Consider the following 53490-nt stretch of genomic DNA (forward strand, 5'->3'; position numbering starts at 1 on the left):
CCAGGGCCGGATGCGTGGTCGAGGCGGTCGACGCCGACCCGCTCACCGCCGCGGTCGCCCAGGCCAACGCCGACGCGCTGGGGTTCGGCGACCGGGTCACGGTCCGTGCGGCCGACGCCGCCACGGTCGACCCGTCCGGCTTCGACGTCCTGTTCGCCGACCCCGCCCGCCGTACGGCCCGGGGCAGGACCTTCGATCCGATGGCCTACTCACCACCGTGGCCCCAGGTGCTGGAGATGGCGCGCCAGGCGAGGGCCGCGTGCCTGAAGGTCGCCCCGGGGATCGACTACGCGTTCATCCCGCCGGGGGCGGAGGCCGAGTGGGTCTCCCACCGGGGCGAGGTCAAGGAGGCCGCGATCTGGTGCGGCGCCCTGGCAGGCGAGGTCGAGCGCAGGGCCACGATGCTGCCGTCCGGCGCGACGCTGACCCCCGACCCCAAGCTCGGTACGGCCGGGCACGGCCCGGTCGGGCGCTACGTCCACGAGCCCGACGGGGCGGCGATCAGGGCCCACCTCGTGGCGGAGGTCGCCGACTCGGTCGGCGGGCACCTGCTCGACCCGCGCATCGCCTACATCACGGGGAACGGGACGGAGCGGACGCCGTGGGCGGCGCGGTACGAGGTCCACGAGACTCTGCCGTTCTCACTCAAACGGCTGAGGGCGGCGCTGCGTGAGCGTGGAGTGGGAAACGTGACGATCAAAAAGAGGGGCTCCGCGGTCGACGTCGATCGCCTCAGAAAGGACCTTCGCCTGACCGGGGGCGAATCCGCGGTCGTTATTCTCACCAGGATCGAGGAAAGGCCTTTCGCCCTGATATGCACCCCTTCCTGAACTGGCAAAACGGTACATCAAGCAATTAACCGGCGATCTGTCTTTTTTAAATTTGACACGGAGGACACATGTCCCAGGGGCTAGGGTTACTCACGCATGGATTTCCGGGGAAAACTCGGCCTACATTCCTCGGTAAATTAAAAACAAAGTCCTTAAAGAAACATTAAAACCCGCCGCGTGGCCGACCGTCGGTGGGGAAAGGGGTTTTCCGTGGATCGTTCCGGCCACACCCTGTTCCACGCGGACGAGCAGAGCCCGATCTTCGACCGGATGCGCGAACTGCTGGCGCACGCCGCCCAGGACCCCGTGCGCGAGCAGCTCCCGCAGGGGCCCGCGTACGAGCAGCGCCCGCAGAGCTCCGTCTACGAGCAGCTCCCCCCCGCGCCCATTTACGACCAGTGCCCCCAGCCGCCCGTGTACGAGAAGCTCTCCCCCGCGCCCGTGTACGACCAGCGCCCCCAGGGCACCGGGCTCGACGAGATCCGTCAGCGCCTCGACGGCGTGGAGTGGCTGCTGCGGGAGGCCAGGGATCGGGAGAGCGGGCTGAACGGCACGCTCGAGTCCGTGACCGGCCGCCTCGACAAGGCCCTGACCCGCCCGCCCGCCTGGGTCCAGGGGCTCGCCCAGCACGTCGAGGCGGTCCGCGACCACGTGGACTCGGTCGGCGCACGGGTCGGCTTCCTGACCCGGGAGGTCAAGTCGGTCGGCGCGCAGATCGTCCCCCTGGACGGGCTGCCGCGCCTGTGGGCCGATCTCAGCGCCGTGAGCGAGAAGACCGACGAGGCGCTCACCCGGCTCCGGGTGCTCACCGGCAAGACCCAGGACAACGGCGAGACCACCGAGCGGCTCGGCCGTCTCCAGACGGGCATGGACGCGGCCGCGGGCCGGTTCACCCGGCTGGACAAGGGGCTGGGTGAGCTGGTCCGGCGTACGGGGTCCCTTGAGAAGGGCCTGCCCGAGCTGTCGGCGGGCTTCCAGGGGGTCGTCGCCGAGGCGACCCGCCGTCTGTCGGACGCCGTCGAGCAGGTGAGCGGCAAGATCGACATGATCATGGTCAGGCTCGACGGCCTGACCGAGGACGTCGGAGACTGTCTGAGCGACCTGGACAGGCGGCTGGCCGCGCTTGAGCGGCGGATGACGGAGACGAACGAGCGGCTCGGTGAGATCGCCGCCCGTCACGAGGCGCGGTTCGACGCCCTCGACGAGCGTCTGGACGACGTCGAGGGGCGGACCCTCAACAGGATCGAGGCCGTCGACGCCCGGCTGCGGACGCTCGACGGCCACACCGGGCGGCCGGAGGACGTGCAGGCGCACGTCACCGGGGCCGGGAAGCGGCTGAAGGGCCTGCTGCAGACCCGGGAGCAGCGGCGCCTTGACCCGTTCGAGGAGCGCGTCGCCCAGGCCCGCGCGGCTCTCGCCCCCCTGGGCGACACGCTGCGCGCCCAGCCGGGCCGCGAGCGGCTCACCGAGGCGCTGACCCGGGCCGTCGAGCCCGCCGGCGCAGGCCCGGCCGACAGGCTCGGCGCGCTTGAGGAGACCGTGCTGGTCCTCGCCGAGGCCCTGCTGTGCCGGCCCCACGGCAACGGGGACTGACGCTTTCAGCACATGGTGTCGCCCGGTAGGCAGGGGGAGGTGTCGCACGCCTCCTCACCGCACAGGTTGTTCCTGACCACCTTCAGCAGCAGGGTCAGCTCCCCCGCCTGCTCCGGGCTCAGGCCGCCGGTCATCCGGCGGTGGACCTCCGCCAGGACGCGTTCGACCTCGGGACGCAGGGCGTCGCCCTTCGGAGTGCTGCTGACGATGCTGACGCGGCGGTTGGCGGGACTGGGCGCGCGGCTGACGAAGCCGCTGCGTTCGAGGCGCTGGAGGGTCTTGGTCATCGTGGACATGTCGATGCCGATGAGCCTGGCGAGCACGTTCTGCGGCTGCGGGCCGTACTCCCAGAGCAGGGTCAGGGTGCGTTCCTGGCCCGGGTAGAGGTCGAGTTCGGCCAGGAGACCGGCCATGAGCGTGCGGTGCCCTCGGGCGGCCTGGATCATCAGGCAGTTCAGGCTGTCAGGGCTTTCCTCCCAGGCTTCGACCCCCGCCGGTTCCTCGTCAAGCCGTGGAAGCGTCATCTCGTCCTCCTGTTCGACTCCAGCCTACTCCCTTGCAAGTTGGTCGCCCAAGTTGTAGAACTAACTCTTGGCCGACCAAGTTGGTTGCCCAAGTTAGCCGACCATATTAGAATCCCGAAGGGATCAGCCATGCCGTTCTCCCCGTTCAGGCTCGGTGCCCTGGAACTGCCAAACCGCCTGGTCATGGCCCCTATGACCCGTTCACGTGCCTACGTGGACGGCATCCCCTCCACGCTGACCGCCCTGTACTACGCGCAGCGCGCCTCGGCCGGTCTGATCGTCTCCGAGGGGGTGCAGCCGAGCGCGGCGGGCAAGGGATACATGGACACGCCGGGTCTGCACACCGACCACCAGGTCGCCGGATGGCGTGAGGTGACCGACGCCGTCCACGCGGCGGGTGGCCGGATCTTCGCGCAGCTCATGCACGCGGGCCGGGTCGGCCACCCGGACAACACCGGTGCGATCCCCGTCGCCCCGTCGGCCGTACGGTCGAGCGGCCAGATCTTCACCCCGAACGGCCCGCAGGACACGCCGATCCCCGTCGAACTGACCACCGAGGAGGTCGAGGCGACCGTCGGCGACTTCGCCGACGCCGCCCGTCGCGCGATCGACGCCGGGTTCGACGGGGTCGAGCTGCACGGGGCGAACGGCTACCTCATCCACCAGTTCCTGTCGCAGAACGCCAACCTGCGTCAGGACCGCTTCGGCGGCTCCGTCGAGAAGCGCATCCGCTTCGCCGTCGAGACCGCGCGGGCCGTCACGGACGCGATCGGCGCGCACCGGGTCGGCATCAGGATCTCCCCCGCCACCGGCATCCACGACCTGGCCGAGGAGGACGCGAACGAGGTCTACCCGGCGCTGCTGGCCGAGCTGGCCCACCTCGACCTGGTCTACCTGCACCACCTGGCGGGCGGTTCGGCGGAGTTCGACGGGCGGGTCCGCGCGCTGTGGCCGAACGCGCTCATCGTCAACGACCCCGCGAGGAACGACCCCTCCGACTCCGTCGCCCACTGGCTCGCCCAGGGCGCCGACCTGGTCTCCCTGGGCAAGTCGTTCCTGGCCAACCCCGACCTGCCGGTGCGCCTGCGCCTCGGCGCTCCGCTGAACGAGCCCGACCTCTCCAAGGCCTTCGGCGGCGACCACACCGGCTACACCGACTACCCGGCGCTCGCCCTGCACCCGGCCTGACGGCCCTCCGTCACACGTGGACCGTGGTGATCGGCAGCGAGGAGTCGGCGGGGATGTCCAGCGGGGAGGGGGAGATCCCGGCCGCGACCAGGTCGGAGCCGAGCGTGGCCACCATCGCCCCGTTGTCGGTGCACAGGCCGGGCCGGGGGACGCGCAGCCGTACACCCGCGGCGTCGCAGCGCTCCTGGGCCAGGGCCCGCAGCCGGGAGTTGGCGGCCACGCCACCGCCGATCAGCAGGTCGCGCACGCCGTGCTCCCGGCAGGCCAGCAGGGCCTTGTGGGTCAGCACGTCGACCACGGCCTCCTGGAAGGAGGCGGCCACGTCCGGCACGTGGATCGTCTCACCGGCGCGCTCCCTGGCCTCGACCCAGCGGGCGACGGCGGTCTTCAGCCCGGAGAAGGAGAAGTCGAGTGTCCCGTCGTCGTGCTTGCCCCTGGGGAAGGCGATGGCCGTACCCGAGCCGCCGCCCGCCACCCGGTCGATGTGGGGACCTCCGGGGAAGGGCAGGCCGAGCACCCGGGCCACCTTGTCGAAGGCCTCTCCGGCGGCGTCGTCGACGGTCGAGCCCAGCGGGATGACCTCCTTGGCGACGTCGGGCACCAGCAGCAGCGAGGAGTGACCGCCGGAGACCAGCATCGCGATGCAGGGCTTGGGCAGGGCGCCGTGTTCGAGCTGGTCGACCGCCACGTGGGCGGCCAGGTGGTTCACGCCGTACAGGGGCACGCCAAGTCCGAGCGAGTAGGCCTTGGCGGCGGCGACGCCGACGAGCAGGGCGCCCGCCAGGCCCGGGCCCGCGGTCACCGCGATCGCGTCGATGTCGGTCAGACGCAGACCCGCCTGGTCGAGGGCGCGCTCGATGGTCGGGGTCATCGCCTCAAGGTGGGCCCGTGAGGCGACCTCGGGCACGACGCCGCCGAACCGGGCGTGCTGCTCGACGCTTGAGGCGATCGTGTTGGCCAGCAGGGTGTGCCCCCTGACGATGCCGATCCCGGTCTCGTCGCAGGAGGTCTCGATGCCCAGCACCAGGGGTTCGTCACGCATTGAGGTCCTTCTTCATCATGATCGCGTCGGTGCCGTCCTCGTAGTAGCGGCGGCGCAGGCCGATCCGCTCGAATCCGAACCTCTCGTAGACGGCCTGGGCGCCGGAGTTGTCCGCGCGCACCTCAAGGAAGACCGACGTGGCGCCACGCCGTACGGCCTCGGTGAGCAGCTCGGTCAGCATGGCCCCGCCGATCCCGGCCCGGCGGTGGCCCTCGGAGACGGCGATGGTCTGCACGTCCGCCTGGTCCCCCGCCGCGTAGAGCCCGGCGTAGCCGACGATCTCCTCGCCGACGACGGCGACCACGTAGTGCCTGGTCCTGGGCTGGTCGTCCAGCTCGCCGCGGAGCATGCCCTCGCTCCAGGCGTCCAGTGGGAAGGTCTCCCGCTCGACCTTCATCACCTCGGGCAGGTCGTCGTGGGTCATCGGGCGCAGGACCACGCTCACGCGGAGACCCTCTTCGGCGGCGCGGGCACCTGGGCGTCGGGACGGCGCAGGTAGATCGGCCTGGGCAGGCTCAGCACGGGGTGCGTGCCGCTCTCCACGACCTCCGCGACGTCGGGCCGGCCGAGCTGTTCGGCGGCCAGCGCCGCCATCGCCCCGGCGAAGGGGTACTCGGGCGCGTCGAGCAGCCGGGAGGCGCCGACGACCTCGGCGTACATCCGCGCGCCCGCGCCGACGAGCGGCAGGTCCGCGGGCAGGTCCTGGGGTTTGTCCACGGCGGGGCCGGACAGACGGGTCCGCCGGTCCTCGTAGTGACCCCAGAAGACCTCCTTGCGGCGGGCGTCCGTGGCCACGAGGAAGGGCTCTTCGAGCCCGCTGCCGTAGGCCACGGCGTCGAGCGTGCACAGGCCGTAGGCGGGCACGCCCAGCGAGGTCGCCAGGGCCTGGGCGGTGACCAGGCCGACCCGCAGCCCGGTGTAGGGACCGGGGCCGGAGCCCGCGACGACGGCCGTGACGTCGGCGAGGACGACACCGGCCTCCCGCAGGACCGTCTCGATCGTGGGAACGAGCAGCTCGCCGTGCCGACGGGCGTCAACCGTCGTCGACTCGGCCAGGACCCTCTCGCCGTCGTGCAGCGCTGCGGTGACGGCGGGGGTCGCGGTATCAAAGGCCAGGACCAGCACGAACAGTTAGCCTAGTCCGTCTCGGATCAGGTCAGGTCCTCGCTTCGACGAGCGCGCGTCGATCCGCGCGCCGACCTGGCCGGCCGCTCCGTCCCGGATCAGGTCTTCGCCTTGACGAGGGTGGCGTAGACGATGACGTTGTCGCGGTACTCGTGCTTGTCCCAGTCGAAGGTGCCGCCGCAGGTGATGAGCCTCAGGCCGTCCTCCAGATAGACCTTGTCCGCGGGGAAACGGTCCTTGCTGGTCTGCTCGATGGAGTCCACACGGTACTGGGCGACCTTGCCGTCGCTGCGCACGACCTTGATCGCCTGCCCGGCCCGCATCTGCTTGAGCTTGTAGAAGACGGCCGGGTCGGTCTTGGTGTCGACATGCCCGAGGATCACCGCCGAACCGGGGTCGCCGGGGACGGCGCTCTCCTTGAGCCATCCGGCCTCGTCCGGCCTGTCGAACGGCGGCAGGTCGATCTGGCCGTCCGTGACGCCGAGTTTCATCAGGGGCGCCTCGATGCCCAGCGAGGGGATGTCGAGGCGCTTGGGCACGACCGCGGCGCGGGCGGGGGTCTCGTCCCGGTCGCCCCTGTTGATCGCGACCATGACGAAACCGGTGACGAGCCCGGCGACGACGATCCGGGTCCAGCGGGAGGAGGCCATCGGTTACCGCTACGAGCGGCGACGCCGTACGACGAGGTAGCCCGCTCCGCCGGCCAGGGCGACGGCGAGCAGGGCCCCGGTCGTGCCGAGCGGCATGCCCGAGCCGTCGTTCGGACCGCCCGCGGCGGTGCCTCCGCCGCCGGTCGCCGGGCCGTGGGTCGAGATGATCGTGCGGGTCGGCTTCGGGCGCGAGGTCGGCTTCGAGCTCGACTCTCCGTCGGAGACGATCCTCAGGCTCGCCTTGCCGGTGTCGTTGGTGCCCTCGCACCGGGTGTTGACGTCGTAGACACCCGTCTTGGCGCCGTCGGCGACGGTGGCCTGGCCGCGGACCCAGGGGCGCGCGGCGGGCGTGCCGGTCGCGGAGGCGGAGGGGCTCGGAGTCGCCAGGATCGGCTCAAGGGTGATCGCGGCGCTGAAGACCTCGGCGGAGGCGGTTCCCCGGTGTTCCGGGCCGCCCTCGGGGATGGGGCAGTTGGCCAGCACCCACACCTTCTGCCCGGCCTTGGCGCGGGCGGGCTGGAGCTGGACCTCGATGTCCTGCCTGCTGATCGTGGTCCGATCCGCCACGGGTGAGGTGTTCCCGTTCGTGCCCTCCGTGGTGGGCTGGGCCGAGCATCCGGCCACTCCGAAGAGGGCGGCAGCCCCCAGAACCGCGACACGCTTCACCCTTGGCACCCGTCGCACTCCACTTCGCAGTCCGGCCGACGACCCTGGCTCGGCTTAACTTCCCGCCTGATCCCCATTAAACATGGACATAACCGCATGGTCGATCTTCGGTCCCGATCATCTATCCCAAGTGGGATGTGATGCCAGAGTGCCAGGATTCCCGGGCCTACGGGGGTGAATCAGACAACGCCCTCCCAGCGGGCGCCGACGCCGCGCAGCCGTACGGTCCGTTCCTCGGTCTCGCCCGCGGCCTCGGCGCGCTCGACGCTGATCTCAAGGCGGTCCTCGGTCAGTCCCTCGACCAGGCCCTCACCCCACTCGACGACCGTCACCGAGTCTTCGAGGGAGGCGTCCAGGTCGAGGTCGTCGACCTCCAGGTTCCCGCCGAGACGGTAGGCGTCGGCGTGCACCAGCGCGGGGCCGCCGGACAGCGAGGGGTGGACCCTGGCGATGACGAAGGTCGGGGAGGTGATCGGCCCGCGCACCTTCAACCCCTCCGCGATCCCCTGGACCAGGGTCGTCTTGCCCGCGCCCAGCGGCCCGGACAGCACCGCGAGGTCTCCCGCGCGCAACAGCCCGGCCAGTTCGACGCCCAGCTCGCGCATCTCCTCCGCGGTCGCCACGACTCTCACCGGTTCGTCTCCTCTGTGTCCGCGGGCTCCGTGCCCCCTGGTTCGGCCGCCGCCCGCTTGAGCAGGTCGCGCAGCGCGTCGTTGACGACGGTAGGCCGTTCGAGCTGGATCAGGTGCGAGGTTCCGGAAACCTCGGTGAGCTGGGCCCGTGGCAGCGCGGCGGCGATGGCCCTGCTGTGCTCGATCGGCGTCAGCCAGTCCTTGTCCCCCACGATGATGGAGGTCGGCACGTCGTCCAGGACGCCGAGCGCGCCCAGTTTGTCGTGCGACATCAGCGCGGGGTAGAAGTCGGCGATCACCTCGAACGGCGTCGAGCGGATCATCGACTCGGCGAAGTCGACCACCGTCGGGCTGACGTTCTTCGGGTCGCCGAAGCCCAGGTGACGCAGCAGCAGGAAGGCCACGTCGTTGCCCGCCTGCCGCCCCTTGTCGACCAGCGCGCCGCCCCTGCCGAGCAGGGCGACCGTGCCGGGGGTGACCCTGTGCACCGCCCTCGACAGCAGCGCCGGAAGCCCCAGGGAGATCTCGGCCAGCTTGCCCGCCGAGGTGGAGATCAGCGCGACGCCCCTGACCTTGTCGCCGAACAGGTCGGGGTGGCGTTCGGCGAGCGCCATGACGGTCATCCCGCCCATGGAGTGGCCGACCAGGACACACGGGCCGGGCACCAGCTCCTCGATCACCTCGGCCAGGTCGTCGCCGAGCCGGTCGATCGTGCACCCCTCGGCGCCCGCGTGCGGCGAGCGCCCGTGCGCGCGCTGGTCCCACAGGACCAGACGGTGGGAGTCGCGCAGGTCACGCCGCTGGTAGTGCCAGGAGTCCAGGTTGAGCGTGTAGCCGTGGCAGAGCACCACGGTGAGCGGGGAGTCCTCGACGCCGTCCACCTCGGCGTAGAGGCCGACGCCGTCGGAGGTGGTGACCCTGACCGGCTCACCGCGCAGCTCGCCGAGGGGCTCGCTCATCTCCAGGTCGGGGCGGAGCCTGATGCGCCCGACCGCGTACCGCTTGGCGAGGGCCGCGGCGGCCACCCCGGCGGACGCGGCGCCGACGACGGCTCCCGCGATGCCGACCCTGCGCCGTGCGGTGTTGCTCATACGACCCCCAGCCGTGCCTTTCAGTGGTAAACGCGCGGAACCCGCGATCCGATCCTGGTCACGATCTCATGTGTGATCGTGCCAAGGGAATCCGCCCACTCCTGCAGGGTCGGCTCGCCCAGCGACCCGTCACCGAAGACGATGACCTCGTCGCCCTCGGTCAGCGGGTCGTCCCCGACGTCGATGACGAACTGGTCCATGCAGACCCGCCCGGCGACCCGGTGCCGCCTGCCGCCCGCGAACACCTCCGCGAGGTTGCCGGCGTGCCGCATGATGCCGTCGGCGTAGCCGAGGGGGACCAGGCCGAGCGTGGTCTCGCGCCCGGTGAGGTAGGTGTGGCCGTAGGAGACCCCGGCGCCCGCGGGCACCCGCTTGGCCATCGCGATCCGCGCGACCAGGGTCATCGCGGGCCGCAGCCCGAAGTCGCCCATCTCGGGGATGGGGCTCAGCCCGAAGACCGCCAGGCCGGGGCGGACCATGTCGTAACGCGCCCTGGGCAGGGTCAGCACCGCCGCGGAGTTGGCCAGGTGCCGGATCACGTGCGAGCCGCCGATGCCCGCCCGCTTCGCGACCGCCACGGCGTCGTCGAAGGCGTCAAGCTGGATGTCGATGGACGGATGGCCGGGCATGTCGGCGCAGGCGAGGTGCGACCAGAGTCCGACGACCTCGACGGTGCCCTCGACCTGTCGTTTCATGGCACGCTCCACGAGCGTCGGCCACTCGGCGCCGGACGCGCCGCCCCTGCGGATGCCGGTGTCCACCTTCAGGTGCACCCTGGCCGTCCTGCCCGTACGGCCCGCGGCCTCGGCGATGGCGTCCACCAGCCACACGGCGCCCGCCGACAGGTCGATCCCCTGGACGATCGCCTCCTCAAGGGGCTCGCCCGGCGGGATGATCCACGCCATGACCGGCGCCGTGATCCCCTCGGCCCGCAGTGCCAGCGCCTCACGGATGTAGGCGGTGCCGAGGCGGGTCGCGCCCCCCGCGAGACTGGCCCTGGCGGAGGCGGCGAGGCCGTGGCCGTAACCGTCGGACTTGACCACGGCCATGGTCTCCGCACCCTGAGAGCGCTCCCTCAGCAAGGCCACGTTTTCCCTGATGGCGGAGAGGTTCACCCTCGCCTCGGCAGGGGTCATCGGCATGCTCATTCCCCCAGTCTCCCAGGTCAGCGGTCTAACCTATGCCAAAGGCACCTCTTTTGGGACGTTTCCGGCGACGCATCATCGCCCCGGCAGGGGGCCGGGACGAGGTGTTCACCTGCCCTCCCGACCCTGTCCGAAACTCCCGCCTATCTCGACCGGAAACCGGGTTCGAGGAGAGACCGCAGCACGCCCTGGACGGCCTCAAGAACGTCCCAGGCCGACAGGGGGCCGTCCGCGCCCGCCAGGCCGTGCAGATGGGCGGCGCACGAGGCCGCGTCGTAGGGGTCGAGTCCGGCGGCCAGCAGCGTCCCCGCGATCCCGGCGAGCACGTCCCCGGTGCCCGCGGTCGCCAGCCACGGGCTGCCGGTGAGGTTCACCCTGACCGGCAGGCCGTCCCGCGCCACGAGCGTGGTCGAGCCCTTGAGCAGCACGGTCACGCCCAGCTCCGCCACCGCCCGCCGTACGTGGTCCAGGGGGTCGGCCTCGATCCGCTCCCTGGGCACGCCGAGCAGCCGCGACAGCTCCCCCGCGTGCGGGGTGACCAGCACCGGGGCCGTACGGCGCAGCAGCGACCTGTCCTGGGCGACCAGCGTCAGCGCGTCGGCGTCGACGAGCACGGGCACCTCGCTCGCCAGCACGGCGCGGACGACCTCCAGCGACTCCGGTCCCGTCCCGAGGCCGGGACCGAGCACCCACGCCTGCACCCGGCCGACCTCGCCGATCCCCTGCCCCGGCTTCAGCTCTGTGATCACCGCCTCCGGCCAGCGGGCGCGCACCTGCGCCACCGGCTCGGCGACCCCGGCGTAGCGGACCATGCCCGCTCCCGACCTGACGGCCCCGCCGACGGCCAGCACCGCGGCCCCGGTGTAGCCGTGGCTCCCCGCCGCGACGCCGACCACCCCCCTGCGGTACTTGTCGGACGTGGCGTCCGGCCTGGGCAGCAGCGCGGCCACGTCGGCACCGGTCAGCGCGGTCACCTCGGGCTCCGGTGTGTACGGCCCGAGCCCGATGTCGACGAACTCCACCCGTCCCGCGTGACGCGCCCCCGGGCTGACGAGCAGCCCGGGCTTGTAGGTGCCGAAGGTGACCGTGACGTCCGCCTCGACCGCCTCCCCCTCGACCCGCCCCGTGGTGGCGTCGACCCCGCTCGGCACGTCCACGGCGACGACCAGGGGCCCGTCACCCGCCGCCCGCCCCGAGGCCTCCCGGGTCAGCCCGGCCAGCGTCGAGTACGGCTCACGCGGCGCCCCCGTTCCGCCGATGCCGAGCAGGCCGTCCATGACCAGGTCGGCCGCCCCGAGCAGCGCGCGCGCCCGCTCACGCCACCCGTCCTGGGCCGCCCTGATGTCGAGGACGCGTCCCCCGGCGCGGCGCAGGGCCGCCAGGCCGGCCTCGTGGACCCGGATCCCGGCCAGGACCGCTTCGACCCTGGCGCCCCTGGCCGCCAGGCGGGCCCCGGCGAACAGGGCGTCGCCCCCGTTGTCCCCCGAGCCGACCAGCAGCACGACCCGCGAGCCGTACACGCCGCCGAGCAGCGCCGCGCAGGTCACCGCGAGGCCGGTCGCGGCCCGGTCCATGAGCGTGCCGTGGGGCAGCTTCGCCATCAGGGCCGCCTCGGCCGTCCTGACCTGATCGGAGGTGTGAGCGCTGAGCATGATCCGACGGTATCCCGTCCGGCCCACGCCACACCGTGAGGCCGTACGGTCAGCCCTCGGCGATCACGTAGGCGACGGCCACACCCCCGTCGTGCGTCAGCGACACGTGCCACCGGACGACGCCCAGGGCCACGGCGACCTCGGCGACCGCGCCGTGGACGCGCAGCTCCGGCCTGCCGTACGCGCCGGAGAGCACCTCGGCGTCGAGGTGGCTCAGCCCCGGAGGGGCGCCGAGGGCCTTGGCGACGGCCTCCTTGGCCGCGAACCGCGCCGCCAGGGACCGTACGGCCAGCCCGCGCTCGGCCTCGGTGAACAACCTGGCCCGCAGGGAGGGCGTCCTTTCGAGCGACGCCGCGAACCGCGCGACGTCCACGACGTCGACCCCGATGCCTACGATCACGGTTCCAGGCTAGGGTCTGTCCCCGGTACCCACTTTCCCGCCCCGGCAATCCATGGATGTTATCCACAGGTTGTGGACACATCCTCCATGGCCAGATATGTCGGTCTCCGCTTCTAAGGTGATCACATGCTCTCGCTGGCCGTCGTGGCCGTCCTGATGGCCTTCGCGGCCCGTTACTGGTCGGGTCCGGTCCATCCGCAGCGGATCACGGCGTTCGCCAGGCGCCACGCGCTGGCGATCACCCCCGGCGCCGAACCGGTCGTCCGGCACTACCTGCGGACCACCCGCGTGTGGCGGGCCCCGGGGCTGGTCGCGGGGCTCTTCCTCACGATGCCCCTGATCCCCTTCACCGACCTCGGGCTGCCGTTCGGGATGTCGATCGACCCGTTCAGCGGCTGGTTCCTCGGGGTGCTCGGGGCCGAGCTGGCGATCGGCTCCAGACGGGCTCCGGGGCCGGTCGCGGCCGTCACCGCCCCGCCCCGGCTGCTGTCCCCCCAGGCCCGCGCGTTCCTGTACGGCGGCGCCGCACTGAGCGCGGCGAGCCTGCTGATCGGGATCGGCGTCGCCCTCACGGGAACCCCCTCCCCCGCCCTGCCCTGGACGGGGGTCGGCGCCGCCGTCACGGGTGGAACGCTGCTCCTGGTCCGCTCCCTGCGGCTGCGCCCGATCCCGGCGGCCCCGGCCGACGTGGTCGCGGCCGTGCTCGCCACCCGGTCCCGGTCGGCCCACACGCTGGCCACGGGCAACGCGGTCTTCGCCTACGCCTGGGGCCTGGTCGACGTCCCCATGACCGCCTGGGGCGACCTGCCGGTGGGCGTCGTGGGCCTGCCCCTGGTGGTCGGCGCCTTCCTCACGGGCACCCGGCAGTGGGCGATCACCGTGGGGCCCCCGGCTACTCGACCGTGACGGACTTGGCCAGGTTGCGGGGCTGGTCCACGTCATGACCCTTGGCCGTGGCCAGCTCGCAGGCGAAGACCTGCAACGGCACGGTGGCCACCAGCGGCTGCAGCAGGGTCGGCACCGCCGGGACACGGATCAGCGTGTCGGCGTACGGCTCGACCGAGGTGTCGCCCTCCTCGGCGACGACGATGGTCTTGGCCCCCCTGGCCCTGATCTCCTGGATGTTGGAGACGATCTTCTCGTGGGTCACCCGCTGACCGGACGGCGAGGGCACCACGACCACGACGGGCAGCCCCCGCTCGATCAGCGCGATCGGCCCGTGCTTGAGCTCTCCGGCCGCGAAGCCCTCGGCGTGCATGTAGGCGAGTTCCTTGAGCTTCAGCGCCCCCTCAAGGGCGACGGGGAAGCCGACGTGACGGCCCAGGAAGAGCACGCAGCGCTCGTCGGCCAGGGAACGGGCCAGCTCCCTGACCGGCTCCATCGTGGAGAGCACCTCCTCGACCCGCGCGGGCATCTCCCACAGCCTCGCGACGATCTGGGAGATCTCGTCGCCGAACTTGGTCCCCCTGACCTGGGCGAGGTAGAGCGCGACCAGGTAGCAGGCCACGAGCTGGGTGAGAAAGGCCTTGGTCGAGGCGACGGCGATCTCCGGGCCCGCGTGGGTGTAGAGGACGGCGTCCGCCTCACGCGGGATCGTGGACCCGTTCACGTTGCAGATGGCCAGCACCCGGGAGTGCTGTTCGCGGGCGTGCCGTACGGCCATCAGGCTGTCCATCGTCTCCCCGGACTGGCTGATCACGATGATCAGCGTGTCGCGGGTGAGGATCGGGTCGCGGTATCTGAACTCGCTGGCCAGCTCGACCTCGCACGGGATGCCCGCCCAGTGTTCGATGGCATATTTCGCGATAAGTCCGGCGTGGTAGGAGGTGCCGCACGCGATCACGATGATCTTGTTGATCTCCCGCAGTTCCTCGGCGGACAGCCGTACCTCGTCCAGCGTCAGCAGCCCGTCCACATCGATCCTGCCCAGCAGCGTGTTCGCGACCGCCCGGGGCTGCTCGGCGATCTCCTTCAGCATGAAGTGGTCGTAGCCGCCCTTCTCCGCCGCCGAGGCGTCCCAGTTCACGTGGTAGTCCCGCGTCGGGACGGGACGACCCTCGAAGTCGGTGACCGTGATCTCGTTGGCGCGCAGCCGTACCACCTGGTCCTGGCCGAGCTCGATCGCCTCCCGGGTGTGGGCGATGAAGGCCGCCACGTCGGAGCCGATGAAGTTCTCCCCCTCACCGCGCCCGACGACCAGCGGTGAGTTGCGGCGGGCGCCGACCACCGTGTCCGGCTCGTCGACCGAGACGGCCAGCAGCGTGAAGGCCCCCTCAAGACGCCGGCAGGTACGGCGCATCGCCTCGGCCAGCCCCAGGTCGGCGAACTCCTCCAGCATGTGCGCGACCACCTCGGTGTCGGTCTCCGAGTCGATCTTGTGGCCGTTGTCCTCAAGCTCGGCCCGCAGCTCGGCGAAGTTCTCGACGATGCCGTTGTGGATGACCGCGATCCGCTCGTGGCAGTCGGTGTGCGGGTGGGCGTTGCGATCGGTCGGCGCGCCGTGGGTGGCCCACCTGGTGTGCCCGATCCCGGTCGTCACCGGCGGCACCGGGTACCCCGCCAGGCTGGAGCGCAGGTTGGCCAGCTTGCCCGCCCGCTTCTCGACGGTGAGTTCCCCGTCGGTCCCGACGAGGGCGATCCCCGAGGAGTCGTATCCCCGGTACTCCAACCGCCCCAGCCCCTCGACGACCACGTCGACGGCCCGCCGCCCGCCGACGTACCCCACGATTCCGCACATGGGATCCCCCTTTCGTCCGAACGAGATAGGGAGAACGTGCCCGCAGGCTCGGGATTCCCGCCCGGTATCGGGCAAAGCCGTCCCCACCGAAAGGCACTTTTGACCGATCAGTAGGCTTCGGAGCTATGGCCAACGGGTTGGACGGCACGCCGTATGTGGAGCTGAGCCGCAAGCAGTGGGGCGAGCTCCGCAAGAACACGCCGCTGACGCTCACCGAGGAGGAGCTCGCGGAGCTGCGCGGCCTCGACGACCCGATCGACCTGGCCGAGGTCACCGACATCTACCTGCCGCTCACCCGGCTGCTCAACCTCCACTTCACCGGGGCCAGGCAACGCGGCGCGGCAGTCAGCACCTTCCTCGGCGCCGGGCAGCGGCCCTCGCCGTACATCCTGGGCATCGCGGGCAGTGTCGCGGTCGGCAAGTCGACCACCGCCAGGCTGCTGCACACCCTGCTGGCCCGCTGGCCCGAGCACCCCAGGGTCGACCTGGTCACCACCGACAGCTTCCTGTACCCGAACACGGTGCTCACCGAGCGGGACATCATGCACAGGAAGGGCTTCCCCGAGAGCTACGACCGGCGGGCCCTGGTGCGCTTCGTCGCCGACGTCAAGGCCGGTCTGCCCGAGGTCAGCGCCCCGGTCTACAGCCACCTTGAGTACGACATCGTCCCCGGCGCGGTGCAGACCGTGCGCAGGCCGGACATCCTCATCGTCGAGGGTCTCAACGTCCTGCAACCGGCTCCTCCGACGGCGCTGGCCGTCAACGACTACTTCGACTTCTCCATCTACGTGGACGCCAAGGTCGAGCACATCCGTGACTGGTACGTCGACCGCTTCCACAAGCTGCGCCGTACGGCCTTCGAGGACCCCAAGTCCTACTTCAGGCACCTGGCCGAGCTGTCCGAGGAGGAGGCGACCGCCTTCGCCAAGGACATCTGGCGCGACATCAACGAACGCAACCTGGTCGAGAACATCGCCCCCACCAGAGGCCGCGCGGGCCTGGTCCTCTACAAGGGCCCCAACCACTCCGTCCGCCGCGTACGGCTACGCCGCATCTGAGGCTCACTCCTGGCCCGTCAGGTGGTTCTCCCAGGCCCAGGCCAGGATCCCCACCCGGTTGCGTACGCCCAGTTTGGTCTGGACGCCTGACACGTGTCCCTTGACGGTGCTCAGCGCGATGAACAGTTCGTCGGCGATCTCCTGGTTGGTGCGCCCCCTGGCGATCGCCCGCACGACCTCGACCTCCCGCGCGGTCAGGGAGTGCGCCGGGGACGCCCCGGTCGTGATCCGGGCGCCCCGGGTGGCGAGGTGACGCAGCAGCCGCAGTGTGATCGACGGTGAGATGAGCGCGTCCCCGGCGTACGCGGCCCGCACCGCCTCGACCAGCAGGGACGGACCGGCGTCCTTCAGCACGAACCCCGCCGCGCCGCAGCGCAACGCGCCGTGGACGTACTCGTCCAGGTCGAACGTGGTGACCATGACCACCCTGGGCGGGGCCTCGGCCAGGGCGCGGGCCACCTCGATCCCGTCGAGGCGGGGCATCTGGACGTCCACCAGGCACACGTCAGGGCGCGTCCTGCGGGCCCGCTCGATCGCCTCGACGCCGTCGCCCGCCTCGGCGACCACGGTGATGTCGGGCTGGTCCTCAAGGATGATCCGCAGACTGGCCCGGATCATCGGCTGGTCGTCGGCCAGCAGCACCCGGATGGTCATGGACGCCCTTCTGAGAGAGCCGGCTCCAGGAGCGCAGCCGACCTCGGGAACGCGAGCCGCTTCGAGAGCGCGGCCGGCCTCGGGAACGCGGGCGGCTTCGAGGGCGCGGGTGACGTCATCGGCGTCCACCCGTGGGAACGGTGGCACGGACGGACCAGCCCGGCCCCGGGCGGGGACCCACGGTCAGGGTGCCGCCGACGGCTTCGAGTCGTTCGCGCATCCCGATGAGGCCGTACCCGGCACGACGAAGGCGGGCGGGCGCCCGTGAGGCGTCGTCCGTGACCTCGACGGTGACGACGGCGTCCGCCTGGGTGATGTCGACGGCGACCGTGCCCGCGTGCCGGGCGTGCCGGGCGACGTTGGTCAGCGACTCCCGTACGACCCGGTACACGGTGCCGCTCACCTCGGGCGGCCAGCCGGACGGCTCGGCCTCCAGCCGCAGACGCACCCGGCCCTTGAGGCCCTCGAAGCCCTCGACCAGTTCGTCGAGCCGTTCGTGGCCGACGGGAGCGCCGTCGCGCAGGAGGCCGACCACGCGGCGGGTCGCCGCCAGGGCCTCGGAACCCGCGGTCTCGATGTCGGCCAGGGAGCCCTCCGTCCTCTCCGGGTGCTTACGGGTGACGAGCCGGGCCGCCTGAGCCTGGAGCACGATGCCGGCGATGTGGTGGGCGGCGACGTCGTGCAGCTCCCTGGCCAGCTCAAGGCGCTCGGCACGCCGTATCCGCTCGACGACGGCACGGCGGCGGACGGCGAGCAGCCGGAAGGTCAGGCCGGTCGCCAGGCCGGTGAACCAGACCAGGCCGCCCAGCACCGGTACGGCCGAGCCGGGATGAGCCAGGAGACCGCCCGCCACCACGGCCAGGCCCCCGACGGAGACGCCGCAGGCCGTACGGACGGGGAGCGTCCTGACCGCGGAGCCGGCGAGCACCGCCAGACCGAGGGAGGCGGCCGGACCGGGTTCCGCCGGCAGGTGGACGAGCCCGCTGACGAGGACGGCGAGCGCCGCCACGGTCAGGCCCGCGACGGCGGTCCTGAGCGGGTCGCGGCGGCGGGCCAGGGCGAGCGCGCACACCGACGCGCCGGTGACCGCGTCCAACGGCCAGTGCCCCGCGCCCCAGCTGTCGGCGATCCGGTACGCCTGGAAGGCGACGGCCGCCGCGAACACGATGCCGGACACAGTGCCGAGCCCGGCGCCGGCCAACGCCCTGAGCCGATCGGGTGCCTGCACGGTGTCCAAGGCTAGGAGAGGGGGCCACCCGGCCGGTACCGGCCGAAAGTACCGTTCCGGCCCTGCTTTGCGCCGATGTGAGAGGCGGGTCGTGGTCCGCAGGATGAGGCCCCATGTCATATGAACTCCGTCAGCGACGTCCGCGGATCGCGGCGCTGGACGTGATCCGCGGATTCGCGCTGTGCGGGATCCTGCTGGCCAACGTCCAGCCGATCGCCAACGCGGGCAGAACGGTCATCCTGGAGGGACAGGCGAGTCCCACGGACCTCTGGCTGGGTCTGTTCGTCGAGCAGCGCTTCTATCCGATCTTCTCGCTGCTGTTCGGCGTCGGGTTCTCGCTGCTGCTGAACTCGGCCGGGGAGCGAACCGCCCGGCCCCGGCTCCTGCTGACACGCAGGTTGCTGGCCCTGCTCGCCATGGGGGTGGCGCACCATCTGCTCCTCTGGGAGGGCGACATCCTGGCCGTCTACGCCCTCGTCGGACTGGTGGTGCTGCTGCCCTCGACCTGGTTGCCCCGGTGGGCGGTGGCGGGGCTCGCGGCCGTACTCCTCACGGGCGCGCCGGCCCTGGCCGGTGGGCCGTTCTCGCTGGTGCCGGGACTCTTCCTGCTGGGTTCCGCGCTGACCCGGTACGGGGTGACCGACCGGATCGAGCGCTCGACCCGGGTCCCCGCGGCGCTCGGCCTCCTCCTGGCCGTGCTCGCGGTGCCCGTGGTGTGGCTGCAGGTCAGGGAGGTACGGTTCACCCTCACCCTGGCGCTGGCGGGTCTGCTGATCGCGGGCGTGTACGTCTGCGGGACGCTCGTGCTGCTCAGGACGCCGCTGCGGGCCGTACTGGAGAGCGTCTTCGCGCCGCTGGGACGGATGGCGCTGACCAACTACCTGACCGCCACCGTGCTCGTCCTGGCGGCCACCCGTCTGGTTGGCGGGGTTCCGCAGGAGTGGTCGACGGCCACGGTCCTGGCGATCGCGGGCGTCATCATCGCCGTCCAGTGGGTGTGGTCGGCGCTCTGGCTCAGCCACTACCGCCAGGGACCGGTCGAGTGGCTGTGGCGATGGATCACCTGGGCCCGCCGTCCCGCCCTACGCGCCTCGTGACCACGGTGCCGAGAGGGTACGCGGCGCCCGCACTAGGGTTGCCCCGTGCTGCATTTGCGCGTGATCAGTCCCCCTGGACACACCGAGGACGTGCTCGGGCTGCTCGACGACGCCGTCGGGGTGACCAACCTCGTCGTGCTGCCCGGTGTGGCCCGTTCCCCCAGGGGTGACCTGGTCCAGTTCGACGTCGCCAGGGAGGCCGCCAACGAGGTGATCGAACACCTCCAGCACCTCGGCCTGCGCGCGGAGGGCTCGATCTCCGCCGAGCAGATCGACCTGTCCATCTCCGAGGCGGCCGACCGCGCCGAACAGGAGGCCCCCGGCGAGAGCGACGACGCCGTGATCTGGTCGGAGCTCGCCACCCGGGTCGCCGCCGAGTCCAGGATCACCTGGGCCTTCCTCGCCTTCCTCGCGATCGCCACCCAACTCGCGGGCATCGGCGTCGTCACCGACTCACCGATCCTCATCGTCGGCGCGATGGTCCTCGGTCCCGAGTTCGGCGCCGTCGCCGCCATCTGCTTCGGCCTGCTGCGCCGTGACGGACGGCTGATCGCCGGAGCCCTGCGCGCGCTGGCCGTCGGCTTCGCCTTCGCCATCGCGGTCACCCTCGCCTGCGCCCTGGTCTCCCGGGGACTCGGCTGGATCGGGCCGTCCAGCCTCAGCCGGCACGACGAGATCGAGTTCATCGTCAAACCCGACCGGTGGTCGTTCATCGTGGCGCTGCTGGCGGGCGCGGCCGGGGTGCTCTCGGTCACCGCGGGCAAGTCGTCCGCCCTGGTCGGCGTCTTCATCTCGGTCACCACCGTCCCGGCCGCCGGATACTTCGCGGTCGCCGCCTCCCTGGCCCACTGGGACGACATGACCGCCTCCGTCATCCAGCTCGCGGTGAACATCGCGGGCATGATCATCGCCGGTACGGCCACGCTCCTCGCCCAGCGGGCCTACTGGGCGAGGTTCGGAGTACGGCTGCCCGCGCGGCCCCACCGGGGGACACCCTGGGAAAAGCCCTGAGAGACAGACGTCCCGACCGAACTTTCGGACGATGCGCCACTCGTCCGTGTGGGTGAGGAATTACCCCCATCCGCTAGGTAGGGTCCGAGCATGACCATCCTCGCCACCGAGGGACTAACCAGACGCTTTCCCCGGGTGACGGCGCTCGACCAGCTCACCGTGAGCGTGGGTCCCGGCGTCACCGGCCTGGTCGGCGCCAACGGCGCGGGCAAGTCCACTCTCATCAAGATCCTGCTGGGCCTGCTCGACCCCTCCGCGGGGAGGGCGCAGGTGCTCGGCATGGACGCCACGACCCAGGGCGCCGAGATCCGCCGGGTCGTCGGTTACATGCCGGAGCACGACTGCCTGCCCCCCGACGTGTCCGCCACCGAGTTCACGGTGCACATGGGGCAGATGTCCGGCCTGCCGCGTACGGCCGCCAGAGAGCGCGCCGCCGACGTGCTGCGCCACGTGGGCCTGTACGAGGAGCGCTACCGCGTGATGGGCGGCTACTCGACCGGCATGAAGCAGCGGGTCAAGCTGGCCCAGGCGCTGGTGCACGACCCCCGCCTGGTCTTCCTCGACGAACCGACCAACGGTCTCGACCCCCAGGGCCGCGACGAGATGCTCGCGCTGATCCGCAGGATCGGCACCGAGTTCGGCATCAGCGTGCTGGTGACCTCCCACCTGCTGGGCGAACTCGAACGCGTCTGCGACCACGTCATCGTGATCGACGGCGGCAGGCTGCTGCGCTCCTCCTCGATCGCGGAGTTCACCCAGACCACCCAGACGGTCACGGTCGAGGTCGAGGAGGGCCGCCAGGCGCTGGCCGCCCGCCTGACCGAGCTGGGCGAGACCGTCGCCGAACACGGCCGGGCCCTCCTGGTCCAGGTCCGCGCGCCGGAGACCTTCGACACGCTCCGCGACGCCGTCTGCGACCTCGACCTGTGCCTGGTCCGCATGGAGCAGGGGCGCCAGCGCATCGAGGACGTCTTCAGAGAGCCGGTCAGCAGGGAGTCCGCCGATGTCTGAGCCGACGGGTGTCATCCACGACATCGGATACCGCCACTACGACGGGGTACGGCTCGGCCGCAGGCACGCCACCGTGGCGCTGGCCGTGCACAGCCTGCGCGGGGTGTTCGGCCTCGGCCGTACCGCACGGGCGAAGATCATCCCCTTCCTCATCGTGGGCGCCATGATGCTGCCCGCGGTCGTCTCCATCGCGGTCATGGCACTGCTGCGGCAGAGCGTGATGACCTACACCTCCTACGGCGTCACCATGCAGGCGGTGCTGGCGGTCTTCCTGGCCTCGCAGTCGCCGTACGCCGTGGCGCCCGACCTGCGCTTCCGGGTGCTGCCGCTCTACCTGTCCCGCCCGGTGACGCTGTGGGACTACGTCGGCGCGAAGCTCGCGGCGATGGTCACGGCGATGTTCCTGCTGCTGGCCGTACCGCTGACCGTGCTCTACATCGGTGAGCTGGTCGTCGACATGCCGGGCTCCTCGCCCACCGGCAACTACCTGACGGCCATGGCCGGGGCGTTCGTCTACGCGCTGCTGCTGTCCTGCGTCGGCGTGGCCATCGCCTCCTTCACCCCGCGCCGCGGCCTCGGGGTGGCCTCCGTCATCGCGTTCTACCTGCTCACCTCGGCGGTCTCGACCCTCGTCTCGGCGACCATGGAGTCGGTGAACAACTACACCGCCTCCGGCTGGGCGTTGATGATCAACCCGTTCTTCCTGGTCGACGCGGCGGTGCACGTCGGAATCTTCGGTGCCGCCCCCTCCTCCCCCGTCGTCTACCCGAGCGGTGGCGGCGCCGTCGCGCTGCAGTCGCTGGTGGTGGTCGCGCTGATCGCCCTGTCCGTGATCGCCCTGGTCACCCGCTACCGGAAGGCGGCCGCGCGATGAACATCGAACTGGCCCAGGTCTCCCGCTGGTACGGCAACGTGGTGGCCGTCAACGACGTCACCATGACCGTCGGTCCCGGCGTCACCGGCCTGCTCGGCCCCAACGGGGCGGGCAAGTCCACGCTGCTGCACATGATGGCCGGATTCCTGGCCCCCTCCGGCGGCACCGTGACCCTCGACGGCGTCAAGATCTGGCGTAACCACGAGGTCTACCGCTCCATCGGCCTGGTCCCCGAGCGCGAGGCCGCCTACGGCTTCCTGACCGGCTGGGAGTTCGTGCTGTCCAGCGCCAGGCTCCACCGGCTGTCCGACCCCGAGGGCGCCGCCCGCAAGGCCGTCGCCACGGTCGAGATGGAGACCGCCGCCGAACGCAGGATCGAGACCTACTCCAAGGGCATGCGCCAGCGGATCAAGGTCGCCGCCGCGCTCGTGCACGACCCTCAGGTGCTGCTGCTCGACGAGCCGTTCAACGGCATGGACCCACGTCAGCGCATGCACCTGATGGACCTGGTGCGCGCCATGGGCGCCGCGGGCAAGACCATCCTGTTCAGCTCGCACATCCTGGAGGAGGTCGAGCGGGTCGCCCAGCACATCGAGGTGCTGGTCGCGGGCCGCCACGCGGCCACCGGCGACTTCCGTGAGATCCGCCGCAGGATGACCGACCGGCCCCACGTGTTCCGGGTCCGGTCGAGCGACGACAGACGGCTGGCCTCGGCCCTCATCGCCGACGGTTCCTCCAGTTCGGTCTCCCTCACCCAGACGGGCCTTGAGGTGCAGGCGGTCGACTTCCGGCGGTTCACCTGGCTGCTGCCCAGGGTCGCCAGGGACGCGGACGTGCGGATCTGGCAGATCTCCCCCGCCGACGAAGACCTGGAGAGCGTCTTCTCCTACCTGATCAACAGGAGCAGCTGACCCATGAACGCTGTCATCGCCGGAATCTCCTACCGCGCGCTGCTCGGCCGCAGAAGGATCTGGCTGCTGGTCCTGCTGCCGGTCCTGCTGATCGCCCTGGCCGTACTGCTGCGGATGATCAGCGGCGGAAGCGAGCGGATCGCGGTCGAGTTCATGCAGAAGTTCGCCCTCGGCGCCATCCTGCCCCTGCTCGGCCTGATCGCCGGGACCGGTGTGATCGCCCCCGAGATCGACGACGGAACGATCGTCCACCTGCTGTCCAAGCCGATCTCCCGCCCGGCCGTCGCGCGGACCAAGTTCCTCGTCGCCGCCTCGGTCCTGGCGGTGTTCGCCGCCGTGCCGACCCTCGTCGCGGCCTACCTGCTGGTCGGCTTCGAGTCCGGCATCGCGTTCGGCTTCGCGATCGGCGCCCTGGCCGGGGGCTTCGCCTACGCGGCGCTGTTCATGCTGCTCGGCGTCCTGACCAGGCACGCGGTGACGGTCGGCATCGCCTACGCGCTCATCTGGGAGGGCGTGGTCGGCAACTTCGTCCCCGGTGCCAGGAGATACTCCATCCAGCAGTGGGCGCAGACCGTCGCCGACCAGGTCTCGTCCTCGTCGTTCCTGTCCAGCGACCTCACCATCGGCTTCGCCGCGACCGCCCTCCTGCTGATCACCGCCGGAGCCGTCCTCTGGGCGGGCCAGCGCCTACGCTCCTTCTCCCTGACCGGCGACGAGTAGGCGACCCCTGCGAGGCCTGCCGGAACCGTCGACGGGCCAGGGTCCCTGACGCACAACCGGACCCCACTTGCGAGCCGTCCCGGGACGGTCCACGAGTGGGGCCCTTCTCTCCGTGTCATCATGCCGCCGCAGAGGCCGGGCAGGCCCGGATGTTCCGGTTCTCCCAACAATCCATCGGTCGCCCGCATCCAACCAGTGTGGTAACCCGCAGAATCTGAGATGCGAAGGGGCCTGTTTCGTGTACATCGGTGAAAACGAGGGACCGGTAACACTTCTTTCGACAGGTACGAAACGCCACGCGGAGAACCGGCGATGATCGGGACCGTGCTCCGCACCGAGGAGCTCCCCGCCTCCGACCGGTTCGCCCGGTGGCACGAGACGACGTCGCGGGCCCTGGTGCCCGTCCTGGCGCGCAGCGACCAGGAGGCCGACTTCCGCGCCACCACACACGTGCTCGCCCTCGGCCCGGTGCAGGTGCACGTGATGACCTGCCCGCCCCTGCGTCTGTACCGCACCTCCGCGCTGGTCCGCCGGTCCGACCCCGAAACGTACTGCCTTTCGTTCGCCCGGCGTGGCGCGACACAGACGACCCAGTTCGACAGGCAGACGACCGCCGGCCCCTGGGAGATGTCGTTCTGCGACACCTCGCACCCCTATCACGGCCGTATCGTCGCCGACCACACCGGCAGCTTCGAGGGCGTCGTCCTACAGATCCCCAAGGCCGTGCTCCCGTTACCCGCCGACAGGCTCACCTCTCTCGCCGCCACCCTGCTGCCCGCCCGTGACGGTGTCGGCGCCCTGCTACGCCACCACCTGGAGGCGCTGGTACAGCACACCTCCGGCTACACCGCAGCCGACGCCACCCGCCTTTCTGCCGTCACCGTGGACCTGTTCGCCGCGGTGTGCGCCCACCACCTCGACACCGTCCTGCCGCCGGAGACCGACCGGCAGGTGCTGCAGAAGCGCATCCACGCCTTCATCCAGCGCAACCTCGGTGATCCCACGCTGGGCGCCGAGGCCATCGCCTCCGCCCACCAGATCTCCGTGCGCCACCTGTACCAGCTCTTCCAGGAACAGGGCCTGACCGTGGCCGCCTGGATCCGCCAACGCCGCCTGGAGCACTGCCACCGCGACCTGGCCGATCCCGCCCTGCGCTCCCAGCCGATCCACCTCATCGCCGCCCGCTGGGGCTTCGCCAGCAGCGCCCACTTCAGCCGTGCCTTCCGCGCCGCCTACGGCGTCTCCCCGATCGGCCACCGCTCATCGTCCGAACGGGCCGTGGCGTGGCCGTGACCCGAAGGCGCAGAAATCGCCAACGACAATCGCGGAATCCATCGATGACATATCAGCGATGAACCGAAAAACCAGTCCCATGGCGTGCCACGGAACACCTCAAGTACCGGAACACGGCCCTTGGGAAAGCGAAACAAGAAAGTCCGCGAAAGAGCCCCGGACGGCACGGCGATCCGGCGGCGCACCCCCGTGAACGGCGAAACGCCGNNACGATCGCCACGGCTCCGGCCCTCACGGACCGGCCGTCACATCCCTCAGACGCAGGCCGTACGGACGACGTCGGCCAGGTGGCCCGCCATCCGCTCGGCCTGCTCCGCGGAGGAGGCCTCGACCATGACACGGATCATGGGTTCCGTGCCGCTCGGACGGATCAGCACCCGTCCGTTCTCCCCCAGCTCCAGTTCGACCGCGGCGGCCGCCGCGGACAACTCGGGCGCGGAGGCCTTGGCGCGGTCCACATCCTTGACGTTGACCAGGATCTGCGGGAGCCGGGTCATCACCGAGGCGAGCTCGGCCAACGGCCTGCCCGTACGGGCCACGACCGACAGCAGGTGGAGTGAGGTCAGCAGACCGTCCCCCGTGGTGGCGTGGTCGAGCAGCAGGACGTGTCCCGACTGCTCCCCACCGAGGTTGTAACCACCGGCCCGCATGGCTTCGAGCACGTAACGGTCACCGACGGCCGTCTCGATCACGTCGATGCCCGCGTTCCGCATCGCGATCTTGAAGCCCAGGTTGGACATCACCGTGGCCACCACGGTGTCGCCGACCAGTTTGCCCTCCGCGTGCATGGAGGTGGCGAGGACCGCCATGATCTGGTCGCCGTCGACGACCTCTCCGGTGTGCGAGACCGCCAGGCAGCGGTCGGCGTCCCCGTCGTAGGCGATGCCGACGTCCGCCCCTCTGGAGACCACGACCTGCTGGAGCTTGTCCAGGTGGGTCGAACCGCAGCCCGCGTTGATGTTGAGACCGTCAGGACGGGTCCCGATGGTCTCGACGGTCGCCCCGGCTCTGCGCAGTGCCTCGGGCGCCACCATGTGGGCGGCCCCGTGCGCGCAGTCGAGGACGATGTTCAGGCCGTCCAACCGGCCGGAGACGGTGGACAGCAGGTGGGAGACGTAACGGTCGGCCTCGCCGTACGCCTCGCGGACACGGCCGACGTCCGAGCCGACGGGGCGGTCCCACTTCTCGCCGAGCCGTTCCTCGATCTCGTTCTCCACCGCGTCGGGCAGCTTGTAGCCGCCGCGGGTGAGGAACTTGATCCCGTTGTCCGGAGCGGGATTGTGGGAGGCGGAGATCATCACGCCCATGTCGGCTCCGAGAGCCGTGGTCAGATACGCGACCGCCGGGGTTGGCAGCACGCCGAGCCGGAGAACATCCACGCCAGACGACGCAAGGCCGGCGACCACAGCAGCCTCCAGGAACTCTCCTGAAGCCCGCGGGTCCCGGCCCACGACGGCGACCGGGCGGCCACGCCGCCCGACGCTGGCGTTGAACGCCCCGGCATCGCCGAGGGCATGAGCGGCCGCCACGGACAGGTCCATGGCGAGCTCGGCCGTGAGGTCGCGACCCGCGACCCCACGTACCCCGTCGGTGCCGAAAAGGCGCCCCAACTTAACGCTTGCTGTACTGCGGAGCCTTACGGGCCTTCTTGAGGCCGTACTTCTTGCGCTCGGTGGCGCGGGCGTCACGGGTCAGGAAGCCGGCCTTCTTCAGCGGGGCGCGGTTGACCTCGACGTCCAGGATGGCCAGCGCGCGGGCCAGGCCCATGCGCAGGGCACCGGCCTGGCCGGTGACGCCGCCGCCGTCGATGCGGGCGATGACGTCGAACTGGTCCTCGGCGCCGAGCGTCACGAAGGGCTCGTTGACGATCTGCTGGTGGACCTTGTTCGGGAAGTAGACGTCGAGCGGACGGCCGTTGATCGTCCACTTGCCGGTGCCCGGCACAATGCGGACACGGGCGACGGCCTCCTTGCGGCGGCCGGTGCCGTAGGAGTTGCCCGTGGTGATGGGCTTACGGACGGCGGCCTCGCCGCTGACAGTGGACTCGGAGGTGTACTCGGAGGGGAACTCCTCCGTGGAGTACGTTTCCTGCTCGCCCTCGATGGGCGTCTCGACACCGGTGGGCTCAGCCACGGTTCTCCTCTTACTTTCCTTCTTGGCGCAGGCCGTCCGGCCAACGCTGCTGGCGATAGTCAGCCGGTGGCTACTGGGCGATCTGGGTGAGCTCGAAGGGGGTCGGGCGCTGAGCCTGGTGCGGGTGCTCGGAACCCGAGTAGACCTTGAGCTTCTTGATCATCTTCCGGCCGAGGGCGTTCTTGGGGAGCATGCCCTTGACGGCCTTCTCGATGGCGCGGTCGGGACGCTTCTCCATGAGCTCGCCGTAGGTCATCGAACGCAGGCCACCGGGGTAGCCCGAGTGACGGTACGCCTTCTTCTGCTCAAGCTTGTTGCCGGTCAGCGCGACCTTGTCGGCGTTGATGACGATGACGAAGTCACCGGTGTCGACGTGGTTGGCGAAGATCGGCTTGTGCTTACCGCGGAGCAGGATCGCGACGTGGCTGGCCAGCCGGCCAAGCACGATGTCGGTGGCGTCGATGATGAACCACTGACGCTCGACTTCGGCAGGCTTGGGTGTGTACGTGCGCACGGTCGTATGCCTTCTTTGCTCGCGTCTTCGGCGCTGTCGGAGATGACAGCAACATGGTCGGTAGGTGCGGGCACACGACAGCCCGGACCTTCCGTCTCCCAAGACGCAGGAGATGACGCCGGACGCGCCGCGCATCGGTCCACCGAGGGGACCAATTCGCACACAACGAACTAGCAGGGTACCGGCGCGGACGAGCACGGGTCAAAACCAGGCCGCGTCCCACCGGTGTCCCCGAGCAGTCTACCCGTACGGCGTCACCCCGCCGGACCACCGCCACGATCGGTCTTCTCGTTCTTCATAGAACGGTTCCAACACGTTCTTGACATTCTCTTCTTCCTCAGCACAAACATCTCTATCTTTGGCAGCGGAATGTGGCAGCTCCCTCACCTTCGCGACACCCAGCGGACCGGTCTGCGCCGTATGGGGCTGTTCGCCTGCCTGATGACGGTGCTGCTCCTGGGGTATCTCATCGGGCGGGGAAGCCGTGACGAGGAAACCCCGAAGATCTATCTGAACAACGCGGGACCGGCACGACCGACGCAGACGGTCTCCGCCGAACAGGGATACTCCGCCGGCCGTCCCCTTCTCGGGCGGGTCATCCGTCCCACCCCCTCTCCCGCGAGGCCGAACACGTCCCCGAGTCCCCGCGCCACCAACCTGCCCCGGGCCCCCCTCGACGACCTCGGCACCGACAACGGCCCTCGCTACATCATCGGCGGGGACAACCAGAACATCGGCGGCAGGGAGAACACCGTCACCTCCGCCGCCCCGCTGAGCTCCCTGGAGAGGGAGTTCGTCAGGCTCGTCAACGTCCAGCGCAGGCGGGCAGGATGCGCGCCGTTCCGGGTCGACAGGCGGCTCGTCCAGTCGGCCAGGGCCCACTCCGCCGAGATGGCCGCCAGCGACGTCTTCTCCCACGCCTCCCCCGACGGACGTTCGCCCTGGCAGCGGATGGAGGACGCGGGCTACCGCAACGGAGGCGCGGAGAACATCGGCCGGGGCTTCGCCACGGCCGCCGACGCGGTACGGGGCTGGCTGGCCAGCACCAGCCACCGGGGCAACATCCTCAACTGCTCGCTCAAGGCGACCGGGGTGGGCGTGATGGGCGGTATCAGCGGCCCCTGGTGGACTCAGGACTTCGGCTACTCCTGAGTGAACCGGCCCGGGGAGCGGGCTAGTCTCTGCGGCATGGGTTTTCCCGGGGAACCGCCGCGCCGCCAGCCGTACGTCCAGCCTGATGGCCCTGAGGCTCAGGTCCCGCCCGCACGGGGAGAGCACTGGTTCGACCCCGCTCCGCAGGGCCCCGGCACGGGAGAGCGCCCCGCCGAGACGCCGCCGTACGGCACGGCCCCCGGACGCACCTCCGCCCCCGGCACCGTGCCGGGCCCCCTTCCGGGGGCACGGCCTCCCGCACCGGCCCCCGACGCCTCCGGCCCCTCCGCCCCCGAGCCCCCGGCACGGGGCCAGAAGATGTCGCGGGGGCAGAAGATGTGGAGCCCGTACGACGAGGGTCCGCGCTCGCGGCGGCCGCTGTACGTCGTGCTGGGCGCGCTCGCCGTGCTCGTCGCGGGTGGCGTCGGCCTCACCATGCTCGTGAACTCCGACTCCACGCCCTCCCCCGGCACGGCCGCCCCCACACGGAGCTCAAGCGCCCCGGTCGTCCCCCAGCCTCCCGGCGGCAAGTTCGGCTTCGCGGCCGCCCGAAAGACCGATCCGTACGCGCTCACGCTCAACGAGCTGTTCCCTCGCAAGAAGGTCTCCTACGGCGGCCGCAGCTATCTGATGACGGTCCGCAGGGTGGACAAGAAGTGCAAGGACGCCGTGGTCGGCGACAAGCTCCAGAAGGCGCTGGCGGCGGGCAAGTGCACCCAGCTGCTGCGGGCCAGCTTCCGCGACGCCTCCGGGAAGATCATCGGAACCGTGGGCGTCGCCAACCTCAAGACGTCGGCCGCGGCTGCCAAGGTCGTCTCGGCGGGGGCGGGCAAGTCGCGCAAGGAGTACCTCAAGGCGCTGCCCGGTAAGGACAAGGTCACCAAATCTCTCGGCTCCGGCGAGGCGTTCGCCGGAGGGTGGCGGCACGGGCACTACGCCGTGATGGTCTGGTTCCAGTTCAAGGACGGCCACCTGCCCAAGAAGTCCGAGGTCAAGCGGCTCAACCAGGCGGCCTTCGGAACCGTGGACGCCACCGTGACCCCGGCCCTCGAATCCCGTTCGCTGACCGGAAAGCGCCCCTGACCAAAGGTTCATACGGCAACTTCCCCGGATAAAACTGGCGGGCGATCCGGCCAGGAACACCCATACCCACATGATGATCTCTGGCTGTCGCTACTCTTCCACCTATGCGTGGCCAGGAATCCGGGTCCGAGCACAAGCGCGAAGCCGACGGTTCGGCCGCACCGGCGACGCCCCCGCCGAGTTTCGGTCAGCCTTCGCCGCACGTGCCGCGGACAGACCTCACAGGTGACGACCAGCTCCGCGAGTCTCCGGCATGGCCGGAGTCCTCGCCGGGAGCCGCCCAGCCATGGGTGGTGCCCGGCGACGGCGGCACGCCCTACGACTGGTTCTCCGACCCCGAGGACGACCTTCCCACCCCGTGGCCCGGTGCCCGGCAGGAAGGACGGCACCCGGGCGGGACCGCTCAGCCGTACGGCCCCGGCGTCTCCCCTCCCGGGGGGACCGGGGAGCCTCCGGCCCGGCCGTGGCCGGACGGCTCCCCCGCGGTGCCCGCCGTCATCTCCTGGACCGAGAACCCCGGGCAGGGAGACCCGAACGGTGCCTCCGGCCTGCCTCCACAGCCGTCGGCGGCCCCCGGGGAACCCGCCCCACCGTGGAACAACTCCCGCGAAGAGCCGCCGACCCGGCCATGGAGCGGCCCCGCCGCCTCCCGTGAGCCGTCCGGCCCGGCCGCTCCGCCGTCGTGGGGCGCCCCGCCTTCCTGGACCCCCCCGGCTCCCGACACGCGTCCAGGACCGCCGCCCTCTCAGGCCGGACCTCAGGAACCATCAGGACCGCAGGACCGGCCTGTCCTCCAGGGGCAGCCTCCCGTCCCGAACGCGCCGCAAGGACAGCACTCCGCTCAGATCGCCCCCCAGGGACAGATCCCTGTCCCGAACACACCACAGGGGCCGACCCCCACCCCGTACGTGCCGCAGGGACGAACCGACCTTCAAGGCCCGGCCCCCATCCCGTACGCGTCACAGGGGCAGCCCCCCGTCCAGGCCGGTCCCGCGCCGTGGTCCCCCGCAGGTCAGCCGGGGCCCGCGCCGGCCCAGCCTCCAGGACCGCCCTGGAACACACCACCCGCCCAGCAGGGACCCACGTGGCAGGCACCGCCCGTCCCCGGTGGCCCTCCGGCCCAGCCGTGGGCCCCGCCCGGACCGCTGCCTGAACCACGTCCTGAATCACCGCCTGGGGCCTCTCCCGTCCCCGCCGCGCCGCCCGCGCCGCCGGGGCCGCAGCCATGGGGTCCCGTGACCGGAGAACCACAGGGCCAGACACCGTGGGCTCCTCCGGCCGAACCGGCGGGACCGCCGCTCTCCTGGGGCACGCCACCGCAGAGCGGCCCCGTCAACGCCCCTTCCCAGCCTTGGCAGGACGCTCCGCGCGACACGCCCCCGCAGTCCTGGCAGAACACCCCGTTCAACACGTCCCCGCAGGGCACCCCGCCCGGCGCGCCTCCGCAGCCCCAGCAGGAGGACCGCCCGCCGACGGCGGCGCCGGTCGAGCCCGACGCGCCGTCCTGGCAGCCTCCTCCGGCCTTCACGGCCGCCGCCGCGGGGATGCAGGTGTGGCCCTCCCCGGGACAGGACCCCAACGACGCCTCGCGGTGGCCCGCGGCCTCCGGAGAGCCTGTCTGGACCGAGGGCGCCGAGAACGAGACGCCACAGGGCGCAATCGCCGACGACGAGAGCACCGTCAGGGTCCGCAAGAGCGACCAGGCCCCGCTCCCCGTGCGTCGTGGGCGCGCGCAGGACAACTCCGGCTCCCCGGCGCCCGGGCCGGACGCCGCCCCCCAACCTCCCGTTCAGGGGCGGGAACAGGAGGCCCCCGGCCTCGAAGGCCCGCCCCCGGTGGGGAACGCCGCGCCGGACCAGGCTCCCGTTCCCCTGGGGGCCGACGCGCCCGGTGTGATCGACAGGACGTCGGCCCCGCCTCCGGAGCAGGGCGACCATCCGACCCCGCCCAGGGGCATACCGGTGGTCACGGCGCCGCTCGCCGCCCCGGCGGGCAATCCCCCTCCTGGCAGGCCGTCGGCCCCGCGCCCGCCGGCCGAGGTCGAGCGTGGGCCGTTCACCCCACCGTCCGCGGTCGTCCAGGAGATTCCGCCGCTCCCCACCGCTCCGCCGCGCAAGCGCGTCAACACGGTCCTGCTCGCGGCCGTGGTCGCCGTCGTGGTCGGCGGTACCGGCACCGGGGCCTTCTTCGCCTACCAGTCGTTCAACGCCAGGCGGTCGGCCAGCGCGGAGACCCCGGCCCCCACCGCCCCGCCCGTCGAACCCACCGACGACCCGAACGCCCCTCCCGAGCCTGACCCGATCAAGACCGAGATCCTCAACTCCGAGAAGACAGACCCGGGCAAGATGACCGTGGCCGACGCCTTCACCAAGAAGGTGACCCTGGCCGGTGCCACATTCGTCCGGGTCAAGACTGAGGTGACCGACAAGTGTGACGAGGCCGCGGCGGGCAGGTTCGCCAACACGTTGGCCACCCAGGACTGCCGCCAGGTGCTTCGGGCCACGTACGTCGACAGCAAACGCAAGTACGCCGTGACCACGGGAATCGCGGTACTGCCCACCCTGCAGTCGGCCGTCGAGGTCGACCGGACGAAGAACCTGGGCAGCAACCTGTGGTTCCGTGGCCTGCCGGGAGGCTCGGGCAGCGGAGCCGAGCGCGTCGGCATCGCGGGCGGCTACGCCGCCGGCTTGGTCTGGGGGCGCTACATCGTCTTCAGCTACGCCACCTTCAGCGACGGCCACACCCCGACGGCCAAGGAGAAGCACCTGGGCAAGGTCAGCGGCGCCTTCCGCGACGAGACCGCCAAGGTCATCGAACGCCGTATAACCAGCTGACCGGCACCGGTCACACGGCAGACCGCCCCTGAAGAGCGGGCCACCCCTGAGGACAGCGCCCGCCGTACGGCCAGGCAGCACGCGCGGGACGGTCGCGGGTGACGGATGCCGCCCCGCGCTGCGGTCGTCGATCGTGCTATTCGAGCAGGTGGCGGTTGGCTCGGCTCCATGCCAGCCGTCTGCCCGCCTCGTCGAGGAAGCCGTCGGCGACCCAGTGGGCTTGGGGTTGGTGGCCGGCGTACCTGCTCGATGACGTCTCGTTGAACGTCGATGACCGCATCGATCAGACCCGTGGTCGAGGTCAGGCCGTAGGCCGTGGCGAAAAGCTCCAGGCGGTGACGCCGGTCGGGGGGCGTGGGATAACGCAGCCAGCGCAGGCATTCGGCGTCGTCGCGGAACGGCGCGACGTATTCCAGCGCGTAGGCGATGTCGTGCAGTCGCGGCCTGGGCCGGACGTAGTCCCAGTCCAGGATTCCCACGGGCGTTCACCCTGCCAGACGATGTTCCACGGCCCGAAGTCTCCATGACAGATCACCTCGTCATCGCGTGGTTCCGCCTCGCCGCCGGACCATCTGAGTCCCTGAGGCGGGCGAAAGCCGGCGACCGCACGTCCGACCGGCTGCCGCCGTACAGCAACGGTTCTCCGATCGCGACAGGGACGAAGTCACCGCGTGGACCACCCTGACGGCCTCCGGCCGGACCGACGCGAGCCCGGTGCTTCCCAGGGCGGTCATGAGGGACGGTCGATGAACCCGGCCCGGCCGACCGGACCACGGCGAACGCAACCGGAGCCGATCACGTCCCCACCGTCAACAGATCGCAGGCGCCGGCCCCGCGACCGACCGCGACGAACGACGCGGTTCACCCGAGACCTCACGGCCCCGACCAGATCGCGCCCGCCGTACGGCCGGGCGACCGGATCACGCCTCGGAGGCTCCGAGCGTGCGCACCCGCCGGGTCAGCGCCGCCCGGCGCGCCAGCGCCTCCCCCTCCGGGTAACGCACCTCCTCAAGGCACAGACCGTGCGCGGGCGCGACATGCACCGCCGAGTCCCGTACGGCACGCGTCAGCACCTGCCCCGGCCAGTCGACCGGCAGGCGCCCCTCCCCGACCGGCAGCAGCGACCCGACCAGCGCCCTGACCATCGAGTGGCAGAAGGCGTCCGCGACGACCGTCGCCACCAGCAGGTCCCCCTCCCTGACCCAGTCGAGCCGCTGGAGCTCACGGATCGTGGTCGCGCCCTCGCGCTTCTTGCAGAAGGCCGCGAAGTCGTGCTCGCCCAGCAGCGCCGACGCGGCGGCGTTGAGCCGGTCCAGGTCGAGAGGGCGGGGATACCAGACGACCTCGTGACGGCGCAGCGGGTCGCCCCCGCCGGGGGCGTCGCAGACCCGGTAGGCGTAGCGTCGCGACATCGCGGAGAAGCGGGCGTCGAAGCCCTCGGGGGCCACGGTGACCCGGTGGACCCTGACGTCGGCGGGCAGGATCCCGGCCAGCCGCCTGATCAGGACGGGCAACCGGTCGGCGACCGGATCCTCAAGGGGAACCGCCTGGTACCTGCTGTCCAGCGCGCCGAACACCTCGGGCTCCAGATCGACGTGGGCCACCTGTCCTCTGGCGTGCACTCCGGCGTCGGTCCGTCCCGCCACGGTCAGCGACGGGGGCTCCGGCAACCGGAAGACCTTGCCGAGCGCTTCCTCGATCTCCCCCTGGACCGTCCTGCGCCCCGGCTGCCGAGCCCAGCCTGAGAAGCCGGTGCCGTCGTAGGCGAGGTCAAGGCGCAGCCGTACCACGATGTCGTCCCTCCTGAGAGAACCCCGGGTGAAAGAACCCCGGGAGGACCCGGGAAAAGAAGAACGGGCCCGGCACCTCCGGTGTGGAGGAAGCCGGACCCGTCCGGAGAGCCTGGAAGATCAGGCGTTGTCCTTCTTGCCCTCGGTCTCCTCGGCGGGAGCCTCGGCCGCGGGGGCCTCCTCCGCCTGAGCCTCGGCGGCCTCGACCGCGGAGGTCTCCTCGGCCTTCGGCTCCTCCGTGGAGGCGGGAGCCGCGGCCGGGGCCTGGCGGGTGGTGGTGACCGTGTTCAGCGGCTCGGACACCAGCTCGATGACGGCCATGGGGGCGGCGTCGCCCTTACGGAGGCCGACCTTCGTGATGCGGGTGTAGCCACCGGGACGCTCGGCGAACGTCGGCGCGATCTCGGTGAACAGGTGGTGCACGACGCTCTTGTCACGCACGACCGTCAGCACCTGGCGACGGTTGTGCATGTCGCCCTTCTTGGCCTTGGTGATCAGCTTCTCCGCCAGCGGGCGCAGACGCTTGGCCTTCGCCTCGGTGGTCTTGATCCGGCCGTGCTGGAACAGCTGGGTGGCGAGGTTCGCCAGGATCAGCCGCTCGTGAGCCGGGCTGCCGCCGAGACGGGCACCCTTGGTGGGCCTGGGCATTTCGTTCTCCTTGAGAGTTAACCCGCCGCGGCCGTACGAGGTACCGCGGTCAGGCCGGGGGCCGGTCGGCCGGCCCCCGTCAGATGAAAATCAGTACTGCTCGGTCTCGACGTAGGCGCTGTCGTCATCGTCGTAGCCGCCACCGGCCACCGCGCTCGGGTCGAATCCGGGCGGGGAGTCCTTCAGCGCGAGCGACATCTCGTGCAGCTTCTGCTTGACCTCTTCGATGGACTTGGCACCGAAGTTGCGGATGTCCAGGAGGTCCTGCTCGCTGCGGGCCACGAGCTCACCCACGGTGTGGATGCCCTCGCGCTTGAGGCAGTTGTAGGAGCGGACGGTGAGGTTCAGCTCCTCGATCGGCAGCGCCAGGTCGGCGGCCAGGGCCGCGTCCGTCGGCGACGGGCCGATGTCGATGCCCTCGGCCTCGACGTTGAGCTCCCTGGCCAGGCCGAACAGCTCAACGAGGGTCTTGCCCGCGGAGGCCACCGCGTCGCGGGGCTTCATGCAGGGCTTGGTCTCGACGTCCAGGATCAGTCGGTCGAAGTCCGTGCGCTGCTCGACACGGGTCGCCTCGACCTTGTAGGTGACCTTGAGGACCGGCGAGTAGATGGAGTCGATCGGGATGCGACCGATCTCCTGGCCGGGCTGCTTGTTCTGCGCGGCGGAGACGTAGCCACGGCCACGCTCGACCGTCAGCTCCATCTCCAGCTTCGCCTTGCCGTTCAGCGTGGCGATGCGCAGCTCGGGGTTGTGCACCTCGACACCGGCCGGGGGCGCGATGTCGGCGGCGGTGACGTCACCGGGGCCCTGCTTGCGCAGGTACATGACCACGGGCTCGTCGTGCTCGGAGGAGACGACCAGCTCCTTGAGGTTCAGGATGATGTCGGTGACATCCTCCTTGACCCCGGGAACCGTGGAGAACTCGTGCAGCACGCCCTCGATGCGGATGCTGGTCACGGCCGCGCCCGGGATGGACGACAGCAGCGTGCGCCGCAGCGAGTTGCCGATGGTGTAACCGAAGCCCGGCTCCAGCGGCTCGATGACGAACTTGGAGCGGGTCTCCTCAAGGGATTCCTCGAGGAGAGTGGGACGCTGAGCGATCAGCATGTGGAAACTCCCCCTGCATGGCGACGCCCGCTATTTGACGTCGCTCGGATAAACAGCATAGGTGCCGTACGGCGAACCGTACGGCACCCTCGAAGCCACTACTTGGAGTAGAGCTCGACGATCAGCTGCTCCTGGACCTGCGTGTCGATCTGCTGACGGACCGGGAGCTGGTGGACCAGCACGCGCAGAGCCTCGGGAGCGACACCCAGCCAGGCCGGGTAGGTCTTGTCACCGGCGGTGGCGCGGGCCACCTCGTAGGGCAGAAGGTTGCGGGCCTTCTCGCGCACCTCGACGATGTCGTGCTCACGCACGCGGTACGACGGGATGTCGACCTTCTTGCCGTTCACCAGGATGTGGCCGTGGCGCACCTGCTGGCGGGCGGCGTCGCGGGACTCGGCGAAGCCGGCGCGGTAGACCACGTTGTCGAGACGGCTCTCCAGGATCTGGAGGAGGTTCTCGCCGGTCTTGCCGGACTTGCGGTTGGCTTCCTCGTAGTAGTTGTGGAACTGCTTCTCGAGGACGCCGTAGATGCGGCGGGTCTTCTGCTTCTCACGAAGCTGGAGCTGGTACTCAGACTCCTTCGGACGGCCGCGGCCGTGCTCACCCGGCGGGTAAGGACGGATCTCGATGGGGCACTTCGCGGACTCGCACTTCTTGCCCTTGAGGAAGAGCTTGGTCTTCTCCCTGCGGCAGAGCTTGCAGTCCGCACCCGTGTAACGAGCCATTTTCTATCTTCTCCTGGGCGTCAGACGCGACGGCGCTTGGGCGGACGGCAGCCGTTGTGCGGCACCGGGGTGACATCCTGAATGGAGCCAACCTCAAGGCCGGTCGCCTGCAGCGAACGAATCGCGGTCTCACGGCCGGAGCCGGGACCCTTGACGAAGACGTCGACCTTGCGCATGCCGTGCTCCATGGCGCGGCGGGCGGCGTTCTCGGCGGCCATCTGCGCGGCGAACGGGGTGGACTTACGGGAGCCCTTGAACCCGACATGGCCGGCGCTGGCCCAGGAGATCACGTTCCCGTTCGGGTCGGTGATCGAGACGATCGTGTTGTTGAACGTGCTCTTGATGTGGGCGTGCCCGTGAGCGACGTTCTTCTTTTCCTTGCGGCGCACCTTCTTCGGGGCACCCTGGCGGCTCTTAGGAGGCATTGCTTGCCTTCACTCCTGAGGTGTTCGGTCCTGCGGCTACGCGGACTACTTCTTACCGGGCTTCTTCTTGCCGGCCACGGTCTTCTTCTTGCCCTTACGGGTGCGCGCGTTGGTCTGCGTGCGCTGACCGTGCACCGGGAGGCCACGGCGGTGCCGGATGCCCTGGTAGCACTGAATCTCGATCTTGCGACGGATGTCGGCCTGGACCTCACGGCGGAGGTCACCTTCGATCTTGAAGTTGGCCTCGATGTAGTCGCGCAGCGGCACCAGTTCCTCGTCGGTGAGCTGGTGGACCCGCAGGTCACCGTTGATGCCGGTGGCCTTGAGGGTCTCAAGCGCGCGGGTGCGGCCGATTCCGTAAATGTAGGTGAGAGCGATCTCCAGCCGCTTGTCGCGGGGGAGGTCGACGCCAACCAGGCGAGCCATGGTCGGGCATTCTCCTTCGTTGTGGCGGAGGTCCTACGCCCCGCTTCCCCTCCCCATGCCCGGGGTGAGGGCCCCGGCCTCCGACCGGGGGTCTCCCGCGTGGTACGACCCGAAGGTCGCCTGCGCGAGTGTGGGGCGCGATTACTTTGTGGCCCGACATGGGTCGAGTCCGCCACTGATGAGCGGACTCCGTGTGGGCCTTTTCTGGACTAGCCCTGACGCTGCTTGTGGCGCAGGTTGTCGCAGATCACCATGACGCGACCGTGCCGGCGAATCACCTTGCACTTGTCACAGATCTTCTTGACGCTCGGCTTGACCTTCATAGTCCTTATTCGTCCCTCAGACGCTTACTTGTATCGGTAGACGATCCGCCCACGACTGAGGTCGTAGGGGCTCAGTTCGACGACAACCCTGTCGTCAGGAAGGATTCGGATGTAGTGCATCCGCATCCGCCCGCTGATGTGGGCCAGGACCTTATGGCCGTTGTCGAGCTGCACCCTGAACATCGCGTTCGGGAGCGACTCAACCACAGTGCCCTCGATCTCGATGGCGCCGTCCTTCTTGGCCATGTCCCTCGCGTTTCACTGATCGGTCGTCTGAGGCTCTTGGAACACTACGCAGCCGCGACCCAGCGCTTCGATGAGAGCGACGGTTGCGACACCGTCGATGCGCAATGAGTCATAGTGAACCGAAGAAGGAGTGTACGGCACCGGGCGATGAAATGCGAAACAGACGGCCGGTACCTTGACACAACCGCTACTCAGAATACCGCAGATCCGAAGCGCGGTACCCCGCCCGGTACCGGGCGTGGACGATCACGTTGTCGGCGTAGGAGCGGCTCACCTGGTCAAAGCTGCCCCCGCAGGTGACCAGTCTCAGCCGCCGCCCGTCCGTCGGGCCGTACACCCGCTCGGCCGGGAAGTGGTCCTTCGGAGCCTGTTCGACGCGCTCGACCGCGAAGACCGCGACGGTGCCGTCGGCACGGACCACCCCGACCGCGTCCCCGGGGTCCAGCTCGCCGAGCCTGGCGAAGACCGCCGGTCCCGTCCTGGTGTCGAGATGGCCGACGATGACCGCGGAGCCGGACTCCCCCGGGGCCGGGCCGCCGCCGTACCAGCCGGCCGCGTCGGCGTGGTCGAGCGGCGGTACGGCGAGCCTGCCGTCCCCCTCCACGCCGAGCACCACGAGCGGGGCGTCCACCCCGATGCGCGGGATCACCACGCGTGTCGGCTCCGCGCGGCCCAGCGGGCGTGTGATCGGCGCGGGCCAGCCCGGCCCGCCCATTGCCCGTTCCCCCGGCGGCGACCCGGCCTGGGCCGCCACAGAGCGCGCGGGACCCCTCACAGCCTCGCCTCCCGGTACGGCGCCGCAGCCCGCCGCGAGAGCCAGCGCCCACAACAGGACGAAACGGTGGATGAATCCGTGCCCGGCCGGGGCGCGGCCCCGCCGATGCCGCGCGCTGACGGTTCCGGACGGGCACGGAGGTCTAGTGGCCGCCCTGTCCACGGTGCCCGCGCGTCAGCGCCAGGGCCGACCCGAGGACCGTGACGACCATGGCCAGGGCTCCGAAGAGCCAGGCGGTGCGGGTGGCGCCGCCGGGGGCGTGCATCGCCAGGCCGCCGCCCCCGGTGTCCGGAGCGAGGACCGGGCGAGGCTCGTCGACGACGAAGGTGCCGTCATACGGTCCGCCCCTGACGCAGCGGACGGTGACGGCGTAGGTACCGGGTGCGGCGTGGGGGTTGATGCGGGCGGTCCCGCGCATCGTCTCGGCCCTGCCCCTCAGTCGCGCCGAGGTCGAGGCGAAGGCGGCCGAGTAGGCGGTCGCCGGAGCGACGCAGCCCCCCGCGGCTATGGCCACCGACTGTCCGGGCGTGACCGTCGAAGGCGTGACCCGCACATCGGCCGGTACGGCGGCGCCTCCCGCGAACACGATCACCGCTCCGGCGCCCAGGAGGACCTTCACCGCCGCCACAGGGTCTCGTCTGAGGCCCATCATCCACCCCCACCTCACGACGGTGCCCCGGCAACGATCACCTACCCCTTCTCACCAGCCTCAACTGCCTCCGGCGGTAAAGAACTGACACAACGCGAAAAGCCCTCTCATGACCGGATCATGAGAGGGCTTTTCGCGTATGGGACCTCTGGCGTCACCGGTTCGGGTGGCCGCCCCGCCCGCCGAGGACCGTGGCGACCAGCAGCATGACGCCCCACGGACCCATGACCCACAGCGGCCACGGGTAGGGGAAGTCGAGGCCGTTCGTGACACCGATGATGAGCCAGATCACCCAGTTGACACCGCTGGCCACGGCCCAGGAGCCCCACATCGCCGCCACGCCCCTGCGCTGGGCCTCACGCGAGGGGTTCGCCGGGACCGGGGCGGCGGTCATCCGCCTCAGGTCGACGTCGGGAAGATCGGAGGTGAGCCTGGCCAGCTCTCCGTAGGTCCTGCTGGAGTAGAGCCGTTCGAGCCGCTCGTCGAACTCCTCGCCGGTGAGCCTGCCCTGGGCGTAGTGCTCACGCAGCACTCCCGCGACCTTGTCGCGGTCACCGTCAGAGGCTCGCATCTCCGGGCCAGGCATCATGGTCGACCACATCCGCTCATCAGCGGGCGGTACGTGTTATCCCGCATCGCCCAACAGTTCGGCAAGCCGCTCTTTTCCGCCATCAAGAGCGGTCAGTACCCAAGGTCCATTATGTGTCACGGCAACGCTGTGCTCGAAGTGCGCCGAGGCCTTCCCGTCGACGGTGACGACGGTCCAGTCGTCGGCCAGCACCCTGGTCCTGTCGGTGCCGAGATTGACCATCGGTTCGACCGCGAAGCACATGCCCGGCTCGAAACGCAGGCCCTTGCCCGGCTTGCCATGGTTGGCCACCCAGGGGTCCATGTGCATCTCGGTGCCGATACCGTGCCCGCCGTACTCCTGGGGGATGCCATAACGACCCTGGGAACGGACGTATTTCTCGACCTGGTGGCCGATGTCGGACAGATGGCGGCCGACGGTGAGCGCGGCGATGCCCCGCCACATGGCCTCCTCCGTGACCCGCATCAGCTCGGTCAGTTTGGGGTCGACCTCTCCGACCGGGACGGTGATCGCCGAGTCTCCGTGCCAGCCGTCCAGGATGGCGCCGCAGTCGATGGAGATGACGTCGCCCTCGCGAAGCGGACGCCGGTCGCTCGGGATGCCGTGGACCACCTCGTGGTTCACGGAGGCGCAGATCGTCGCGGGAAAACCCTGGTAGCCCTTGAAGGAGGGGATGGCACCCTCGTCCCGGATCGCCTTCTCCGCGATGCCGTCGAGGTCCAGCGGCGTCACGCCCGGCCGGACGTTCTCGCGGAGCAGTTGCAGCGTGCGGCCGACCACGAGGCCCGCTGCCCGCATCTTCTCCAGCTGCTCGGGCGACTTGATCTGAATTCCATGCTTGTTCTTCTTGAACACGTGTGCACCCCCTGGGGTGATTCAACGGGCAGTCGGGGAGCCCAATTCCCCCGATTGTGCCCTAAACGACAGCACGCCACCCATGGGGTTGCCATGGATGGCGTGCCGGGGAGACAAGTGTCCCTAGTCGGTGTACGGGCTCAGCGCCTCCATCGCGCGCTGGGTGACCTCTTCCACCGGACCGGTGGCGTCGACTCCGACCAGGATGCGCTCCTGGGCGTAGAAGGAGACCAGAGGAGCGGTCTGCTCCTGGTAGACCTCCAGGCGGTGCCTGATCGTCTCCTCCTTGTCGTCGTCGCGCTGGTAGAGGCGTCCGCCGCAGGCGTCGCAGACGTCGTCCTTCTTGTCGTCGAAGTCGACGTGCCAGATGCGGCCGCACTGGCTGCAGGTCCGGCGGCCCGCGAGCCTGCGCACGACCTCCTCGTCGTCGACCACGAGCTCAAGGACGATGTCCAGCGCGACGCCGAACTCCTCAAGCATCTTCTTCAGGATCTCGGCCTGGGGCACGTTCCTGGGGAAGCCGTCGAGCAGGAAACCGTCCTGCGCGTCGCTCTCCGAGAGGCGGTCGCGGACCATCGCGATGGTGACCTCGTCGGGCACGAGGTCGCCACGGTCCATGTACTCCTTGGCAAGCTTGCCGAGTTCCGTGCCGCCCGAGACGTTGGCGCGGAAGATGTCACCTGTCGAGATCTTCGGGATGGACAGGTTCGATGCGATGAACTGGGCCTGTGTCCCCTTACCCGCTCCGGGGGGCCCGACCAGGACGAGACGCACTACTTCAGGAAGCCTTCGTAGTTGCGCTGCTGCAGCTGGCTCTCAATCTGCTTCACGGTGTCCAGGCCGACACCAACCATGATCAGAATGCTCGTCCCTCCGAACGGGAAGTTCTGGGTCGCGCCGACGAGGGCGAGTGCGACGATCGGCACCATGGAGATCAGCCCCAGATAGAGCGAGCCAGGAGCGGTGAGTCGCGTGAGCACATAGTTGAGGTACTCAGCCGTCGGGCGGCCCGGACGGATGCCCGGGATGAACCCACCGTACTTCTTCATGTTGTCGGCGACTTCAACGGGGTTGAAGGTAATGGACACGTAGAAGTAGGTGAAGAAGACGATCAACAGGAAGAACGTGATCATGTAGGCGGGGGTGTCGCCCGTGACCAGGTTCTGCTGGATCCACTGCACGACCGCGTTCGGCTCTTCCTGAGCGTTGCTGAACAGGGTCGTGACCAGCTGCGGAAGGTAGAGCAGAGAGGAGGCGAAGATCACCGGGATGATGCCGGCCTGGTTCACCTTCAGCGGGATGTAGGTGGAGGTGCCGCCGTACATCCTGCGGCCGACCATGCGCTTGGCGTACTGCACCGGGACCCGGCGCTGAGCCTGCTCGACCATGACGACCAGGGCGATCATCGCGATGCCTGTGATGATTACCACACTGAAGACGAACATGCCGCGGGTGCGGGCGATGGTCATCAGCTCGACCGGGAAGACCGCGATCACCTGGGTGAAGATCAGGATGGACATGCCGTTGCCGACGCCGCGGTCGGTGACCAGCTCGCCCAGCCACATGATGACCGCGGTGCCCGCGGTCATGATGATCACCATGGTGACGATCGAGAAGATGTTGTTCTTGTCGAGCAGGATCTCCTCACGGCACTGCGGGAACAGCTGGCCGGTGCGCGCGAGGGCGATGAAGGCGGTCGACTGGAGAATAGCCAGACCGACCGTGAGGTACCGCGTATACTGGGTGATCTTGGTCTGGCCCGCCTGGCCCTCCTTCTTGAGGGCTTCGAGGCGCGGGATCACCACGACCAAGAGCTGCAGAATGATGCTCGCGGTGATGTACGGCATGATGCCGAGCGCGAACACCGACAGCTTCAGCAGGGCGCCACCGCTGAAGAGCTGTACCATTCCGTAGATGTTGCCCGCATCCCCAGCCTGAGCCTGGCTGAGACAGCGGCTGATGTTCTCCGTATTCACACCCGGGGTCGGAAGCACCGAACCCAGCCGGAACAGCGCGATGATGCCCAAGGTGAAGAGCAACTTATTGCGCAGGTCCGGCGTACGGAACGCTCGGGTAAACGCGGTCAGCACGGGCCCTCCTGCGCGCCTGAAAGGCGATGTCGGTCAGCGATGGTGCGGGGGTGGTCCATCTTTGCTATCTCGTGTCAACGAGCTCACGGAAACGAGTTGAGTCTCGCTGTCCAGCGAACTCTAACGCACTACGGGCGCGGGGGCCCATAATGAGCCCCCGCGCCTCGTTTTCATGCGTGAAATTCCATGTCCTACAGCTCGGAGACAGAGCCCCCGGCCGCGGCGATCTTCTCCTTGGCACTGGCGGAGAAGGCGTGCACCTGCACGTTCAGCGCCACGGAGATGTCACCGGTGCCCAGGACCTTCACGAGCTGGTTCTTGCGAACCGCGCCCTTGGCGACCAGGGCCTCGACGGTGACCTCGCCACCTTCGGGGAACAACTCGCCGAGCCTGTCCAGGTTGACGACCTGGTAGGTCGTCTTGAACAGGGCGTTGGAGAAGCCCTTCAGCTTGGGCAGGCGACGCTGCAGCGGAACCTGGCCACCCTCGAAACCGAGGGGAACCCCGGTCCTCGCGTGCGTGCCCTTGGTGCCACGACCGGCGGTCTTGCCCTTGGAGCCCTCACCACGACCCTTGCGGACCTTGGCCTTGTTGGCGCCAGGAGCCGGACGCAGGTGGTGGATACGGAGCGGAGTGTTCTCTGCCATGTCTAGTCGACCTCTTCCACGGTGACCAGGTGCGTCACCACGGAGACCATGCCGCGGATCTCCGGGCGGTCCTCCTTGACGACGACGTCGCCGATTCGCTTGAGACCGAGCGAACGCAGCGAATCACGCTGATTCTGCTTGCCGCCGATCTTCGAGCGGACCTGAGTGATCTTCAGACGTGCCATCGGTTAGCTCACCGCCTTGGCCGCCGCGGCCTCAGCGAGACCCTCGGCGCGAGCCTTGAGCATCGCCTTGGGAGCGACGTCCTCCAGGGGCAGGCCACGGCGGGCCGCGATCTCCTCGGGGCGGCTGAGGCCCTTCAGAGCGGCCACGGTGGCGTGCACGATGTTGATCGGGTTGTCCGAGCCGAGCGACTTGGACAGCACGTCGTGGATGCCCGCGCACTCCAGTACGGCGCGCACCGGACCACCGGCGATGACACCGGTACCGGGCGAGGCCGGGCGCAGGAAGACCACGCCGGCGGCCTCCTCACCCTGCACAATGTGCGGGATGGTGCCCTGGATGCGCGGCACCCGGAAGAAGTGCTTCTTGGCCTCTTCGACGCCCTTGGCGATGGCCGCGGGGACTTCCTTGGCCTTGCCGTAGCCGACGCCGACCATGCCGTTGCCGTCACCGACGATGACGAGGGCGGTGAAGCTGAAGCGACGACCACCCTTCACGACCTTGGCCACTCGGTTGATCTTCACTACGCGCTCGATGTACGAGACGCCCTTGTCAGCGCTGCCACCGCGGCGATCGTCACGACGACCGTCACGCCGCTCGCCACCGGCGGCGCCACCGCGACGCGGAGCTCCAGCCATCAGTGGTTCCTCTTCTCGTTGCTCTTGTCAGTACGGGCCATCAGAACTCCAGCCCGGCTTCGCGGGCGCTGTCCGCGAGAGCCGCCAGGCGGCCCGCGTAACGGTTTCCACCACGGTCGAAGACGACCGCGGTGATCCCGGCAGCCTTGGCCCGCTGAGCGAGAAGCTCGCCGACCTGCTTCGCCTTCTCGGTCTTGTCACCGGTCACCGTGCGCAGGGTGGCGTCCATGGTGGAGGCGCTCACCAGCGTGTGACCCTGTGAGTCGTCGACGATCTGCACGAACAGGTGCCGCGTCGAGCGGTTGACGACCAGGCGCGGACGCGCGGCCGTACCGACCACCTTCTTGCGGACTCGGCCGTGACGGCGGGCCCGCGAGACGGCGCGGGCGGCCGTGTGCTTGCCGAACGCAGTCTTGCCAGCCATGCCTACTTACCAGCCTTTCCGACCTTGCGGCGGACAACCTCGCCCTGGTAGCGCACACCCTTGCCCTTGTACGGGTCGGGCTTGCGCAGCTTACGGATGTTCGCGGCGACCTCGCCGACCTTCTGCTTGTCGATGCCGTCCACGTGGAACAGGGTCGGCTTCTCGACGCGGAAGGTGACACCCTCGGGGGCGTCCACGATCACCGGGTGGCTGAAGCCGAGGGCGAACTCAAGCTGAGTCGGGCCCTTGGCCTGCACGCGGTAACCGACACCCACGATTTCCAGGGTCTTGGAGTAACCCTGGGTCACACCGGTCACCATGTTGGCGATCAGCGTGCGGGACAGGCCGTGCAGCGCACGGACCTTGTTCTCGTCGTTGGGGCGGCTGACGGTGACAGCACCGTCGTCTCCCTTGGCGACGTCGATCGGCTCAGCGACCTTGTGTGAGAGCGTGCCCTTGGGGCCCTTGACCGTGACTTCCCGGCCGTCGATGGCGACGTCCACGCCGTTCGGTACAGGGATGGGCAGCCGTCCGATTCGCGACATGCTGTGATTTCTCCCTTCTACCAAACGAAGGCGAGGACTTCCCCGCCCACTCCACGCTTGCCGGCCTGCTTGTCGGTCATGAGGCCACCGGACGTCGAGATGATCGCGACGCCCAGTCCTCCCAGGACACGGGGCAGGTTGTCCTTCTTCGCGTAGACCCGCAGACCGGGCTTGGAAACCCGGCGCAGGCCCGTCAGCGAACGCTCACGGCTCGGCCCGAACTTGAGCTCCACCACGAGGTTCTTTCCGACCTTGGCGTCCTCGACGCTCCAGGACTGGATGTAACCCTCCTGCTGGAGGATCTCGGCGATGTGCGCCTTGATCTTCGAGTACGGCATGGCCACGGTGTCGTGGTACGCCGAGTTCGCGTTTCGCAGACGCGTGAGCATGTCTGCGATCGGGTCGGTCATCGTCATGGCCGGTGGCCTTCCTCACCGCGGTTTCCCCAGGGGACCTTCGGTGCGGTCATGGGCGCTTGAGACAGCGCCCGGTGAATATCGACTTACTTGTACGGCTGGCACCGCGGGGGCCCGGTGAGAGACCCACCGGGCCGCGCGGAGACTACCAGCTCGACTTGGTGATGCCGGGCAGCTCGCCCCGGTGCGCCATCTCGCGGAAGCAGATGCGGCACAGGCCGAACTTCCTGTAGACGGCGCGGGGACGACCACAGCGCGAGCACCGAGTGTACGCCCGGACCTCGAACTTGGCCTTGCGAGCAGCCTTGACCTTCAGCGACGTCTTCGCCATGATCAGGCCTCCTTGAAGGGGAAACCGAGAAGCTTCAGCAGCGCCCGGCCCTGGTCGTCGGTCTTAGCGGTGGTCACGACCGTGATGTCCATACCACGCTGACGGTCGACCTTGTCCTGGTCGATCTCGTGGAACATGACCTGCTCGGTCAGACCGAAGGTGTAGTTGCCGTTGCCGTCGAACTGCTTCGGCGACAGACCGCGGAAGTCACGGATGCGGGGCAGCGCCAGCGACAGCAGACGGTCGAGGAACTCCCACATGCGGTCGCCGCGCAGCGTCACGTGGGCGCCGATCGGCATGCCCTCGCGCAGCTTGAACTGGGCGATGGACTTGCGGGCCCGCACGACGGCCGGCTTCTGGCCGGTGATGGAGGTCAGGTCACGAACGGCGCCGTCGATGAGCTTCGAGTCACGCGCGGCCTCGCCGACACCCATGTTCACCTTGATCTTGGTGATCGTGGGGATCAGCATGACGTTCTCGTACCCGAACTGCTCCTGCAGCTTCGCGATGATCTCCTCGCGGTAACGCTGCTTGAGGCGCGGGAGGGGCCTCGTCGCGACGGCCTCGGTGGTGTTGGCGGTCATCAGTTGTCCTCACCCGACTCGTCGGAGTCCGCCTTCGCCGACTCCTTCTTGGCGGGCTTCTCGTCACCCTTGAGCTTCTTGACGTTGCTCACGTGGATGGGAGCCTCCATGGTCTGCACGCCGCCGCTCTTGGCGCCACGCGGGCCCTGGTGGGTCTCCTTGGAGTGCTTCTTGATCATGTTGACGCCCTCGACGACCACGCGGTCCTCGCGCGGGTAGGCGGCGATCACACGACCCTTGGCGCCCTTGTCCTTGCCGGCGATGACGAGGACCAGGTCGCCCTTCTTGACATGCAGATTCGGCATTACAACACCTCCGGGGCGAGCGAGATGATGCGCATGAACTTCTTGTCGCGCAGCTCGCGTCCGACGGGGCCGAAGATACGCGTCCCACGAGGGTCGCCGCTGTCCTTGATGATCACGGCGGCGTTCTCGTCGAAGCGGATGTAGGAGCCGTCGGGCCGGCGGCGCTCCTTGACAGTACGGACGATGACCGCCTTGACGACGTCGCCCTTCTTCACGGTGCCGCCAGGAATGGCGTCCTTGACCGTGGCGACGATGATGTCGCCGATTCCCGCGTAGCGCCGACCCGAGCCACCGAGCACACGAATGCAAAGGACTTCCTTCGCACCCGTGTTGTCGGCGACCTTGAGTCGCGACTCCTGCTGAATCACCTATAACTCCTGTTTGTCTCGCCGGTTCTCACCCGTGTGCCGGGCAAGCCTTGCGGAACTGCTGTGGTCTTTTTCCCCCGGCGACAGCCGTACGGCCGGCCACCCGCCGGGCACTTCCCGTGCCCGGATGAGCGTCCGTGTCCGCACCACCGCCGCCGCAGGCGGAACGAGGATCGTCCCCGTTCCCTTGGACACCGTCATGGGGGGTGATCAGGTCACCCCCCACGAGGCGCGTCTTGTTACTTGGCGCGTTCGAGGATCTCGACGACCCGCCAGCGCTTGCTGGCGGACAGCGGCCGGGTCTCCATCAGGAGAACGCGGTCGCCGACGCCGCACGAGTTGGCCTCGTCGTGCGCCTTGTACTTGGTCGTCCTACGGATGACCTTGCCGTACAGGGGGTGCTTGACGCGGTCCTCGACAGCGACGACGACGGTCTTGTCCATCTTGTCACTGACCACCAGACCCTCGCGGGTCTTGCGGTAGTTACGCGCCTCGTTCGTGTTCTCAGTTGTCTCAGCCATCGACCGACTCCTTCTCGACCGTCACGATGCCAAGCTCCCGCTCGCGCATCACGGTGTAGATACGGGCGATCTCGCGGCGGACGGCGCGCAGCCGCCCGTGGCTCTCCAACTGGCCGGTCGCGGCCTGGAAGCGGAGGTTGAACAGCTCCTCCTTGGCTTCCTTCAGCTTCTGAACCAGGGTGTCCTGGTCCTCCGCTCGCAGCTCACCGGCGGTCAGGCCCTTAGCCATCACGCCTCACCCACTTCACGCTTGACGAACCGGCACTTCATCGGGAGCTTGTGCATCGCGCGACGCATGGCCTCGCGGGCCACGGGCTCGGCGACACCCGACAGCTCGAACATGACGCGACCGGGCTTGACGTTGGCGATCCACCACTCCGGCGAACCCTTACCGGAACCCATGCGGGTCTCAGCGGGCTTCTTGGTGAGGGGACGGTCCGGGAAGATGTTGATCCAGACCTTTCCGCCACGCTTGATGTGACGGGTCATGGCGATACGAGCCGACTCGATCTGGCGGTTGGTCACGTAGGAGTGCTCAATCGCCTGGATGCCGTACTCGCCGAACACGACCCTGGTGCCACCCTTGGCGGCGCCGTGACGGTCGGGCCGGTGCTGCTTGCGGTGCTTGACCCTGCGCGGGATCAGCATGGTCAGCTCCCTTCAGCACCCGGCTGCGCAGCCGGGCCGGTCTCGGGGGTGGCCTGGGAGGCCGCCTCGTTCCTGGGGCCACGGTCACCGCGGCCGGCGCCACCACGACGCGGACGGTCGCCACCGGCGCCGCCACGACGCGGACGGTCCCCACCGGGGCCACCACGACGGTCGTCACGGTCGCGACGCTGCCCCGCACGGGCACCGGCGGCGGCCGCCTCGCGCTCGGCGCGGCTGGTCGGAGCCTCACCCTTGTAGATCCACACCTTCACGCCGATGCGGCCGAAGGTGGTGCGGGCCTCGTAGAGGCCGTAGTCGATGTCGGCGCGGAGCGTGTGCAGGGGCACGCGGCCCTCGCGGTAGAACTCCGAACGCGACATCTCAGCGCCGCCGAGACGACCGGAGCACTGCACCCGGATGCCCTTGGCGCCGCTCTTCATGGCCGACTGCATCGCCTTGCGCATGGCGCGGCGGAAGGAGACACGGCTGGACAGCTGCTCGGCGACGCCCTGGGCGACGAGCTGAGCGTCGATCTCGGGGTTCTTGACCTCAAGGATGTTCAGCTGGACCTGCTTCTTGGTCAGCTTCTCAAGGTCACCGCGAATCCGGTCCGCCTCGGCGCCGCGGCGGCCGATGACGATGCCCGGACGGGCGGTGTGAATGTCGACCTGAACCCGGTCGGTGGTCCGCTCGATCTCCACCTTGGAGATGCCGGCCCGCTCCATGCCCTTCTTGAGCATGCGGCGGATCGCCACGTCCTCGGCGACGTACGACTTGTAGAGCTTGTCGGCATACCACCGGCTCTTGAAGTCGGTCGTGATGCCGAGGCGGAACCCGTGCGGGTTGACCTTCTGACCCACTAGCGGGTCCTCCCCTTCGGCTCGCGGGACTCCACGATCACGGTGATGTGGCTCGTCCGCTTGTTGATCCGATAGGCACGACCCTGAGCGCGGGGACGGAACCGCTTCAGCGTCGGGCCCTCGTCGACCCACGCACGGCTCACGAAGAGCGTGTCGCGGTCGAGCTTGAAGTTGTGCTCCGCGTTCGCAATGGCGCTGGACAGCACCTTGTACACGGTCTCGCTCGCCGCCTGGGGAGCGAACTGCAGCACGGCCTGCGCCTCCGAAGCGGGCAGCCCGCGAATGAGGTCCACCACACGGCGGGCCTTCATGGGCGTGTGGCGCGCGAACCGCACCTGAGCCCTGGCTTCCATCGCTTACTCCTCTTAACCTTCTGCTTCGTGTGGGACGGCCGGCATGACCTGCCGTCCTGTGAGGCGCTTACCGCCGGCTGCGGCGGTCTTCCTTGACGTGGCTGCGGAAGGTCCGCGTGGGCGCGAACTCACCGAGCTTGTGGCCGATCATCGCCTCGGTCACGAAGACCGGGACGTGCTTGCGGCCGTCGTGAACGGCGATCGTGTGCCCGATCATGTCGGGAACGATCATGGAGCGCCGCGACCACGTCTTGATGACGTTCTTAGTGCCCTTCTCGTTCTGGGCATCCACCTTCTTCTGAAGGTGGTCGTCCACGAAGGGACCCTTCTTAAGGCTACGTGGCATTTTGGCTGCTCCTACCGCTTCTTCCGCTTGGTCCGACGACGGATGATCAGCCGGTCGCTGGCCTTGTTCGCCGCACGGGTACGACCCTCGGGCTTGCCCTTCGGGTTCACGGGGTGACGACCACCAGAGGTCTTACCCTCACCACCACCGTGCGGGTGGTCGACCGGGTTCATCGCGACACCGCGGACGGTGGGGCGCTTGCCCTTCCACCGCATGCGGCCGGCCTTACCCCAGTTGATGTTCGCCTGCTCGGCGTTGCCGACCTGGCCGATGGAGGCCCGGCAGCGGACGTCGACCTGGCGCATTTCGCCGGAGGGCATACGCAGCGTGGCGTACTGCCCCTCCTTGGCGAGGAGCTGGATCTGCGCGCCGGCGGACCGGCCCAGCTTGGCGCCGCCGCCCGGACGGAGCTCCACCGCGTGGATGAAGGTACCGGTCGGGATGTTGCGCAGCGGCAGGCAGTTGCCGGGCTTGATGTCGGCCGTGGGGCCGTTCTCGATCTTGTCGCCCTGCTTCAGACCGGTCGGGCAGAGGATGTAGCGCTTCTCCCCGTCGGCGTAGTGCAGCAGCGCGATCCGGGAGGTGCGGTTGGGGTCGTACTCGATGTGAGCGACCTTGGCCGGGATCCCGTCCTTGTCATGGCGCCGGAAGTCGATGATCCGGTAGGCGCGCTTGTGGCCACCACCCTGGTGACGAGCGGTCACCCGGCCGTGGACGTTGCGCCCTCCCTTGCTGTGCAAGGGGGCAAGCAGCGACTTCTCGGGCGTGCTGCGCGTGATCTCGGCGAAGTCCGAGACACTGGCGCCGCGGCGACCCGGGGTCGTCGGCTTGAGTTTACGGATGCCCATCTTTTTCGTTCATCCTTCGTCGGTTAATCCGGTCGAATGCCCCCCGCTGTAGACGGGGGGCATTCTCCCTGTTCCTTACTTCAGCGAGCGGGTCAGCCGACCTGGCCGAAGATGTCGATACGGTCACCCTCGACCAGGCTCACGATCGCGCGCTTGGTGCTGGGGCGCTGGCCGTAACCGAACTTGGTCCGCTTGCGCTTGCCCTGGCGGTTGATGGTGTTCACACTGACCACCTTGACGCCGAAGATCTGCTCAATGGCGATCTTCACCTGCGTCTTGTTGGCGGTCTTCCGCACCAGGAACGTGTACTTGTTGTTCTCGTCGATCAGGCCGTAGCTCTTCTCGGAGACGATCGGCTTGATGATGATGTCACGCGGGTCGGCGATCTTCTCCATCAGGCGTCTTCCTTCCCGCTCTGGCTCAGGCGCGCGACGACCTGGTCGTACGCCTCCTGAGTGAAGACGACGTCGTCGTAGCAGAGCACGTCGTAGGTGTTCAGCTGCCCGGCGTCCAGCAGGTGGACCTCCGGAGCGTTGCGCAGGCTCAGCCAGGTGAGCTCGTCGCCCTCGTCGACGACGACCAGGACGCTGCGGGCCTGCGTGACCTTGCGCAGCGCCTCAAGCGCCACCTTGGTCTTGGGGGTCTCCCCGGTGACCAGCGAGCTGACCACGTGGACACGACCGCCGGTGGCCCGGTCGGACAGGGCGCCACGCAGGGCGGCGGCCTTCATCTTCTTGGGCGTCCGCTGGCTGTAGTCCCTCGGGACCGGACCGTGGACGGTGCCACCGCCGGTGAACTGCGGAGCGCGGGTCGAACCCTGACGGGCGCGGCCGGTGCCCTTCTGGCGGTACGGCTTCTTGCCGCCACCGCTGACCTCACCACGGGTCTTGGCCTTGTGCGTGCCCTGCCGGCGAGCGGCGAGCTGGGCCACGACGACCTGGTGGATCAGCGGAACGTTGACCTTGGCGCCGAAGACGTCGCCGGGGAGGTCGACCGTACCGGACTTCGCGCCGCTCGCGTCGAGGACGTCAATGGTGCTCACTTGGCAGCCCCCTTCTTGGCAGCGGTGCGGAGGAGAACCAGGCTGCCGTTGGCGCCGGGGATCGCACCCTTGATCAGGATGAGGCCCTTCTCGGCGTCCACGGCGTGAACCTTGAGGCTCTGGATGGTGGTGCGGACGTTACCCATCCGACCGGCCATGCGCAGGCCCTTGAAAACGCGGCCCGGGGTGGCGCAGCCGCCGATGGAACCCGGCGAACGGTGCTTGCGCTGGGTACCGTGCGAGGCGCCCAGACCCTTGAAGCCGTGACGCTTCATGACACCGGCGTAGCCCTTACCCTTGCTCTTGCCCGTCACGTCGACGAACTGGCCCGCCTCGAAGGTGTCGGCCAGAACCTCCTGGCCCAGGGTGTAGTCACTCGCGTCGTCGGTACGGATCTCCGTGAAGTAACGACGCGGGGTGATGTCGTGCTTGCGCAGGTAGTCGCCGAGCGGCTTGTTGACCTTCCGCGGGTCGACCTGCCCGAAACCGAGCTGTACGGCGGAGTAGCCGTCCTTCTCGGGCGTGCGGACACGGGTCACGACGCACGGACCGGCCTCAACGACGGTCACCGGGACCATCCGGTTGTCCGCGTCGAAGACCTGGGTCATGCCGAGCTTCTTGCCCAGGACGCCCTTGATCTGCTTAGCCATGTCAGTGCGTTCCCTCAGAGCTTGATCGAGATGTCAACGCCGGCGGGGAGGTCGAGTCGCATGAGCGAGTCGACCGTCTTCGGCGTCGGGTCGATGATGTCAATCAGCCGCTTGTGCGTACGCATCTCAAAGTGCTCGCGGCTGTCCTTGTACTTGTGCGGCGAGCGGATGACGCAGTACACGTTCTTCTCGGTCGGCAGCGGCACCGGGCCCGCGACCTTAGCGCCAGTCCGCGTGACCGTCTCGACGATCTTCTTGGCCGAGCTGTCGATGACCTCGTGGTCA

The 53490-nt window shown here is 69.4% G+C and carries 69 protein-coding genes (1 of these 69 cut by a window edge); 15 read left to right on the forward strand and 54 right to left on the reverse strand.

All coding sequences use genetic code 11. The annotated features are described in order from the left end of the window. Window positions 1–14: 14 nt before the first annotated feature. Window positions 15–830, forward strand: a complete 816-nt coding sequence (locus ACFOYY_RS29440; protein WP_386193971.1) for a THUMP-like domain-containing protein — start codon at window positions 15–17, stop codon at window positions 828–830. A 210-nt stretch (window positions 831–1040) separates the two neighbouring features. Beyond that, window positions 1041–2423: a hypothetical protein gene (locus ACFOYY_RS29445; protein WP_362916302.1), complete on the forward strand. Its 1383-nt coding sequence runs from the start codon at window positions 1041–1043 to the stop codon at window positions 2421–2423. Between the two features lie 5 nt (window positions 2424–2428). Here ACFOYY_RS29445 and ACFOYY_RS29450 read toward each other — a convergent pair whose 3' ends face one another. Beyond that, window positions 2429–2947 (reverse strand): MarR family winged helix-turn-helix transcriptional regulator, encoded by a 519-nt coding sequence (locus tag ACFOYY_RS29450; RefSeq protein WP_352015559.1) that lies wholly within the window; start codon window positions 2945–2947, stop codon window positions 2429–2431. A 129-nt stretch (window positions 2948–3076) separates the two neighbouring features. On the opposite strand from ACFOYY_RS29450, the gene ACFOYY_RS29455 reads away from it, so the two are divergent. Next, window positions 3077–4135: an alkene reductase gene (locus ACFOYY_RS29455; protein WP_386193974.1), complete on the forward strand. Its 1059-nt coding sequence runs from the start codon at window positions 3077–3079 to the stop codon at window positions 4133–4135. A gap of 10 nt (window positions 4136–4145) precedes the next feature. Here ACFOYY_RS29455 and tsaD read toward each other — a convergent pair whose 3' ends face one another. The 10 genes from tsaD to ACFOYY_RS29505 form a co-directional block, all read right to left on the reverse strand. Beyond that, window positions 4146–5177, reverse strand: coding sequence for a tRNA (adenosine(37)-N6)-threonylcarbamoyltransferase complex transferase subunit TsaD (tsaD, locus tag ACFOYY_RS29460; RefSeq protein ID WP_352015561.1), 1032 nt, complete (start codon window positions 5175–5177; stop codon window positions 4146–4148). Beyond that, window positions 5170–5622, reverse strand: coding sequence for a ribosomal protein S18-alanine N-acetyltransferase (gene rimI, locus ACFOYY_RS29465; RefSeq protein WP_352015562.1), 453 nt, complete (start codon window positions 5620–5622; stop codon window positions 5170–5172). The genes tsaD and rimI overlap by 8 nt, the downstream gene beginning before the upstream one ends. Beyond that, window positions 5619–6302 carry a tRNA (adenosine(37)-N6)-threonylcarbamoyltransferase complex dimerization subunit type 1 TsaB gene (gene tsaB / locus ACFOYY_RS29470; RefSeq protein ID WP_352015563.1) on the reverse strand — a complete coding sequence of 228 codons (684 nt, stop codon included), beginning with the start codon at window positions 6300–6302 and terminating at the stop codon, window positions 5619–5621. The genes rimI and tsaB overlap by 4 nt, the downstream gene beginning before the upstream one ends. A 98-nt stretch (window positions 6303–6400) precedes the next feature. After that, window positions 6401–6952 (reverse strand): class F sortase, encoded by a 552-nt coding sequence (locus tag ACFOYY_RS29475; protein ID WP_352015564.1) that lies wholly within the window; start codon window positions 6950–6952, stop codon window positions 6401–6403. Between the two features lie 9 nt (window positions 6953–6961). Continuing rightward, a complete protein-coding gene (locus ACFOYY_RS29480; RefSeq protein ID WP_362773171.1) occupies window positions 6962–7618 on the reverse strand; it encodes a hypothetical protein in 657 nt (218 codons plus the stop codon). Window positions 7619–7797: 179 nt separating this feature from the next. After that, window positions 7798–8250 carry a tRNA (adenosine(37)-N6)-threonylcarbamoyltransferase complex ATPase subunit type 1 TsaE gene (tsaE, locus tag ACFOYY_RS29485; RefSeq protein ID WP_352015566.1) on the reverse strand — a complete coding sequence of 151 codons (453 nt, stop codon included), beginning with the start codon at window positions 8248–8250 and terminating at the stop codon, window positions 7798–7800. Continuing rightward, the gene (locus ACFOYY_RS29490; protein ID WP_386193980.1) at window positions 8247–9341 is read right to left on the reverse strand and encodes an alpha/beta fold hydrolase; all 1095 of its coding nucleotides are present in this window, start codon (window positions 9339–9341) and stop codon (window positions 8247–8249) included. The genes tsaE and ACFOYY_RS29490 overlap by 4 nt, the downstream gene beginning before the upstream one ends. 20 nt (window positions 9342–9361) lie before the next feature. Then, entirely contained in the window at window positions 9362–10483 is a 1122-nt protein-coding gene (alr, locus tag ACFOYY_RS29495; protein WP_352015568.1) for an alanine racemase, read from the reverse strand. A gap of 146 nt (window positions 10484–10629) precedes the next feature. Further along, window positions 10630–12138, reverse strand: coding sequence for an NAD(P)H-hydrate dehydratase (locus tag ACFOYY_RS29500; RefSeq protein WP_386193983.1), 1509 nt, complete (start codon window positions 12136–12138; stop codon window positions 10630–10632). Window positions 12139–12187: 49 nt separating this feature from the next. Next, the gene (locus ACFOYY_RS29505) at window positions 12188–12538 is read right to left on the reverse strand and encodes a holo-ACP synthase (protein WP_352015570.1); all 351 of its coding nucleotides are present in this window, start codon (window positions 12536–12538) and stop codon (window positions 12188–12190) included. A gap of 126 nt (window positions 12539–12664) precedes the next feature. On the opposite strand from ACFOYY_RS29505, the gene ACFOYY_RS29510 reads away from it, so the two are divergent. Beyond that, on the forward strand, window positions 12665–13444 hold the full coding sequence (locus ACFOYY_RS29510; protein WP_386193985.1) for a hypothetical protein: 780 nt from the start codon (window positions 12665–12667) through the stop codon (window positions 13442–13444). Here the strand turns inward: ACFOYY_RS29510 and glmS are convergent. Then, a complete protein-coding gene (glmS, locus tag ACFOYY_RS29515; RefSeq protein ID WP_386193987.1) occupies window positions 13431–15275 on the reverse strand; it encodes a glutamine--fructose-6-phosphate transaminase (isomerizing) in 1845 nt (614 codons plus the stop codon). The two genes, ACFOYY_RS29510 and glmS, sit on opposite strands and share 14 nt — an antisense overlap. 155 nt (window positions 15276–15430) lie before the next feature. On the opposite strand from glmS, the gene coaA reads away from it, so the two are divergent. Next, on the forward strand, window positions 15431–16333 hold the full coding sequence (gene coaA, locus ACFOYY_RS29520) for a type I pantothenate kinase (protein ID WP_386194092.1): 903 nt from the start codon (window positions 15431–15433) through the stop codon (window positions 16331–16333). 3 nt (window positions 16334–16336) lie between these two features. Here the strand turns inward: coaA and ACFOYY_RS29525 are convergent, their stop codons facing one another. Next, window positions 16337–16987 (reverse strand): response regulator transcription factor, encoded by a 651-nt coding sequence (locus ACFOYY_RS29525; RefSeq protein WP_352015617.1) that lies wholly within the window; start codon window positions 16985–16987, stop codon window positions 16337–16339. A gap of 115 nt (window positions 16988–17102) precedes the next feature. Beyond that, window positions 17103–18215, reverse strand: a complete 1113-nt coding sequence (locus tag ACFOYY_RS29530; protein ID WP_386193990.1) for a sensor histidine kinase — start codon at window positions 18213–18215, stop codon at window positions 17103–17105. A 113-nt stretch (window positions 18216–18328) separates the two neighbouring features. Here ACFOYY_RS29530 and ACFOYY_RS29535 point away from each other — a divergent pair, with 113 nt between their 5' ends. From ACFOYY_RS29535 to ACFOYY_RS29565, 7 genes are all read left to right on the forward strand, one after another. Next, window positions 18329–19312: a DUF418 domain-containing protein gene (locus tag ACFOYY_RS29535; protein WP_386193992.1), complete on the forward strand. Its 984-nt coding sequence runs from the start codon at window positions 18329–18331 to the stop codon at window positions 19310–19312. Window positions 19313–19357: 45 nt separating this feature from the next. Beyond that, entirely contained in the window at window positions 19358–20323 is a 966-nt protein-coding gene (locus tag ACFOYY_RS29540; RefSeq protein WP_386193995.1) for a DUF389 domain-containing protein, read from the forward strand. 90 nt (window positions 20324–20413) lie between these two features. Further along, window positions 20414–21334: an ABC transporter ATP-binding protein gene (locus ACFOYY_RS29545; protein ID WP_362916320.1), complete on the forward strand. Its 921-nt coding sequence runs from the start codon at window positions 20414–20416 to the stop codon at window positions 21332–21334. Then, window positions 21327–22208: an ABC transporter permease gene (locus ACFOYY_RS29550; protein WP_386193998.1), complete on the forward strand. Its 882-nt coding sequence runs from the start codon at window positions 21327–21329 to the stop codon at window positions 22206–22208. The genes ACFOYY_RS29545 and ACFOYY_RS29550 overlap by 8 nt, the downstream gene beginning before the upstream one ends. Then, entirely contained in the window at window positions 22205–23119 is a 915-nt protein-coding gene (locus ACFOYY_RS29555; RefSeq protein ID WP_352015578.1) for an ABC transporter ATP-binding protein, read from the forward strand. Before ACFOYY_RS29550 ends, ACFOYY_RS29555 begins: the two co-directional genes overlap by 4 nt. Before the next feature lie 3 nt (window positions 23120–23122). After that, on the forward strand, window positions 23123–23839 hold the full coding sequence (locus ACFOYY_RS29560) for an ABC transporter permease (RefSeq protein ID WP_352015579.1): 717 nt from the start codon (window positions 23123–23125) through the stop codon (window positions 23837–23839). Between the two features lie 312 nt (window positions 23840–24151). Continuing rightward, window positions 24152–25132: an AraC-like ligand-binding domain-containing protein gene (locus tag ACFOYY_RS29565; protein WP_386194003.1), complete on the forward strand. Its 981-nt coding sequence runs from the start codon at window positions 24152–24154 to the stop codon at window positions 25130–25132. A gap of 254 nt (window positions 25133–25386) precedes the next feature. Here ACFOYY_RS29565 and glmM read toward each other — a convergent pair whose 3' ends face one another. The 3 genes from glmM to rplM all read right to left on the reverse strand — a co-directional run bounded on the left by glmM (window position 25387) and on the right by rplM (window position 27779). Beyond that, window positions 25387–26742, reverse strand: coding sequence for a phosphoglucosamine mutase (gene glmM / locus ACFOYY_RS29570; protein WP_386194006.1), 1356 nt, complete (start codon window positions 26740–26742; stop codon window positions 25387–25389). A gap of 1 nt (window position 26743) precedes the next feature. Then, window positions 26744–27265: a 30S ribosomal protein S9 gene (gene rpsI, locus ACFOYY_RS29575; RefSeq protein WP_352015582.1), complete on the reverse strand. Its 522-nt coding sequence runs from the start codon at window positions 27263–27265 to the stop codon at window positions 26744–26746. Window positions 27266–27335: 70 nt separating this feature from the next. Beyond that, window positions 27336–27779, reverse strand: coding sequence for a 50S ribosomal protein L13 (gene rplM, locus ACFOYY_RS29580; protein WP_352015583.1), 444 nt, complete (start codon window positions 27777–27779; stop codon window positions 27336–27338). Between the two features lie 369 nt (window positions 27780–28148). On the opposite strand from rplM, the gene ACFOYY_RS29585 reads away from it, so the two are divergent. Together ACFOYY_RS29585 and ACFOYY_RS29590 are read left to right on the forward strand one after the other, a co-directional pair. Beyond that, complete coding sequence (locus ACFOYY_RS29585) at window positions 28149–28931, forward strand: CAP domain-containing protein (protein WP_386194011.1); 783 nt, start codon at window positions 28149–28151, stop codon at window positions 28929–28931. Between the two features lie 36 nt (window positions 28932–28967). After that, on the forward strand, window positions 28968–30014 hold the full coding sequence (locus ACFOYY_RS29590) for a hypothetical protein (protein WP_386194014.1): 1047 nt from the start codon (window positions 28968–28970) through the stop codon (window positions 30012–30014). A 403-nt stretch (window positions 30015–30417) separates the two neighbouring features. Here ACFOYY_RS29590 and ACFOYY_RS29595 read toward each other — a convergent pair whose 3' ends face one another. Next, complete coding sequence (locus ACFOYY_RS29595; protein ID WP_386194017.1) at window positions 30418–30738, reverse strand: hypothetical protein; 321 nt, start codon at window positions 30736–30738, stop codon at window positions 30418–30420. A 511-nt stretch (window positions 30739–31249) separates the two neighbouring features. On the opposite strand from ACFOYY_RS29595, the gene ACFOYY_RS29600 reads away from it, so the two are divergent. After that, window positions 31250–32848, forward strand: a complete 1599-nt coding sequence (locus ACFOYY_RS29600; protein WP_386194020.1) for a hypothetical protein — start codon at window positions 31250–31252, stop codon at window positions 32846–32848. A 136-nt stretch (window positions 32849–32984) separates the two neighbouring features. On the opposite strand, the gene ACFOYY_RS29605 is transcribed toward ACFOYY_RS29600, so the two are convergent. The 36 genes from ACFOYY_RS29605 to rpsJ all read right to left on the reverse strand — a co-directional run. After that, window positions 32985–33128, reverse strand: coding sequence for a hypothetical protein (locus ACFOYY_RS29605; RefSeq protein WP_386194023.1), 144 nt, complete (start codon window positions 33126–33128; stop codon window positions 32985–32987). A gap of 640 nt (window positions 33129–33768) precedes the next feature. Beyond that, the gene (gene truA, locus ACFOYY_RS29610) at window positions 33769–34638 is read right to left on the reverse strand and encodes a tRNA pseudouridine(38-40) synthase TruA (RefSeq protein ID WP_386194026.1); all 870 of its coding nucleotides are present in this window, start codon (window positions 34636–34638) and stop codon (window positions 33769–33771) included. A gap of 120 nt (window positions 34639–34758) precedes the next feature. After that, window positions 34759–35286 (reverse strand): 50S ribosomal protein L17, encoded by a 528-nt coding sequence (gene rplQ / locus ACFOYY_RS29615; RefSeq protein WP_386194029.1) that lies wholly within the window; start codon window positions 35284–35286, stop codon window positions 34759–34761. A 90-nt stretch (window positions 35287–35376) separates the two neighbouring features. Beyond that, entirely contained in the window at window positions 35377–36393 is a 1017-nt protein-coding gene (locus tag ACFOYY_RS29620; RefSeq protein WP_189246821.1) for a DNA-directed RNA polymerase subunit alpha, read from the reverse strand. Between the two features lie 98 nt (window positions 36394–36491). Then, window positions 36492–37118 carry a 30S ribosomal protein S4 gene (gene rpsD / locus ACFOYY_RS29625; protein ID WP_352015591.1) on the reverse strand — a complete coding sequence of 209 codons (627 nt, stop codon included), beginning with the start codon at window positions 37116–37118 and terminating at the stop codon, window positions 36492–36494. A 20-nt stretch (window positions 37119–37138) separates the two neighbouring features. Next, complete coding sequence (rpsK, locus tag ACFOYY_RS29630; RefSeq protein WP_020542285.1) at window positions 37139–37543, reverse strand: 30S ribosomal protein S11; 405 nt, start codon at window positions 37541–37543, stop codon at window positions 37139–37141. Window positions 37544–37588: 45 nt separating this feature from the next. Then, window positions 37589–37969: a 30S ribosomal protein S13 gene (rpsM, locus tag ACFOYY_RS29635; protein WP_184712621.1), complete on the reverse strand. Its 381-nt coding sequence runs from the start codon at window positions 37967–37969 to the stop codon at window positions 37589–37591. A 209-nt stretch (window positions 37970–38178) separates the two neighbouring features. Beyond that, window positions 38179–38292 (reverse strand): 50S ribosomal protein L36, encoded by a 114-nt coding sequence (gene rpmJ / locus ACFOYY_RS29640; protein ID WP_003956441.1) that lies wholly within the window; start codon window positions 38290–38292, stop codon window positions 38179–38181. Between the two features lie 24 nt (window positions 38293–38316). Further along, complete coding sequence (infA, locus tag ACFOYY_RS29645; RefSeq protein ID WP_012887858.1) at window positions 38317–38538, reverse strand: translation initiation factor IF-1; 222 nt, start codon at window positions 38536–38538, stop codon at window positions 38317–38319. 187 nt (window positions 38539–38725) lie between these two features. Continuing rightward, window positions 38726–39253: a class F sortase gene (locus ACFOYY_RS29650; RefSeq protein ID WP_386194034.1), complete on the reverse strand. Its 528-nt coding sequence runs from the start codon at window positions 39251–39253 to the stop codon at window positions 38726–38728. 202 nt (window positions 39254–39455) lie between these two features. After that, window positions 39456–39941 carry a hypothetical protein gene (locus ACFOYY_RS29655; protein ID WP_386194037.1) on the reverse strand — a complete coding sequence of 162 codons (486 nt, stop codon included), beginning with the start codon at window positions 39939–39941 and terminating at the stop codon, window positions 39456–39458. Window positions 39942–40116: 175 nt separating this feature from the next. Further along, complete coding sequence (locus tag ACFOYY_RS29660; RefSeq protein ID WP_352015594.1) at window positions 40117–40533, reverse strand: DUF1707 SHOCT-like domain-containing protein; 417 nt, start codon at window positions 40531–40533, stop codon at window positions 40117–40119. A gap of 54 nt (window positions 40534–40587) precedes the next feature. Next, window positions 40588–41406 carry a type I methionyl aminopeptidase gene (gene map / locus ACFOYY_RS29665; protein ID WP_352015595.1) on the reverse strand — a complete coding sequence of 273 codons (819 nt, stop codon included), beginning with the start codon at window positions 41404–41406 and terminating at the stop codon, window positions 40588–40590. Between the two features lie 123 nt (window positions 41407–41529). Beyond that, a complete protein-coding gene (locus ACFOYY_RS29670) occupies window positions 41530–42180 on the reverse strand; it encodes an adenylate kinase (RefSeq protein WP_352015596.1) in 651 nt (216 codons plus the stop codon). Continuing rightward, window positions 42180–43496 (reverse strand): preprotein translocase subunit SecY, encoded by a 1317-nt coding sequence (gene secY / locus ACFOYY_RS29675; RefSeq protein WP_352015597.1) that lies wholly within the window; start codon window positions 43494–43496, stop codon window positions 42180–42182. The genes ACFOYY_RS29670 and secY overlap by 1 nt, the downstream gene beginning before the upstream one ends. A 191-nt stretch (window positions 43497–43687) precedes the next feature. Then, window positions 43688–44143, reverse strand: coding sequence for a 50S ribosomal protein L15 (gene rplO, locus ACFOYY_RS29680; protein ID WP_352015598.1), 456 nt, complete (start codon window positions 44141–44143; stop codon window positions 43688–43690). A 2-nt stretch (window positions 44144–44145) separates the two neighbouring features. Next, window positions 44146–44328, reverse strand: a complete 183-nt coding sequence (gene rpmD, locus ACFOYY_RS29685; protein ID WP_068896549.1) for a 50S ribosomal protein L30 — start codon at window positions 44326–44328, stop codon at window positions 44146–44148. A 3-nt stretch (window positions 44329–44331) separates the two neighbouring features. Continuing rightward, window positions 44332–44964, reverse strand: coding sequence for a 30S ribosomal protein S5 (gene rpsE, locus ACFOYY_RS29690; RefSeq protein ID WP_352015599.1), 633 nt, complete (start codon window positions 44962–44964; stop codon window positions 44332–44334). A gap of 40 nt (window positions 44965–45004) precedes the next feature. Further along, window positions 45005–45388, reverse strand: coding sequence for a 50S ribosomal protein L18 (gene rplR, locus ACFOYY_RS29695; protein ID WP_352015600.1), 384 nt, complete (start codon window positions 45386–45388; stop codon window positions 45005–45007). A 2-nt stretch (window positions 45389–45390) separates the two neighbouring features. Continuing rightward, window positions 45391–45933 carry a 50S ribosomal protein L6 gene (gene rplF, locus ACFOYY_RS29700; protein ID WP_352015601.1) on the reverse strand — a complete coding sequence of 181 codons (543 nt, stop codon included), beginning with the start codon at window positions 45931–45933 and terminating at the stop codon, window positions 45391–45393. A 17-nt stretch (window positions 45934–45950) separates the two neighbouring features. Then, window positions 45951–46349 carry a 30S ribosomal protein S8 gene (rpsH, locus tag ACFOYY_RS29705; RefSeq protein ID WP_352015602.1) on the reverse strand — a complete coding sequence of 133 codons (399 nt, stop codon included), beginning with the start codon at window positions 46347–46349 and terminating at the stop codon, window positions 45951–45953. Window positions 46350–46494: 145 nt separating this feature from the next. After that, entirely contained in the window at window positions 46495–46680 is a 186-nt protein-coding gene (locus ACFOYY_RS29710; RefSeq protein WP_012887844.1) for a type Z 30S ribosomal protein S14, read from the reverse strand. 2 nt (window positions 46681–46682) lie between these two features. Beyond that, entirely contained in the window at window positions 46683–47264 is a 582-nt protein-coding gene (gene rplE / locus ACFOYY_RS29715) for a 50S ribosomal protein L5 (protein WP_352015603.1), read from the reverse strand. Then, window positions 47264–47560 (reverse strand): 50S ribosomal protein L24, encoded by a 297-nt coding sequence (gene rplX, locus ACFOYY_RS29720; RefSeq protein WP_352015618.1) that lies wholly within the window; start codon window positions 47558–47560, stop codon window positions 47264–47266. Before rplX ends, rplE begins: the two co-directional genes overlap by 1 nt. A gap of 8 nt (window positions 47561–47568) precedes the next feature. After that, complete coding sequence (gene rplN / locus ACFOYY_RS29725) at window positions 47569–47937, reverse strand: 50S ribosomal protein L14 (RefSeq protein WP_012887841.1); 369 nt, start codon at window positions 47935–47937, stop codon at window positions 47569–47571. A gap of 239 nt (window positions 47938–48176) precedes the next feature. After that, the gene (gene rpsQ, locus ACFOYY_RS29730; RefSeq protein ID WP_352015604.1) at window positions 48177–48458 is read right to left on the reverse strand and encodes a 30S ribosomal protein S17; all 282 of its coding nucleotides are present in this window, start codon (window positions 48456–48458) and stop codon (window positions 48177–48179) included. After that, a complete protein-coding gene (rpmC, locus tag ACFOYY_RS29735; RefSeq protein ID WP_352015605.1) occupies window positions 48451–48687 on the reverse strand; it encodes a 50S ribosomal protein L29 in 237 nt (78 codons plus the stop codon). Before rpmC ends, rpsQ begins: the two co-directional genes overlap by 8 nt. After that, window positions 48687–49106 (reverse strand): 50S ribosomal protein L16, encoded by a 420-nt coding sequence (gene rplP, locus ACFOYY_RS29740; protein ID WP_184712606.1) that lies wholly within the window; start codon window positions 49104–49106, stop codon window positions 48687–48689. Before rplP ends, rpmC begins: the two co-directional genes overlap by 1 nt. A 2-nt stretch (window positions 49107–49108) precedes the next feature. Continuing rightward, window positions 49109–49966, reverse strand: coding sequence for a 30S ribosomal protein S3 (rpsC, locus tag ACFOYY_RS29745; protein WP_352015606.1), 858 nt, complete (start codon window positions 49964–49966; stop codon window positions 49109–49111). Beyond that, window positions 49966–50319 (reverse strand): 50S ribosomal protein L22, encoded by a 354-nt coding sequence (gene rplV, locus ACFOYY_RS29750; RefSeq protein ID WP_179819691.1) that lies wholly within the window; start codon window positions 50317–50319, stop codon window positions 49966–49968. Before rplV ends, rpsC begins: the two co-directional genes overlap by 1 nt. A gap of 67 nt (window positions 50320–50386) precedes the next feature. Next, window positions 50387–50665 carry a 30S ribosomal protein S19 gene (gene rpsS, locus ACFOYY_RS29755; RefSeq protein WP_068896536.1) on the reverse strand — a complete coding sequence of 93 codons (279 nt, stop codon included), beginning with the start codon at window positions 50663–50665 and terminating at the stop codon, window positions 50387–50389. Window positions 50666–50676: 11 nt separating this feature from the next. Further along, entirely contained in the window at window positions 50677–51513 is an 837-nt protein-coding gene (rplB, locus tag ACFOYY_RS29760; RefSeq protein ID WP_352015607.1) for a 50S ribosomal protein L2, read from the reverse strand. 92 nt (window positions 51514–51605) lie between these two features. Then, entirely contained in the window at window positions 51606–51908 is a 303-nt protein-coding gene (gene rplW, locus ACFOYY_RS29765; RefSeq protein WP_352015608.1) for a 50S ribosomal protein L23, read from the reverse strand. Continuing rightward, the gene (gene rplD / locus ACFOYY_RS29770) at window positions 51908–52555 is read right to left on the reverse strand and encodes a 50S ribosomal protein L4 (RefSeq protein ID WP_352015609.1); all 648 of its coding nucleotides are present in this window, start codon (window positions 52553–52555) and stop codon (window positions 51908–51910) included. Before rplD ends, rplW begins: the two co-directional genes overlap by 1 nt. Further along, window positions 52552–53205, reverse strand: coding sequence for a 50S ribosomal protein L3 (rplC, locus tag ACFOYY_RS29775; protein WP_352015610.1), 654 nt, complete (start codon window positions 53203–53205; stop codon window positions 52552–52554). The genes rplD and rplC overlap by 4 nt, the downstream gene beginning before the upstream one ends. Window positions 53206–53219: 14 nt before the next feature. Further along, window positions 53220–53490: the 3' portion of a 30S ribosomal protein S10 gene (gene rpsJ / locus ACFOYY_RS29780; RefSeq protein ID WP_012887830.1), read on the reverse strand. The gene runs 38 nt beyond the window's last position; 271 of the gene's 309 nt are visible here — the last part of the coding sequence; its start codon lies beyond the right edge, outside the window; it ends in the stop codon at window positions 53220–53222.

The sequence above is a fragment of the Streptosporangium jomthongense genome (assembly GCF_042650425.1).
GTDB lineage: Bacteria > Actinomycetota > Actinomycetes > Streptosporangiales > Streptosporangiaceae > Streptosporangium.

Bases quoted from the DNA above. Each gene is read 5' to 3' on its own strand.
- rpsD (WP_352015591.1), bottom strand. From the start codon at position 37,118: ATGGCTCGTTACACGGGTGCGGACTGCAAGCTCTGCCGCAGGGAGAAG.
- rplR (WP_352015600.1), bottom strand. From the start codon at position 45,388: ATGGCTGGCAAGACTGCGTTCGGCAAGCACACGGCCGCCCGCGCCGTC.
- rplE (WP_352015603.1), bottom strand. From the start codon at position 47,264: ATGACCGCCAACACCACCGAGGCCGTCGCGACGAGGCCCCTCCCGCGC.
- tsaD (WP_352015561.1), bottom strand. From the start codon at position 5,177: ATGCGTGACGAACCCCTGGTGCTGGGCATCGAGACCTCCTGCGACGAG.
- rplF (WP_352015601.1), bottom strand. From the start codon at position 45,933: ATGTCGCGAATCGGACGGCTGCCCATCCCTGTACCGAACGGCGTGGAC.
- rpmJ (WP_003956441.1), bottom strand. From the start codon at position 38,292: ATGAAGGTCAAGCCGAGCGTCAAGAAGATCTGTGACAAGTGCAAGGTG.
- ACFOYY_RS29490 (WP_386193980.1), bottom strand. From the start codon at position 9,341: ATGAGCAACACCGCACGGCGCAGGGTCGGCATCGCGGGAGCCGTCGTC.
- rpmD (WP_068896549.1), bottom strand. From the start codon at position 44,328: ATGGCACGTCTGAAGATCACTCAGGTCCGCTCGAAGATCGGCGGCAAG.
- rplP (WP_184712606.1), bottom strand. From the start codon at position 49,106: ATGCTGATCCCGCGCAGGGTCAAGCACCGCAAGCAGCACCGGCCCGAC.
- ACFOYY_RS29475 (WP_352015564.1), bottom strand. From the start codon at position 6,952: ATGGCCTCCTCCCGCTGGACCCGGATCGTCGTCGCCGGGCTCGTCACC.
- glmS (WP_386193987.1), bottom strand. From the start codon at position 15,275: ATGTGCGGAATCGTGGGGTACGTCGGCGGGCGGCGGGCCGTCGACGTG.
- alr (WP_352015568.1), bottom strand. From the start codon at position 10,483: ATGCCGATGACCCCTGCCGAGGCGAGGGTGAACCTCTCCGCCATCAGG.
- ACFOYY_RS29525 (WP_352015617.1), bottom strand. From the start codon at position 16,987: ATGACCATCCGGGTGCTGCTGGCCGACGACCAGCCGATGATCCGGGCC.
- ACFOYY_RS29565 (WP_386194003.1), top strand. From the start codon at position 24,152: ATGATCGGGACCGTGCTCCGCACCGAGGAGCTCCCCGCCTCCGACCGG.
- ACFOYY_RS29450 (WP_352015559.1), bottom strand. From the start codon at position 2,947: ATGACGCTTCCACGGCTTGACGAGGAACCGGCGGGGGTCGAAGCCTGG.
- rpsS (WP_068896536.1), bottom strand. From the start codon at position 50,665: ATGCCACGTAGCCTTAAGAAGGGTCCCTTCGTGGACGACCACCTTCAG.
- infA (WP_012887858.1), bottom strand. From the start codon at position 38,538: ATGGCCAAGAAGGACGGCGCCATCGAGATCGAGGGCACTGTGGTTGAG.
- ACFOYY_RS29710 (WP_012887844.1), bottom strand. From the start codon at position 46,680: ATGGCGAAGACGTCGCTGAAGGTCAAGGCTGCTCGCAAGGCCAAGTTC.
- ACFOYY_RS29620 (WP_189246821.1), bottom strand. From the start codon at position 36,393: ATGCTGATCGCTCAGCGTCCCACTCTCCTCGAGGAATCCCTTGAGGAG.
- ACFOYY_RS29590 (WP_386194014.1), top strand. From the start codon at position 28,968: ATGGGTTTTCCCGGGGAACCGCCGCGCCGCCAGCCGTACGTCCAGCCT.
- rpsK (WP_020542285.1), bottom strand. From the start codon at position 37,543: ATGCCTCCTAAGAGCCGCCAGGGTGCCCCGAAGAAGGTGCGCCGCAAG.
- rplV (WP_179819691.1), bottom strand. From the start codon at position 50,319: ATGGAAGCCAGGGCTCAGGTGCGGTTCGCGCGCCACACGCCCATGAAG.
- rpmC (WP_352015605.1), bottom strand. From the start codon at position 48,687: ATGGCTAAGGGCCTGACCGCCGGTGAGCTGCGAGCGGAGGACCAGGAC.
- rpsM (WP_184712621.1), bottom strand. From the start codon at position 37,969: ATGGCTCGCCTGGTTGGCGTCGACCTCCCCCGCGACAAGCGGCTGGAG.
- ACFOYY_RS29550 (WP_386193998.1), top strand. From the start codon at position 21,327: ATGTCTGAGCCGACGGGTGTCATCCACGACATCGGATACCGCCACTAC.
- ACFOYY_RS29605 (WP_386194023.1), bottom strand. From the start codon at position 33,128: ATGCGGTCATCGACGTTCAACGAGACGTCATCGAGCAGGTACGCCGGC.
- ACFOYY_RS29545 (WP_362916320.1), top strand. From the start codon at position 20,414: ATGACCATCCTCGCCACCGAGGGACTAACCAGACGCTTTCCCCGGGTG.
- rplB (WP_352015607.1), bottom strand. From the start codon at position 51,513: ATGGGCATCCGTAAACTCAAGCCGACGACCCCGGGTCGCCGCGGCGCC.
- ACFOYY_RS29585 (WP_386194011.1), top strand. From the start codon at position 28,149: ATGTGGCAGCTCCCTCACCTTCGCGACACCCAGCGGACCGGTCTGCGC.
- rplQ (WP_386194029.1), bottom strand. From the start codon at position 35,286: ATGCCCAGGCCCACCAAGGGTGCCCGTCTCGGCGGCAGCCCGGCTCAC.
- rpsE (WP_352015599.1), bottom strand. From the start codon at position 44,964: ATGGCTGGAGCTCCGCGTCGCGGTGGCGCCGCCGGTGGCGAGCGGCGT.
- ACFOYY_RS29500 (WP_386193983.1), bottom strand. From the start codon at position 12,138: ATGCTCAGCGCTCACACCTCCGATCAGGTCAGGACGGCCGAGGCGGCC.
- ACFOYY_RS29535 (WP_386193992.1), top strand. From the start codon at position 18,329: ATGTCATATGAACTCCGTCAGCGACGTCCGCGGATCGCGGCGCTGGAC.
- rpsH (WP_352015602.1), bottom strand. From the start codon at position 46,349: ATGACGATGACCGACCCGATCGCAGACATGCTCACGCGTCTGCGAAAC.
- rplC (WP_352015610.1), bottom strand. From the start codon at position 53,205: ATGGCTAAGCAGATCAAGGGCGTCCTGGGCAAGAAGCTCGGCATGACC.
- rplW (WP_352015608.1), bottom strand. From the start codon at position 51,908: ATGGAGAAGATCGCCGACCCGCGTGACATCATCATCAAGCCGATCGTC.
- ACFOYY_RS29455 (WP_386193974.1), top strand. From the start codon at position 3,077: ATGCCGTTCTCCCCGTTCAGGCTCGGTGCCCTGGAACTGCCAAACCGC.
- ACFOYY_RS29560 (WP_352015579.1), top strand. From the start codon at position 23,123: ATGAACGCTGTCATCGCCGGAATCTCCTACCGCGCGCTGCTCGGCCGC.
- ACFOYY_RS29510 (WP_386193985.1), top strand. From the start codon at position 12,665: ATGCTCTCGCTGGCCGTCGTGGCCGTCCTGATGGCCTTCGCGGCCCGT.
- rpsQ (WP_352015604.1), bottom strand. From the start codon at position 48,458: ATGGCTGAGACAACTGAGAACACGAACGAGGCGCGTAACTACCGCAAG.
- rplO (WP_352015598.1), bottom strand. From the start codon at position 44,143: ATGGCAGAGAACACTCCGCTCCGTATCCACCACCTGCGTCCGGCTCCT.
- ACFOYY_RS29660 (WP_352015594.1), bottom strand. From the start codon at position 40,533: ATGCGAGCCTCTGACGGTGACCGCGACAAGGTCGCGGGAGTGCTGCGT.
- ACFOYY_RS29650 (WP_386194034.1), bottom strand. From the start codon at position 39,253: ATGGGCGGGCCGGGCTGGCCCGCGCCGATCACACGCCCGCTGGGCCGC.
- ACFOYY_RS29555 (WP_352015578.1), top strand. From the start codon at position 22,205: ATGAACATCGAACTGGCCCAGGTCTCCCGCTGGTACGGCAACGTGGTG.